This is a genomic window from Streptomyces lothianensis (assembly GCF_047779955.1).
Taxonomy (GTDB): Bacteria; Actinomycetota; Actinomycetes; order Streptomycetales; family Streptomycetaceae; genus Streptomyces.
In genome coordinates, this window is the sequence record NZ_JBLMKT010000078.1 from 1 (window position 1) to 53,967 (window position 53,967).

At 70.4% G+C, this 53,967-nt stretch carries 58 protein-coding genes and 3 pseudogenes (1 of these 61 only partly in view); 29 read left to right on the plus strand and 32 right to left on the minus strand.

From position 1 onward, the window contains the following. Positions 1-312: 312 nt before the first annotated feature. Positions 313-699, minus strand: a pseudogene (locus ACLF6P_RS27840) (DNA-3-methyladenine glycosylase); the annotation flags it as partial. A 76-nt stretch (positions 700-775) separates the two neighbouring features. Between ACLF6P_RS27840 and ACLF6P_RS27845 the strand changes: the two are divergent. From ACLF6P_RS27845 to ACLF6P_RS30245, 5 genes are all read left to right on the plus strand, one after another. Next, positions 776-1,798, plus strand: a complete 1,023-nt coding sequence (locus ACLF6P_RS27845; protein ID WP_415954049.1) for a recombinase family protein — start codon at positions 776-778, stop codon at positions 1,796-1,798. After that, positions 1,795-2,223 carry a hypothetical protein gene (locus ACLF6P_RS27850; RefSeq protein ID WP_415954051.1) on the plus strand — a complete coding sequence of 143 codons (429 nt, stop codon included), beginning with the start codon at positions 1,795-1,797 and terminating at the stop codon, positions 2,221-2,223. Before ACLF6P_RS27845 ends, ACLF6P_RS27850 begins: the two co-directional genes overlap by 4 nt. 90 nt (positions 2,224-2,313) lie before the next feature. Continuing rightward, the gene (locus ACLF6P_RS27855) at positions 2,314-2,538 is read left to right on the plus strand and encodes a hypothetical protein (protein WP_415954053.1); all 225 of its coding nucleotides are present in this window, start codon (positions 2,314-2,316) and stop codon (positions 2,536-2,538) included. Next, positions 2,522-3,040 carry a DUF6879 family protein gene (locus ACLF6P_RS27860; RefSeq protein ID WP_415954054.1) on the plus strand — a complete coding sequence of 173 codons (519 nt, stop codon included), beginning with the start codon at positions 2,522-2,524 and terminating at the stop codon, positions 3,038-3,040. The genes ACLF6P_RS27855 and ACLF6P_RS27860 overlap by 17 nt, the downstream gene beginning before the upstream one ends. Then, on the plus strand, positions 3,013-3,234 hold the full coding sequence (locus ACLF6P_RS30245; protein WP_463315328.1) for a DUF7848 domain-containing protein: 222 nt from the start codon (positions 3,013-3,015) through the stop codon (positions 3,232-3,234). The genes ACLF6P_RS27860 and ACLF6P_RS30245 overlap by 28 nt, the downstream gene beginning before the upstream one ends. Positions 3,235-3,309: 75 nt before the next feature. Here ACLF6P_RS30245 and ACLF6P_RS30250 read toward each other — a convergent pair whose 3' ends face one another. From ACLF6P_RS30250 to ACLF6P_RS27880, 5 genes and pseudogenes are all read right to left on the minus strand, one after another. Beyond that, positions 3,310-3,531: a helix-turn-helix domain-containing protein gene (locus ACLF6P_RS30250; protein ID WP_463315329.1), complete on the minus strand. Its 222-nt coding sequence runs from the start codon at positions 3,529-3,531 to the stop codon at positions 3,310-3,312. Continuing rightward, positions 3,517-4,471 (minus strand): annotated as a pseudogene (locus tag ACLF6P_RS30255) (recombinase family protein); the annotation flags it as partial. The pseudogene ACLF6P_RS30255 and the gene ACLF6P_RS30250, both read right to left, overlap by 15 nt. Then, the gene (locus ACLF6P_RS27870) at positions 4,458-4,946 is read right to left on the minus strand and encodes a hypothetical protein (protein WP_415954056.1); all 489 of its coding nucleotides are present in this window, start codon (positions 4,944-4,946) and stop codon (positions 4,458-4,460) included. The gene ACLF6P_RS27870 and the pseudogene ACLF6P_RS30255, both read right to left, overlap by 14 nt. Before the next feature lie 267 nt (positions 4,947-5,213). Then, positions 5,214-5,825, minus strand: coding sequence for a DNA-3-methyladenine glycosylase (locus tag ACLF6P_RS27875; protein ID WP_415954058.1), 612 nt, complete (start codon positions 5,823-5,825; stop codon positions 5,214-5,216). 14 nt (positions 5,826-5,839) lie between these two features. Beyond that, positions 5,840-6,097, minus strand: a pseudogene (locus tag ACLF6P_RS27880) (DNA-3-methyladenine glycosylase); the annotation flags it as partial. A gap of 160 nt (positions 6,098-6,257) precedes the next feature. Between ACLF6P_RS27880 and ACLF6P_RS27885 the strand changes: the two are divergent. The 3 genes from ACLF6P_RS27885 to ACLF6P_RS27895 all read left to right on the plus strand — a co-directional run bounded on the left by ACLF6P_RS27885 (position 6,258) and on the right by ACLF6P_RS27895 (position 8,349). Further along, positions 6,258-7,040, plus strand: a complete 783-nt coding sequence (locus ACLF6P_RS27885) for a sporulation protein (protein WP_415954060.1) — start codon at positions 6,258-6,260, stop codon at positions 7,038-7,040. 82 nt (positions 7,041-7,122) lie between these two features. After that, positions 7,123-7,659, plus strand: coding sequence for a YbhB/YbcL family Raf kinase inhibitor-like protein (locus ACLF6P_RS27890; RefSeq protein ID WP_415954062.1), 537 nt, complete (start codon positions 7,123-7,125; stop codon positions 7,657-7,659). Between the two features lie 180 nt (positions 7,660-7,839). Then, positions 7,840-8,349, plus strand: coding sequence for an HNH endonuclease (locus ACLF6P_RS27895; protein WP_415954064.1), 510 nt, complete (start codon positions 7,840-7,842; stop codon positions 8,347-8,349). Positions 8,350-8,493: 144 nt separating this feature from the next. Here ACLF6P_RS27895 and ACLF6P_RS27900 read toward each other — a convergent pair whose 3' ends face one another. From ACLF6P_RS27900 to ACLF6P_RS27910, 3 genes are all read right to left on the minus strand, one after another. Next, a complete protein-coding gene (locus ACLF6P_RS27900; protein WP_415954066.1) occupies positions 8,494-9,459 on the minus strand; it encodes an SPFH domain-containing protein in 966 nt (321 codons plus the stop codon). A gap of 149 nt (positions 9,460-9,608) precedes the next feature. Next, on the minus strand, positions 9,609-10,040 hold the full coding sequence (locus ACLF6P_RS27905) for an NfeD family protein (protein ID WP_415954068.1): 432 nt from the start codon (positions 10,038-10,040) through the stop codon (positions 9,609-9,611). A gap of 78 nt (positions 10,041-10,118) precedes the next feature. Then, the gene (locus ACLF6P_RS27910; RefSeq protein ID WP_415954295.1) at positions 10,119-10,916 is read right to left on the minus strand and encodes an ABC transporter ATP-binding protein; all 798 of its coding nucleotides are present in this window, start codon (positions 10,914-10,916) and stop codon (positions 10,119-10,121) included. A gap of 121 nt (positions 10,917-11,037) precedes the next feature. Here ACLF6P_RS27910 and ACLF6P_RS27915 point away from each other — a divergent pair, with 121 nt between their 5' ends. Next, complete coding sequence (locus ACLF6P_RS27915) at positions 11,038-11,820, plus strand: hypothetical protein (RefSeq protein WP_415954070.1); 783 nt, start codon at positions 11,038-11,040, stop codon at positions 11,818-11,820. Between the two features lie 145 nt (positions 11,821-11,965). On the opposite strand, the gene ACLF6P_RS27920 is transcribed toward ACLF6P_RS27915, so the two are convergent. The 3 genes from ACLF6P_RS27920 to ACLF6P_RS27930 form a co-directional block, all read right to left on the minus strand. Continuing rightward, complete coding sequence (locus ACLF6P_RS27920) at positions 11,966-12,211, minus strand: chaplin (protein WP_415954071.1); 246 nt, start codon at positions 12,209-12,211, stop codon at positions 11,966-11,968. Positions 12,212-12,395: 184 nt separating this feature from the next. Then, the gene (locus ACLF6P_RS27925; protein ID WP_415954073.1) at positions 12,396-13,040 is read right to left on the minus strand and encodes a response regulator; all 645 of its coding nucleotides are present in this window, start codon (positions 13,038-13,040) and stop codon (positions 12,396-12,398) included. Continuing rightward, the gene (locus ACLF6P_RS27930; RefSeq protein ID WP_415954075.1) at positions 13,033-14,211 is read right to left on the minus strand and encodes a GAF domain-containing sensor histidine kinase; all 1,179 of its coding nucleotides are present in this window, start codon (positions 14,209-14,211) and stop codon (positions 13,033-13,035) included. Before ACLF6P_RS27930 ends, ACLF6P_RS27925 begins: the two co-directional genes overlap by 8 nt. Positions 14,212-14,395: 184 nt before the next feature. Between ACLF6P_RS27930 and ACLF6P_RS27935 the strand changes: the two genes are divergently transcribed. From ACLF6P_RS27935 to ACLF6P_RS27945, 3 genes are all read left to right on the plus strand, one after another. Beyond that, positions 14,396-15,094 (plus strand): SDR family NAD(P)-dependent oxidoreductase, encoded by a 699-nt coding sequence (locus tag ACLF6P_RS27935; protein ID WP_415954076.1) that lies wholly within the window; start codon positions 14,396-14,398, stop codon positions 15,092-15,094. Next, complete coding sequence (locus ACLF6P_RS27940; RefSeq protein ID WP_415954077.1) at positions 15,091-16,209, plus strand: S-adenosylmethionine:tRNA ribosyltransferase-isomerase; 1,119 nt, start codon at positions 15,091-15,093, stop codon at positions 16,207-16,209. The genes ACLF6P_RS27935 and ACLF6P_RS27940 overlap by 4 nt, the downstream gene beginning before the upstream one ends. A 321-nt stretch (positions 16,210-16,530) precedes the next feature. After that, positions 16,531-17,286, plus strand: a complete 756-nt coding sequence (locus ACLF6P_RS27945) for a transglycosylase SLT domain-containing protein (RefSeq protein ID WP_415954079.1) — start codon at positions 16,531-16,533, stop codon at positions 17,284-17,286. A gap of 124 nt (positions 17,287-17,410) precedes the next feature. Here ACLF6P_RS27945 and ACLF6P_RS27950 read toward each other — a convergent pair whose 3' ends face one another. Beyond that, on the minus strand, positions 17,411-19,999 hold the full coding sequence (locus ACLF6P_RS27950) for an ABC transporter ATP-binding protein/permease (protein ID WP_415954296.1): 2,589 nt from the start codon (positions 19,997-19,999) through the stop codon (positions 17,411-17,413). A gap of 300 nt (positions 20,000-20,299) precedes the next feature. Between ACLF6P_RS27950 and ACLF6P_RS27955 the strand changes: the two genes are divergently transcribed. Next, entirely contained in the window at positions 20,300-21,838 is a 1,539-nt protein-coding gene (locus ACLF6P_RS27955; RefSeq protein WP_415954081.1) for a streptophobe family protein, read from the plus strand. A 119-nt stretch (positions 21,839-21,957) separates the two neighbouring features. Beyond that, on the plus strand, positions 21,958-23,178 hold the full coding sequence (serB, locus tag ACLF6P_RS27960; protein ID WP_415954083.1) for a phosphoserine phosphatase SerB: 1,221 nt from the start codon (positions 21,958-21,960) through the stop codon (positions 23,176-23,178). A gap of 121 nt (positions 23,179-23,299) precedes the next feature. On the opposite strand, the gene ACLF6P_RS27965 is transcribed toward serB, so the two are convergent. The 4 genes from ACLF6P_RS27965 to ACLF6P_RS27980 form a co-directional block, all read right to left on the minus strand. Beyond that, entirely contained in the window at positions 23,300-23,818 is a 519-nt protein-coding gene (locus ACLF6P_RS27965; protein ID WP_415954084.1) for a SixA phosphatase family protein, read from the minus strand. A gap of 119 nt (positions 23,819-23,937) precedes the next feature. After that, the gene (locus ACLF6P_RS27970) at positions 23,938-24,150 is read right to left on the minus strand and encodes a hypothetical protein (protein ID WP_415954086.1); all 213 of its coding nucleotides are present in this window, start codon (positions 24,148-24,150) and stop codon (positions 23,938-23,940) included. A 187-nt stretch (positions 24,151-24,337) separates the two neighbouring features. Next, a complete protein-coding gene (locus ACLF6P_RS27975; protein ID WP_415954088.1) occupies positions 24,338-24,454 on the minus strand; it encodes an SGM_5486 family transporter-associated protein in 117 nt (38 codons plus the stop codon). A 119-nt stretch (positions 24,455-24,573) separates the two neighbouring features. Next, positions 24,574-25,869, minus strand: a complete 1,296-nt coding sequence (locus ACLF6P_RS27980) for a CynX/NimT family MFS transporter (protein ID WP_415954090.1) — start codon at positions 25,867-25,869, stop codon at positions 24,574-24,576. A gap of 109 nt (positions 25,870-25,978) precedes the next feature. On the opposite strand from ACLF6P_RS27980, the gene ACLF6P_RS27985 reads away from it, so the two are divergent. Beyond that, entirely contained in the window at positions 25,979-26,662 is a 684-nt protein-coding gene (locus ACLF6P_RS27985; RefSeq protein ID WP_415954091.1) for a FadR/GntR family transcriptional regulator, read from the plus strand. A 79-nt stretch (positions 26,663-26,741) separates the two neighbouring features. On the opposite strand, the gene ACLF6P_RS27990 is transcribed toward ACLF6P_RS27985, so the two are convergent. From ACLF6P_RS27990 to fabG, 3 genes are all read right to left on the minus strand, one after another. Next, positions 26,742-27,134 carry a hypothetical protein gene (locus tag ACLF6P_RS27990; protein ID WP_415954298.1) on the minus strand — a complete coding sequence of 131 codons (393 nt, stop codon included), beginning with the start codon at positions 27,132-27,134 and terminating at the stop codon, positions 26,742-26,744. A gap of 192 nt (positions 27,135-27,326) precedes the next feature. Next, complete coding sequence (gene fabI, locus ACLF6P_RS27995) at positions 27,327-28,094, minus strand: enoyl-ACP reductase FabI (protein WP_415954093.1); 768 nt, start codon at positions 28,092-28,094, stop codon at positions 27,327-27,329. Between the two features lie 3 nt (positions 28,095-28,097). Continuing rightward, positions 28,098-28,814, minus strand: coding sequence for a 3-oxoacyl-[acyl-carrier-protein] reductase (gene fabG, locus ACLF6P_RS28000; protein WP_415954095.1), 717 nt, complete (start codon positions 28,812-28,814; stop codon positions 28,098-28,100). 129 nt (positions 28,815-28,943) lie between these two features. Here fabG and ACLF6P_RS28005 point away from each other — a divergent pair, with 129 nt between their 5' ends. From ACLF6P_RS28005 to tyrS, 3 genes are all read left to right on the plus strand, one after another. Beyond that, a complete protein-coding gene (locus ACLF6P_RS28005; protein WP_415954097.1) occupies positions 28,944-30,476 on the plus strand; it encodes a TldD/PmbA family protein in 1,533 nt (510 codons plus the stop codon). Positions 30,477-30,535: 59 nt separating this feature from the next. Then, complete coding sequence (locus ACLF6P_RS28010) at positions 30,536-31,918, plus strand: metallopeptidase TldD-related protein (protein WP_415954300.1); 1,383 nt, start codon at positions 30,536-30,538, stop codon at positions 31,916-31,918. Between the two features lie 174 nt (positions 31,919-32,092). Then, positions 32,093-33,361: a tyrosine--tRNA ligase gene (gene tyrS / locus ACLF6P_RS28015; RefSeq protein WP_415954099.1), complete on the plus strand. Its 1,269-nt coding sequence runs from the start codon at positions 32,093-32,095 to the stop codon at positions 33,359-33,361. 98 nt (positions 33,362-33,459) lie between these two features. Here tyrS and ACLF6P_RS28020 read toward each other — a convergent pair whose 3' ends face one another. Beyond that, on the minus strand, positions 33,460-33,738 hold the full coding sequence (locus tag ACLF6P_RS28020) for a GlsB/YeaQ/YmgE family stress response membrane protein (RefSeq protein WP_415954100.1): 279 nt from the start codon (positions 33,736-33,738) through the stop codon (positions 33,460-33,462). 214 nt (positions 33,739-33,952) lie between these two features. On the opposite strand from ACLF6P_RS28020, the gene ACLF6P_RS28025 reads away from it, so the two are divergent. After that, positions 33,953-34,336 (plus strand): DUF3099 domain-containing protein, encoded by a 384-nt coding sequence (locus ACLF6P_RS28025; RefSeq protein WP_415954101.1) that lies wholly within the window; start codon positions 33,953-33,955, stop codon positions 34,334-34,336. Between the two features lie 215 nt (positions 34,337-34,551). Next, positions 34,552-34,806, plus strand: coding sequence for a hypothetical protein (locus tag ACLF6P_RS28030; protein WP_415954102.1), 255 nt, complete (start codon positions 34,552-34,554; stop codon positions 34,804-34,806). Positions 34,807-34,836: 30 nt separating this feature from the next. On the opposite strand, the gene moaA is transcribed toward ACLF6P_RS28030, so the two are convergent. The 3 genes from moaA to ACLF6P_RS28045 all read right to left on the minus strand — a co-directional run bounded on the left by moaA (position 34,837) and on the right by ACLF6P_RS28045 (position 38,095). Beyond that, a complete protein-coding gene (gene moaA, locus ACLF6P_RS28035) occupies positions 34,837-35,838 on the minus strand; it encodes a GTP 3',8-cyclase MoaA (protein ID WP_415954103.1) in 1,002 nt (333 codons plus the stop codon). Positions 35,839-36,062: 224 nt separating this feature from the next. After that, positions 36,063-37,736: a solute symporter family protein gene (locus ACLF6P_RS28040; protein WP_415954104.1), complete on the minus strand. Its 1,674-nt coding sequence runs from the start codon at positions 37,734-37,736 to the stop codon at positions 36,063-36,065. Then, positions 37,733-38,095: a DUF485 domain-containing protein gene (locus tag ACLF6P_RS28045; protein WP_415954106.1), complete on the minus strand. Its 363-nt coding sequence runs from the start codon at positions 38,093-38,095 to the stop codon at positions 37,733-37,735. The genes ACLF6P_RS28040 and ACLF6P_RS28045 overlap by 4 nt, the downstream gene beginning before the upstream one ends. A 365-nt stretch (positions 38,096-38,460) precedes the next feature. On the opposite strand from ACLF6P_RS28045, the gene ACLF6P_RS28050 reads away from it, so the two are divergent. The 3 genes from ACLF6P_RS28050 (at position 38,461) to ACLF6P_RS28060 (ending at position 42,624) form a co-directional block, all read left to right on the plus strand. Continuing rightward, positions 38,461-39,987, plus strand: coding sequence for a S8 family peptidase (locus ACLF6P_RS28050; protein WP_415954107.1), 1,527 nt, complete (start codon positions 38,461-38,463; stop codon positions 39,985-39,987). A gap of 52 nt (positions 39,988-40,039) precedes the next feature. Next, complete coding sequence (locus ACLF6P_RS28055) at positions 40,040-41,491, plus strand: CoA transferase (protein WP_415954108.1); 1,452 nt, start codon at positions 40,040-40,042, stop codon at positions 41,489-41,491. Positions 41,492-41,568: 77 nt separating this feature from the next. Continuing rightward, positions 41,569-42,624: a CopD family protein gene (locus ACLF6P_RS28060; protein WP_415954109.1), complete on the plus strand. Its 1,056-nt coding sequence runs from the start codon at positions 41,569-41,571 to the stop codon at positions 42,622-42,624. Between the two features lie 30 nt (positions 42,625-42,654). Here the strand turns inward: ACLF6P_RS28060 and ACLF6P_RS28065 are convergent, their stop codons facing one another. From ACLF6P_RS28065 to ACLF6P_RS28095, 7 genes are all read right to left on the minus strand, one after another. Next, positions 42,655-43,320, minus strand: coding sequence for a lysoplasmalogenase (locus tag ACLF6P_RS28065; protein WP_415954110.1), 666 nt, complete (start codon positions 43,318-43,320; stop codon positions 42,655-42,657). Continuing rightward, on the minus strand, positions 43,317-44,210 hold the full coding sequence (locus ACLF6P_RS28070; protein ID WP_415954112.1) for a sterol desaturase family protein: 894 nt from the start codon (positions 44,208-44,210) through the stop codon (positions 43,317-43,319). Before ACLF6P_RS28070 ends, ACLF6P_RS28065 begins: the two co-directional genes overlap by 4 nt. A gap of 116 nt (positions 44,211-44,326) precedes the next feature. Further along, positions 44,327-45,049, minus strand: a complete 723-nt coding sequence (locus tag ACLF6P_RS28075; protein ID WP_415954114.1) for a VIT1/CCC1 transporter family protein — start codon at positions 45,047-45,049, stop codon at positions 44,327-44,329. Positions 45,050-45,205: 156 nt separating this feature from the next. Further along, positions 45,206-46,486 (minus strand): amidohydrolase family protein, encoded by a 1,281-nt coding sequence (locus ACLF6P_RS28080; protein ID WP_415954116.1) that lies wholly within the window; start codon positions 46,484-46,486, stop codon positions 45,206-45,208. Further along, positions 46,483-47,799 (minus strand): amidohydrolase family protein, encoded by a 1,317-nt coding sequence (locus ACLF6P_RS28085; protein WP_415954302.1) that lies wholly within the window; start codon positions 47,797-47,799, stop codon positions 46,483-46,485. Before ACLF6P_RS28085 ends, ACLF6P_RS28080 begins: the two co-directional genes overlap by 4 nt. 54 nt (positions 47,800-47,853) lie before the next feature. Next, a complete protein-coding gene (locus tag ACLF6P_RS28090; RefSeq protein WP_415954117.1) occupies positions 47,854-48,738 on the minus strand; it encodes an SDR family NAD(P)-dependent oxidoreductase in 885 nt (294 codons plus the stop codon). Continuing rightward, positions 48,735-49,580, minus strand: coding sequence for an acetoacetate decarboxylase family protein (locus tag ACLF6P_RS28095; protein ID WP_415954119.1), 846 nt, complete (start codon positions 49,578-49,580; stop codon positions 48,735-48,737). The genes ACLF6P_RS28090 and ACLF6P_RS28095 overlap by 4 nt, the downstream gene beginning before the upstream one ends. Before the next feature lie 105 nt (positions 49,581-49,685). Between ACLF6P_RS28095 and ACLF6P_RS28100 the strand changes: the two genes are divergently transcribed. From ACLF6P_RS28100 to ACLF6P_RS28120, 5 genes are all read left to right on the plus strand, one after another. Then, entirely contained in the window at positions 49,686-50,321 is a 636-nt protein-coding gene (locus ACLF6P_RS28100; RefSeq protein WP_415954121.1) for a TetR/AcrR family transcriptional regulator, read from the plus strand. Between the two features lie 109 nt (positions 50,322-50,430). Next, positions 50,431-51,405 (plus strand): DEDDh family exonuclease, encoded by a 975-nt coding sequence (locus tag ACLF6P_RS28105; RefSeq protein ID WP_415954122.1) that lies wholly within the window; start codon positions 50,431-50,433, stop codon positions 51,403-51,405. An 86-nt stretch (positions 51,406-51,491) separates the two neighbouring features. Then, positions 51,492-51,725, plus strand: coding sequence for a hypothetical protein (locus tag ACLF6P_RS28110; RefSeq protein ID WP_415954124.1), 234 nt, complete (start codon positions 51,492-51,494; stop codon positions 51,723-51,725). A 174-nt stretch (positions 51,726-51,899) separates the two neighbouring features. Beyond that, complete coding sequence (locus ACLF6P_RS28115) at positions 51,900-52,685, plus strand: SURF1 family cytochrome oxidase biogenesis protein (protein WP_415954126.1); 786 nt, start codon at positions 51,900-51,902, stop codon at positions 52,683-52,685. 80 nt (positions 52,686-52,765) lie between these two features. Beyond that, a complete protein-coding gene (locus tag ACLF6P_RS28120) occupies positions 52,766-53,566 on the plus strand; it encodes an SDR family oxidoreductase (protein ID WP_415954128.1) in 801 nt (266 codons plus the stop codon). Positions 53,567-53,593: 27 nt separating this feature from the next. On the opposite strand, the gene ACLF6P_RS28125 is transcribed toward ACLF6P_RS28120, so the two are convergent. Continuing rightward, a complete protein-coding gene (locus ACLF6P_RS28125) occupies positions 53,594-53,749 on the minus strand; it encodes a hypothetical protein (RefSeq protein ID WP_415954130.1) in 156 nt (51 codons plus the stop codon). A gap of 168 nt (positions 53,750-53,917) precedes the next feature. Between ACLF6P_RS28125 and ACLF6P_RS28130 the strand changes: the two genes are divergently transcribed. Continuing rightward, on the plus strand, positions 53,918-53,967 hold the start of the coding sequence (locus ACLF6P_RS28130) for a class II aldolase/adducin family protein (protein WP_415954132.1). The gene runs 619 nt beyond the window's last position; the window shows 50 of its 669 coding nt (coding positions 1-50); the start codon lies at positions 53,918-53,920; its stop codon lies beyond the right edge, outside the window.

Consider the following 53,967-nt stretch of genomic DNA (forward strand, 5'->3'; position numbering starts at 1 on the left):
CTGGGCTTTCCTCCGGGCTTCCCTTCGGTGTTTCCGACTCTATCAGACTCTTTCGGGCCCGACTCCCAATCGGTGGGATTTGCCTTTCGGCTGCCTTCGAGGCCTTGCGGCCTTTCGACATTCACTACGCTAGCCGATTCTCCCGCCGACTCATAATCGAGTCTTCGGAATCGATTTTCGGCATGCCGAAATCGACCCCGTTGAGGGAAGTCGAAGTAGTGGTTTGGCCGCTTCCGGCTGCTGTCAGAGGCAGTACCCGGGTCAAGCGGCTCGGGCTACATTACGGATCCGCACGGGCCGCGTCAAGTCACGTCAAGAGGTCCTTCGTCGGGGCGTATGGGGCCGATAAGGGCTGACGGGCGGGTCGTTGGCGATCCAGTACCGGTACGGGTGCACCCCGCCCGGCCCAGAGGCTCCGGTGCGCGGTCCGCTGCATACCTGGTCAGCAGGTACGGGAGTGCCCATAAGAAGGGAGAGCGGGGCGGCCGGGCCCGCGCAGACGTCCGTGCCGTTCAGGTCCCGGTCCACGTCCAGGGCCGTGGCAAGCCGGGCCGGGCCTTTGGCCAGTTCTCTGTCATGGCGGGCCGATGCGCGACGGTGCCGGGTCAGTTCGCCGCCTTCGGTGATCTCACAGGCCCGCAGCAGGACCCCGCTCGCGAACCCCTCGGGGCCGGAGACGAGGTTGAGGCAGTGCCACATGCGTAGGTAACTCACTAGGCATGTACGTCGTTGGCCCGGCAGCGTCGGCAAAGCGACGACAAGCAGGAGACAGGCAGTGCGAGCGATCATCTACGCCAGGCTCAGCCCCACCCCGAGGGGCGAGGAATCCAAGGGTGGGAACCTGACACAACAGGTCGAGCTGAGCCAGGCGCTGTGCGACCGGAAGGGCTGGTCAGTCGTAGCCACGATCGTTGAGAAGGACACGTCGGCTTCGACGAAGCGGGGAACCAAGCGGAGCGCGGAGTGGGAACGCGTCAAAGCTCTGGTGGAGGACGGCAAGGCGGACGCCATCGTGTCCCGCCACTATGACCGCATGTACCGCACGCCGTGGGATCTTGAAGACCTGGTAGACCTGGCCGAGGCGACCGGCGTCACGCTGGCAGCGGCGCAGGCGCAGGGAGTGCTCGACCTGTCCACCCCGTCCGGCCGTCTCGCTGCTCGCATTGGCGCTGTGGTGGCTCGCAACGAGACCGAGATGCGAGTCGAGCGTCAGGTACTCGGACACCAGCGGCGCAGGGAGTCGGGGAGGCCCTTCTGGAGTACTCGCCCCTTCGGCTTCGAGCGGGACGGCAGGCACCGGGAAGCAGAGGCGGAAGCCCTGCGGCAGGCGTACCGGGACGTCCTGGCCGGCGTCACCCTCTGGTCCGTCGCGAAGGACTGGAACACGCGTGGCCTGCTCTCGCCGCACGGCAAGGAGTGGCGCAGCTCGAACCTTCGGAGCGTCCTCTTGAAGCCAAGGAACGCGGGAATCCAGACGTACTCGCAATGGGTCGAGAAGCCGGACGGGAAGCGCGTGCGGCGGACCGAGGAGACCGGCGCGGGCAACTGGAAGGCGATCGTCTCGGAGGGCATATTCCGGGCCTTGGTCCGCCACCTGAGCGACCCCGAGCGCAACACGGGCGGTGGCGGCAAGCGCAAGGCCTTGTTGTCCGGTGTGGTCCGCTGCTCGAAGTGTCAGGCCGTCGTCACTCAAGGGTGGAGCAAGAAGAACGCGGCAGGCGAGCGGTACGCATCTACACCTGTTCGGGTGGCCGGTGCATCACCTGCCCGGCTGACCCGCTCGACTCCTTCGTGGTGAGGAAGGTCATCGACAGGGCCGAGGAGTGGAACGCGGCACCGGCCACGGATGCCGCGGACGAGGAGCGAGAGGCCGAGCTGCTGGCCGAGGAGACGGCCGCGTCCGAGAGGCGCCCCGCCCTGGCGGAGATGTTCGCCGTAGGGGACATCGACGCGTCGACCCTGCGCACGGGCATCGGCAGGTGTGACGCCGACCTGACCAAGATCCGGGCCGAGCTAGCAGACCTGGCATCGCAGCGGGTGCGAGTCGACCTCGGCGACATCGAGTACCTGTGGGAAGCACTGGACTACGAGGACCCCGACCGCATCGATTACGTGCGGACCGTCGTCATGCAGGTCTGCGAGCGAGTCGAGCTGATGCCGCGCGGTCGAGGGGTCCGGTCCTTCAAGGGCGAGCACTGCCGGATCACGTTCCGGAATCCCTGAGATCCGATCGCGGAGGGCCGAGTGACGAGGGGCCCTGTCTAAACCGTCGCCTCAGGTAGCCCGTTGGGCCACCAAGTCAAGGGGGTTCGCATGGCACGCGAAGAACTGCCTCGGCTCACCGGCAACGGCAACGGCAACGGCAACGGCAACGGCACGTGCGGAGAGGACGACTGCCCGAACGTCTACCGCACCGCTTCCGGCTCCATCCTGGTTCAGGGCGACGTGTCCGACGCCTTCACGCCCCCGCAGGGGGAAGGGCTCGTGGAGATCCGCGAGAGCGTTCCTCGGGAGGCCGTTCGTGCTCTTGGATGGTGACGACTGGCGGGCGATGCTCCGAGGCTTCCAGAAGGAAGCGTGGCGGCTGGAGACCCTGCCCCAGTACCTCGTACCGCAAGAGGCGGAAGAACTCAAAGCCTTCCGCGCAGGCAAGCGTGTAGACCCGCACGCCTACTCGTCCGCGTACACGGAGGACCTGAGGCGGTTGCGCGGCGAGGGGAGGTGCAAGGGGCGAGTGCACGTCCTGACTCGACCGCTCTCCGCGTACCTGCGCTTCGAGTTCTCCCGGTACTACGCACCGCACGTGCTCGCCGGGGAGGACATCCGCATTCTTGACGTGCCCGAGCGAGAGAACCCGTTGCCGGATGTCGAGGACTTCTGGATGTTCGACCGCTCGACGGTCGTCCTGATGCACTACGAGCGCGACGGCACGCAGATCAGCCGGGAGCTGTACGAGGGTGACCCTGCGCCGTTCATCGAGTGGCAGCGCATCGCCGTTGCCAAGTCTGTTCGATGGTGCGCGCGGTCCTACGATTCGTGACGCACCGGATCACGCGGCATCCGGACACGGACGTGACCTTCGAAGCGGAGTGCCTGCACTGCAAGTGGAAGGCGGAGCCTTCGCCGGACAGTGCGGTAATCGACGTCGAGTGCATGAGCCATCCCGGCCTGAGCAACCATCGCGGCTTTCGGCGGATCTGTACGTCGTTCGCCATGGTGGTGCGGGCTGAGTAAGGCAGCGTTGTACGTCCACGTACGACAACGGCCCCGACATAGCCGGGGGCCTGTCTGAACTGCTGTGCGCCTGTCTCAGGCGCTCTCTCCCAGGTGCCGGTACAGCGTGGCTCGGGAGACGCCGAGGGCTTTGGCGATGGCGCTGACGCTCTCGCCCTTGGCCTTCCTGGCGCGGGCCACGGTGAGTACGTCCTCGTCCACCACAGACGGCCGGCCGCCGGTACGGCCCTGCGCCCTGGCCGCTTCCAGTCCCGCCCGCGTGCGGTCCTTGATGAGCGACCGCTCGAACTCCGCCATGGCCGCGATGATCTGGAAGAACAGGCGGCCGTCAGCCGACGTGGTGTCGACGGAGGAGAGCGCACCGTCGAGCACGCGGAAACCTATGCCGTGCTCGCGCAGGCCGTCGACGATGGACACCAGGTCGCTGAGCGAGCGGCCTAGCCGGTCAAGCTTCCACACACAGGACGTCGCCGGGTCGGGCGTAGTCCAGTACGGCCGTGAGCTGCCGCCGGTCGGTGGTCTTCCCGCTGGCCGTGTCCTCAAAGATGCGGGCGCACCCCGCAGCCGTCAGAGCGTCGCGCTGACGGCTGCGCTTCCTGGTCGTCGATGGACACGCGGGCGTAACCGATGAGCAGCCCAGTGATCGTCTTCGTCGCCATGACACGGTCCGTCTCAGAACTCGTCTCAAAAGATCAAGTCTGGGACGGAAGTTTCGAGACGGGCTTTGAACAGGGTTGCGCAACCGTGAGGGGCGCTTTGCCCGCCGTCTCACAAACCTTGGTTCTCGAGACGGATCTACTCGGTCACGCTGAGCCATGCTCGACGGCCAGCGGCGCGGGAGAGAGGAACGGCAAGAGGGTGGGGCATGCCCCCCCCGAAGGGTCCTTGCTCGACCGCCATGCCTTGGCAGCCAAGATTCCGCCACGGTTTCAGGGTCCGTCTGCCCTGCCCTCAGACCTCCACGGCAGAGGTGTATGGCCTGGTCACACCCTTGCCCTGCCCGTACTCGCAGGCGGCGCAAAACTGCAAGGAACAGGGTCTTACGGCCGAGACAGCGGGGCGGGGTAGCGCGCCCCCCTTGGTCTTGCTGGGTTACTCCCGTCGGCCGCTTGCGACTGTGGCGGCCGGTAGGCCGCCCCTTGCCGCTTCTCTCTTCACCGTTGTCCTGCCCTTGAGGGCCCTGTTCAGGGAGCCCTCCCATCACCGCTCGCCAGATGGAGCGCTCAGCCTGAGGCATCCTCAAGCGGAAGGTGGTCTCGGAAGTACTGCGACTCCAGCCACTCCTCCTTGACGAAGAGTGGACGTGTAAGGCGCGCGTTCCCGACCCGCTGCGAACGCAGAAGAAGTCCGAGATCGGTCAGGGAAAGTGACTCGTCAGGGGTGTAGAGAATCCAGTTCCCATGCTCCGCAGCGTGGTCCGACAGAAACTGATGGCCCTGCACCGGATCGCTCCCTGCCAACGGGAAGCCGGCCAGGAAGACCTGCGGACCGCTGACTGCATCCAGCGCGACGCATGCGAGCTTGCCCGCGTCGTAGAACGCCTTCACCCCGTCCGGGAAGTCTTCCTGCTCGTACGGACCGCCGACGCGTACCAGAGGCCCAGAGACCAGCAGTGCGTCGGCGACCTCGGCTGGAGACTTCCCGAACTTCAGCGGCCCCACACCTTCTCCGGTTCGCACCTCCCAGCGCTCCCGCTCCACATCTGCGCTCATCCACCCATCCCTACGTCTGACCGACCCAGATCTGTGTCTGTTGCTTTGGTTCGCATGCACCAGGCAGGGACAAGATCCCAACTCAGCTGCTCAGATACCAACTGGAGTACTCAGTCCCACCCACCCGTCCGGTCCGAGTTCGCGCACGTCGGCAGTCACTCGACCGGCCAGGAACGCGTCACGCGCTGCGCTCGCGGACGATCACGCATCTTCTGACCCGACTCAGCGCCGGCTCACCGCCGGGCCGGGAGCGAGGCGCACAGCGGCTCAGGCTCCTGCGGAAGGCTTGGCTCGCGGGCTCAGTCGGTACGCCGAGACTGTTGGATCACCGGCGAGGTAGAACCGATGTTGCCAGTCGTGGGCCTTGCTCACGCCTACCCGAGGACCGACCCGGATGAGCGCGGCAGGTACCGGCTCGCCCTCGGAAAGCATGACCGAGGTACCTGCCAGGAGGTCTGCGCCGTTGTGCTCTGCCGTGATGCCGAGTGCCTGGCCGACGTTCCCCGGGCCTCGGGCAAGACGTGGGCTCTCGACCCTCTCCCCTCGCCGCTCGCGCGCCAGGTCTTCGCCCTCGATGACCCTGCCTGCCCGGATGAGGACACCCGAGGCGATGCCATCCGCACCGGTGACGACGTTGGCGCACCAGTGGAGACCGTGGGACCGGTAGACGTAGAGGTGTCCTGCGGGCCCGAACATGGTGGCGTTGCGGGCAGTCCGGCCCCGGTAGGCATGGGAAGCTGGGTCGGCCGTGCCGGAGTACGCCTCGGTTTCCGTAATGGCGATGCTCACAGTCCCCTCGGGGGTCTTGCAGGTGAGGACGCATCCGAGCAGCTTGGGGGCGACCTCTTCAGCGGGATCGGAGAGGAGATCAACGTTCATGCCGACTGCCTTGACATGCCGTAGGTGAAGTAGACGTATGCGTGGCCGGGCGGGCCGAACATCACGTCGTTGCGGGCGGTGCGACCGCGATAGGCGTGCGAGCCGGGGTCCGACTCCCCCGCGTATGCCTCCACCTCCGTGAGGCGCAGCTCGATCGGGCCGTCCGGTGTGCTGCGCACGAGGATGCGGCCCAGGAGATCGGGGGCGACCTCCAGGACGGGGCGGTCGAAGAAGCTGCGGGGCACCGGCGTACGGTCTGGGGCCGCGATCATGTCGTACGAGGGTAGTGCAAGGGTTCTGTACGAGTGGGTGGTCTGGTGGGCTCGCGCTTGGAAGGCTGTGGGCCGGAACCGGCCGTCGTCGGTTCGCGTTGTAGATGAGAGATCACTGATCAAGACGGGCCGTCGTCGTGCGGCGCGGGGAGGACTCAACATGGGGTTCAAGAAGCTGCTTGCGAGCATGGGTGCCGGTGGCGCCTCGGTGGAGACCGTGCTCTTCGAGAGCAATGTCGTGCCCGGCGGCGTCGTGCAGGGTGAGGTCCGGATCCAGGGCGGCTCGGTCGACCAGGAGATCCAGGGTCTGAACGTCGGTCTGCAGGCTCGGGTCGAGGTCGAGGCGGAGGACCAGGAGTTCAAGCAGGACATCGAGTTCACCAAGCAGCGGCTCGGTGGCGCCTTCGAGCTCAAGGCCGGTGCACTGCACGCGGTGCAGTTCGGCCTGGAAATCCCGTGGGAGACGCCGGTCACGACGATCGACGGTCAGCAGCTGCGCGGGATGAACATCGGTGTGACCACCGAGCTGGAGATCGCGCGTGCCGTGGACTCCGGTGACCTGGACCCGATCAACGTGCACCCGCTGCCGGCGCAGCAGGCGATTCTCGATGCCTTCATCCAGCTGGGCTTCCGCTTCAAGAACGCGGACATGGAGCGCGGTCACATCCGCGGTACGCGGCAGCGGCTGCCGTTCTACCAGGAGATCGAGTTCTACCCGCCGTCGCAGTACCAGGGTCTGAGCCAGGTCGAGCTGAGCTTCGTCTCCGACGACCGTGAGATGGACGTCGTGCTGGAGATGGACAAGAAGTCGGGTCTGTTCAACAGCGGTGGTGACACCTTCCGTTCGTTCCAGGTGGGGCACGACAGCTACCAGGGCACCGACTGGGCCGCCTACCTGAACGAGTGGATGACCCAGGTGGGCGGGCAGCGCAACTGGCTCTGAGGATGATCGGTCGGCGGGGTGTTCCGCCGGAGACCCCGTAGGCTCGAAGGCCGGAACCGAGAGACCCGACCGGAGGTTTGACGTGACGGACAAGCGGCGACCGCTTCCCCATGACTTCCATCCCCAGGTGCCGTCGTTCACGGTACTGAGCGACGATGTCGCGCCGGGTGAAGTCCTGGACGACGCCCAGGTTCTCGCGCGGGGCAACGTCTCGCCGCAGCTGCGGTGGGAGGGCTTCCCCGCGGAGACCAAGAGCTTCGCGGTGACCTGCTACGACCCGGATGCCCCTACGGGCAGTGGGTTCTGGCACTGGGTGCTCTTCGACATCCCGGTCTCGGTCACCGAGTTGCCGGTGGGTGCGGGCAGCGGCAAGTTCGAGGGCCTGCCCGAGGGCGCGGTGCATGCGCGCAACGACTACGGGTCGAAGGACTTCGGCGGTGCCGCTCCCCCGCCCGGGGACGGTTCGCACCGGTATGTCTTCACCGTGTACGCGGTGGACCAGGAGAAGCTCGGTCCCGGCGCGGAGGCCTCGCCGGCCGCCGTCGGGTTCAACCTGAGGTTCCATACGCTGGCGCGTGCGCAGCTCGTCGGTGAGTACGAGGTGCCTGCCGAAGGCTGAGGCCCGAGAGGCCCGAAGGAGTCCCGAGAGCCGAGGGTTCACCGGCTGTTCGCCCGTTCCCGGTCATGGAAGTGACCGGGAACGGGCATTTTTTATTCCGTTGTCCATCTCGGCGCACCCGGCCAGAGTTGATCCCAGTCCGCCGAGGGGCGGACAGGTGCGTACGGGAGGGTGGGCGAGATGCGGGACACGCTGGTGCTGAACGCGAGCTTCGAGCCGCTGTCGACGGTGACGTTGAACCGGGCCGTCGTGCTGGTGCTGAGCGACAAGGCCGTGGTCGAGCAGGCCCACCCCGAACTGAGGATGCGCGCGGCGGCCATGGAGCTTCCGGCGCCCCGGGTGATCAGGCTCTGCCGGTACGTACGGGTGCCGTTCCGAAGACACGCGCCATGGTCGCGGCGGGGAGTCCTGATCAGGGACCGGCACAGGTGCGCGTACTGCGGCAGGCGGGCCACCACGGTCGACCATGTGCTGCCGCGGGCGCAGGGCGGCGGGGACACCTGGCTGAACACGGTGGCCTCGTGTGCGGTGGACAACCACCGCAAGGCGGACCGTACGCCCGAGGAGGCGGGGATGCCGCTGCTGTTCGAGCCGTTCGTGCCGACGCCGGCCGATGCGATGCTGTTCGCGCTCGCGGCGGATGACCGGTCGGCGCTGCCGGAGTGGTTGACGCAGTCGGCTGCCGCGTAGGGGGCGGCGCGCCCCGGCACACGGCGTACGGCGGGGCGCGGTTCGGCACGTGAGTATGCGGGCCGGGGGGCTCCGCCGTTCCGCGGCGGTTTCAGGGCTGGGGGCTGACGCCCCCAGTCCCCCTCGCGGCGGATGTCGTTCGCGTCAGTCCAGCGGAGGCTGTTCGCGTCGCTCCGCCGCCGGCGTGCCCGCCTGGGGGCCGACCGTGGGGGTGCCGGTGGCGTTGCCCGTAAGGGGGCCGCCGAAGTTTCCGATCGCGCCCGAGAGACCCTTGAGGGCGTCGCCGATCTCGCTGGGGACGATCCAGAGCTTGTTGGCATCGCCTTCGGCGATCTTCGGCAGCATCTGCAGGTACTGGTAGGAGAGCAGCTTCTGGTCCGGGTCTCCGGCGTGGATGGACTCGAAGACCGTGCGGATGGCCTGTGCCTCGCCCTCGGCGCGCAGGGCCGCCGCCTTCGCCTCACCTTCGGCGCGCAGGATCGCGGACTGCTTCTCACCTTCGGCGGTGAGGATCTGGGACTGTCGGATGCCTTCGGCGGTGAGGATCGCGGCGCGCTTGTCCCGGTCGGCGCGCATCTGCTTCTCCATCGAGTCCTGGATGGAGGTGGGCGGTTCGATCGCCTTGAGCTCCACGCGGTTGACGCGGATGCCCCACTTGCCGGTGGCCTCGTCGAGGACTCCGCGCAGCGCCGCGTTGATCTCCTCGCGGGAGGTCAGGGTCCGCTCCAGGTCCATGCCGCCGATGATGTTGCGGAGCGTGGTGACGGTGAGCTGCTCGATCGCCTGGATGTAGGAGGCGACTTCGTAGGTGGCGGCCCTGGCGTCGGTCACCTGGTAGTAGATGACGGTGTCGATGTTGACGACCAGGTTGTCCTGGGTGATCACCGGCTGGGGCGGGAACGGGACGACCTGTTCGCGGAGGTCGATCCGGTTGCGGATCGAGTCGATGAACGGGACGACGATGTTCAGCCCCGCGTTGAGTGTGCGGGTGTAGCGGCCGAAGCGCTCCACGATGGCGGCGCTGGCCTGCGGGATCACCTGGATCGTCTTGATCAGGGCGATGAAGACCAACACCACCAGGATGATGAGGACGATGATGACCGGTTGCATCGCGCTCCCCGTGCCCCTTCGAGCCTGAATTGCCTGCATACGCCGCGTGTTCAGCGTACGTTCTGGAAGATCTTGCTGGTCGAGTCTGTCAGAACGGCGTGCGCTGCGAGTCCGGTTCGCCGGATCGGGCTGCTTGCCACATCACGTTGTCACATCACGATGGCGGTGGCCCCGTCGATTTCGACGACGTCCACCTGGCGGCCGACTTCGTAGGTCTGGGCCGTGTCCAGCGCGCGGGCGGACCAGATCTCGCCGCCGAGTTTGATCCGGCCGCCGTCGCCGTCCACCCGCTCCAGGACGACGGCCTGTTTGCCCTTCAGCGCCTCGATGCCGCTGGCGAGTTGGGGCCGTTCGGCGCGGTGACGTGCCGCGATGGGCCGTACGACGGCGATCAGCGCGACCGAGACGGCGGCGAAGACGATCACCTGGAGCACGACATCACCACCGAGTCCCGCGGTGACGGCGGCGGCCACCGCACCCGCCGAGAGCATCGCCAGTTCCGGCATCGCGGTGATGACGAGCGCAACGCCCAGCACGACCGCGCCGATCAGCCACCACAGCCATGGGTCCATGGTGTTCATGGTAGAGCTGCGGGTGGCCTTCGGGACAGGGTACGTGGAGTGCGGCCTGCGGAAGGCGGGCGCGCGCCGGTGCGGCGGTCAGGCGATCGGGAGGCCCTGCGCGGTCCAGCGGTCGCCGTTCTGCTCCACGACCAGCGGGAGGCCGAAGCACCGCGAGAGGTTGCGGGAGGTCAGTTCGAGCTCCAGCGGGCCCGCGGCGAGCACCTTGCCCTGACGGATCATCAGGACGTGGGTGAATCCCGGGGCGATCTCCTCGACATGGTGCGTGACCATGAGCATCGAGGGGGCGATCGGATCGCGGGCGAGGCGGCCGAGGCGGCGCACCAGGTCTTCGCGGCCGCCGAGGTCGAGGCCGGCGGCCGGCTCGTCGAGGAGCAGCAGCTCGGGGTCGGTCATCAGGGCGCGGGCGATCATGGTGCGCTTGCGCTCGCCCTCGGAGAGGGTGCCGAACCTGCGGTCGAGGAACTCGGTCATGCCGAGGCGGTCGAGGAAGGCGCGGGCGCGCTGCTCGTCGATCTCCTCGTAGCTCTCGTTCCAGCCGGCGGTCATGCCGTAGGCGGCGGTGAGCACGGTCTGCAGGACGGTCTGGTCCTTGGGAAGCTTGTCGGCGATGGCGATGCCCGCCATCCCGATCCGCGGGCGCAGCTCGAAGACGTCCGTGCCGGGCGTACCGAGGGTCTCGCCGAGGATGGTGGCGGTTCCCTTGCTCGGGAAGAGGTAGCTGGAGGCGATGTTGAGCAGCGTCGTCTTGCCGGCGCCGTTGGGGCCGAGGATGACCCAGCGCTCCCCCTCCTTCACCGACCAGGAGACCTGGTCCACCAGAGCGCGGCCCCCACGGACCACGGACACGTCCTCCAGCTCGAGCACATCGCTCATGAGCGTGCTGTCTCCCATGCGTATCGGTATGTGCGAGCGTCAGGTGGACGTCGCCCCCAGGGAAAACCTACGCCACCGGGTGGGCCTTTCCGTCGGCGGTGGGGTCCTTAGTCTGGTGTCCATGCTCACGGAACCACGCTCCGGCCTTCTGGCCTCTTGGGGTAATGCACTGATTGCCGGACTTGTCTCACCTGACGAGGCGGTGGCCGCCATCGTCGGGGACGATGCCGTGCACCGGGTCGAGGGTCTGCCGGGTGAGGCGGGGCAGGTCGGCCTGAGTCTTGCGCTCGGCCGGCTGCGGGCGCTCGGCGCGCGGGGACTGCGGGTGGCACTGCCCGCGCCGGGCCATCCGCTGGGGCTCAGCGGGCCGCCGGAGTTCAACGCGCGGGCGCTGGCGGCCGAGGAGGCCGTGGTCTGCCACGGGGTCGCGCTCGGACTCGTGCCCGAGGTGTACGAGGCGGGGCCGGACGGCGACGTGCATGTGGAGGTCGTATGGCACTGCCTGCCGGTGCGCGAGGCGCCGCCCGCAGATGTGCCCTCGCTCGGCGAGGCGGAGCGTGAGCTCGCCGAGGCGCTGCGGGAGGCGACGGAGATCCTGACGAAGCTGGATGTCGCGGGCTCGGGGCCGGTGGCTCAGGCGGCGGTGGACGCGTACCGGGCGCGGGCCGAGCGCGGGCGCGAGGTGCTCGCGCCGGGGTATCCGCCGCGTGCGGTGCGGGTGCTGGAGCTGGCGCAGCGGGTCGGACTGCTGGTCTCGGCAGCGTACGAGAACGGGCCCGGCGGCGCGGTCAGTGCCTCGGAGATGGGGGCGCGGGCCGAGGCGCTGCGGCCGGTGGAGCGCACGGCGCGCAGGGCGCAGGTGGCGGCGTACAACGCGTATGTGGAGGAGCTGTTGCGGGGCTGAGCCCGCGGCGCAAGGCGCAGGGCCGGTCGTGCGGGGCCTGTGCACGGTCGGCCCTGTGGGCGGGGCCGGGCCTGCGAAAGCCCCGCGGACCGGAAGGTGTTCGCGGGGCTTTCGGGTGATGCCTGGGGTCCGCCGAGGCTCTGCGTCAGGCGTTGACGCAGGTGTTGCCGAACGCCGGGTTCAGCAGACCGATCACGTTGACGGTGTTGCCGCAGGCGTTCACCGGTACGTGCACCGGCAGCTGGACGAGGTTGCCCGAGGCGACGCCCGGCGAGTGGACGGCCTCGCCGTGGGCGTACGCGCCGTCCGAGGCGGAGGCGAAACCGGCACCGGCGGCAACCAGGCCACCGGCCATCATCGAGACGGCCGCGGCCTTCTTCAGGTTCTTCACTTCTTCAGTCCTCCTTGCGGTGACTGCGGCCTGCCGCCGCAGCATGCATGGAGAACGGCGCATGGCCGCCCGGGGATACGCCATCCGGGGGACATCCACACGACGGTATGAATCTCAGACCGGAACACGACGGTCCACAAAGGGGCGTCGGCGAAACGGTCCTGCCAGCAGTGGTCGTCTCTGATCAGCCGTTAAGGCCATGCCGTACGGCCCACAGAGCGGCCTGGGTGCGGTCGGCGAGGTCGAGTTTCATCAGGATGTTCGATACGTGCGTCTTGACAGTTTTCTCGGACAGGACCAGGGCCCGGGCGATCTCCCGGTTTGAGCGTCCGTCGGCGATCAGGCCGAGCACCTCGCGCTCGCGCTCGGTGAGCGAACCGCCGCGCCCCTGCGCCCCGCTGCCCTCCTCCTGCGCGAGCAGCGCCCCGGCGACCTCCGGCTGCAACAGCACATGGCCCGCGTACACGGAGCGGATCGCGCCCGCGAGGGCGTCGGGGTCCACGTCCTTGTAGACATAGCCCGCGGCGCCCGCCTTGAGAGCGGGCACGACCGTGCGCTGCTCGGTGAAGCTGGTGACGATCAGGACCCGGGCGGGGTTGGCGAGTGCGCGCAGCCTGCGCAGTGCCTCGATGCCGTCCATGCCGGGCATCTTGACGTCCATCAGGACGACGTCCGGCTTCAACTCCTCGGCGCGCTCGACGCCTTCGGCGCCGTCCGAGGCCTCGCCGACGACCTCGATGTCCTCCTGGATCTCCAGGAAGGTGCGCAGCCCCCGCCGTACGACCTGGTGGTCGTCGACCAGGAGAACTCGGATCACCTTGTCACCCACCGGGCACCTCCATCTCGATCGTGGTGCCCTGGCCGGGCGCCGATTCCACGTGCAGCCGTCCGCCGACCCCGCTCGCCCGGTCCCGCATGGAGACCAGGCCGAGATGCCGGCCCGCCCGCCGGGTCGCCCGCGGGTCGAAGCCCTGTCCGTCGTCGCCGACCCGCAGCACCGCGCCCTGGCCGCGCCTTTCCAGTACGACGTCGACGTGGGCCGCTTCCGAGTGGCGCAGCGCGTTGTGCAGCGCCTCCTGGGCGACGCGCAGCATCGCCTCCTCCTGCGAGGCGGGCAGTGCCCGTACTCCTTCGCAGGTGAAGGTGACATGCGGGGCGTGGGCGCGGTCGAGTACCTGGATGTGGGTGCGCAGGGTGGCGACGAGACCGTCCTCGTCCAGGGCCGCGGGCCTCAGCTCGACGACGGCGGCGCGCAGTTCGTCGGCGGCCTCGGCGGCGAGCGCGGCCACCTGCTGGAGTTCGCCCTTGGCGCGCACCGGGTCGCGGTCGATGAGCTTGGCGGCCGCCTGGGCGGTGAGCCGGAGCGAGAAGAGCTTCTGGCTGACGGCGTCGTGGAGTTCGTGGGCGAGGCGGGTGCGTTCCTCGGCGATGGTCAGCTCGCGGCTGCGTTCGTACAGGCGGGCGTTGGTGAGGGCGATGGCGGCGTGCTGGGCGAGGATGCCGAGCAGGTCCTCGTCGTCCTGGGTGAATCCGCAACTTCCATCCGGCTTGGGGCACGGGGGGTGTGGGGGGTGTCCCTCCGCAGGGCGCAGCTTGTTCGCCAGGAAGAGGGCGCCGAGGGTCTCGTCGCCGTCGCGGATGGGCAGCCCGAGGAAGTCCGACATATCGGGGTGCGCGGCGGGCCAGCCGCCGAAGCGCGGGTCCTTGCGGACGTCCGCGAGCCGTTCGGCGCGGACGTCGTGGAGCATCGCCGCGAGGATGCCGTGCTGGCGCGGGAGTGGGCCGATCGCCTTCCACTCCTCGTCGCTGACGCCGTCCACCACGAACTGTGCGAAGCCGCCGTGGTCGTCGGGTACGCCGAGTGCCGCGTACTGCGCGTTGAGCAGTTCGCGGGCGGAGGCCACGATCGTCTTCAGGACGTCGCGCACCTCGAGATGTCTGCTCATCGCCAGGAGTGCGCTGCTCACAGCGGCAAGGCCGGATCGGGGGCCGTCGGTCATGGACACACCGTACCGGCGGGTTCGTGGCCGGGTATCGGACCTCGGGCCGCCTTCGCCTACGACCCGGGGCGTAGTCCGAAGGGCCTTTTGCGAGCGGGTCCCGCGTCGGAGGCGGGGCGGCAGCGCTCCTTTCTACGTTGAGGGCATCGCCTTACAGGTCGACGTACAGAGGGGAACGGTCATCATGCCGGTTGCAATCATCACCGGGGCTTCGAAGGGGTTCGGCAAGGAGTTCGCCACGGCGCTCGCCGCGCGCGGCTGGGATCTGGTCGTCGACGCGCGCTCGGCGGATGTGCTGGCGAAGGCGGCGGAGGAGTTCGGGGCGTACGGGACACGGGTGGTGGCGCTCCCGGGCTCGGTCACGGATGCCGCGCACCGCTCGGCGCTGGTCGCCGCGGCGCGTGAGCTGGGCGGGCTCGATCTGCTGGTGAACAACGCGAGTGTGCTCGGCGCGGAACCGCTCGTACGGCTGGCGGAGCACACGCTGGACGGGCTGCGGGAGGCCTTCGAGGTCAATGCCGTGGCGCCGCTCGGGCTCGTGCAGGAGGCGCTGCCGCTGCTGCGGGCGGCACGGGCCCCGGCGGTGATCGCGCTCAGTTCGGACGCGGCCGCCGAGGCGTACGAGACGTGGGGCGGCTACGGGGCCTCGAAGGCGGCGCTCGACCACCTGAGCGCGGTGCTGGCGGTCGAGGAGCCGGGGCTGCGGGTGTGGGCGGTGGACCCGGGCGACATGCGGACCGATCTCTACCAGGCCGCCGTGCCGCTCGACGACGATTCCGGACGGCCCGAACCGCAAACGGTGGTGCCCGCGTTCCTGCGGCTGCTCGACGAGCGGCCGGTGAGCGGGCGGTATGCGGCGCCGGCACTGCTCGCGACGCGATGAGCGCGGGGCGGGCGGTGCAGACTGTGCAGCCGGGGCCCGGGATGTCCGGTCTGCGGGTCCCCGATGAGCTCTCGGCGCGCGAGCCGGCCGAGCAGCGCGGCCCGGGGCACGAGCGTGACTCGGTGCGGCTGCTTCTCTCGCGCGGTACGGAGGTCTCGCACCACGCGTTCCGTGAGCTGCCCGCGCTGCTGCGGGCGGGGGATCTGCTCATTGTGAACACCTCGCCGACGCTGGCCGCCGCGCTCGACGGCGTCCTCGACGGCTCGCCGGTGGTCGTCCACTTCTCCACGCGCGGGGACGACGGGCGGTGGGTGGTGGAGCTGCGGGAGCCGGACGCGCGGGGCACCACCCGGGCACGGCCGGGTGGGCCGGTGGTCGTGGAGCTCGCGGGCGGCGCCCGTCTCGTCCTGCAGGAGCCGCTGGACCCGGCGGGGACGCGGCTGTGGTGGGCTCGGGCCTCGGTGGACGTGCCGGGGCTGCTCGGCCGGTATGGGCGGCCCATCCGCTACTCGTACACGAGGAAGGACCAGCCGCTGTCCGCGTACCAGACGGTCTTCGCGCTGCCGCAGCCCGGCGGGGCGGGGTCGGCGGAGATGCCGAGCGCGGGGCGGCCGTTCACGGCGCGTCTTGTGGCGGAGCTGGTGAGCCGGGGCGTGCAGTTCGCGCCGGTCACGCTGCATACGGGGGTGGCCTCCGGCGAGGCGCATGAGCCGCCGTATGCCGAGCGCTTCGAGGTGCCTGTCGCGTCCGCCCGGCTGATCAATGCGGCGAAGGCCGGGGGCGGAAGGATCATCGCGGTCGGGACGACCGGGGTACGGGCCGTGGAGTCGGCGGCGGGGCCGGACGGGATCGTTCGGCCGGCCGCCGGGTGGACGGATCTGGTGGTGACGCCGGAGCGCGGGGTGCGGGTGGTGGACGGGCTGCTCACCGGGCTGCACGAGCCGGAGGCCTCGCATCTGCTGATGCTGGAAGCGGTCGCGGGAAGGCCGGCGCTGGAGCGCTCCTATGCCGAAGCAGTACGCGGGCTCTACCTCTGGCATGAGTTCGGGGACAGTCATCTCATCCTCCCGGACGAGCGCGATGACGTACTGAATTGCTTCGGCAACTGTTGGTGAGACTGCTGCGCGCCCGATGTGAGCCCGCGCATAGGACCTGCATCACGTACGAGGCCCCCTAGTAGAAAGCTAGGGGGCCTCTGTGCGGGGAAGATGCCCCATCCAGGACTTAGGTCCCGCAACCTGATCCACTAAGCGACTTCGTACGTCACACCTTTGCCACTAAATTTTGCGGCCGCTAAGAATGGCTCCCGTCGCTCGGCGCGGTGGCTCAACTGCCACGGCGCGGATTCGCCGGGATACGACACCGGCACGAACCGGGAACCGACACCGGCACGGAAAGGCGAGCGACCCCCCGCTATTCGAAGAGGTCCATTCGCCATGCCCAAGCACCGAATCGTCGGTCAGCCCCTGACCAAGCGCCAGAAGATCTCGATGGCCGGAGTCGCCGCGCTCGGCGCCGCCGCTCTCGCGGTCTCCGTCGTGCCGGGCAACGCCGCCGAGACCTCCGCGACCTCGGAGGTCGCCGCCGCCGGTGTCGCCGCGGCTCCCGTCGCCTTCGGTGTCAACGAAGCGGTCAAGACCTCCATCACGCAGCAGCACGTGGCCACCGCCAAGGACGCGGTGGCCGCCGCGAACAAGGCCGCGGCCGAGGCGAAGGCCGAGAAGGCCAAGAAGGCGGCCGAGGCGAAAGCCAAGGCGAAGGCGAAGGCCGAGGCGGAGGCCAAGGCCAAGAAGGCGGCCGCGGCGAAGGCGAAGAAGGCGCGCGAGGCGAAGGAGGCCGCAAGCCGGGCCGCCGCCCGCAAGCCGGTCTACGCCAACAACCTCGACGGCTGGATACGCGAGGCCCTCTCCATCATGAAGAAGGAGGGCATCCCCGGCACGTACAACGGCATCTACAAGAACGTGATGCGGGAGTCCTCCGGCAACCCCAACGCCATCAACAACTGGGACATCAACGCCCGCAACGGCGTGCCGTCCATCGGCCTGCTCCAGGTCATCAAGCCGACCTTCGACGCGTACCACGTCGCGGGCACCGAGCACAGCCAGTACGACCCGGTCGCCAACATCGTCGCCGCCTGCAACTACGCGGCCGACCGCTACGGCACGATCGACAACGTGAACAGCGCCTACTGATCACTTCCTGATCACGTCCACAGCTGCGCCGAAGGGCGGCACCCCGTTCGAGGGTGCCGCCCTTCGGCTTCGTGTGTCATGCGTCATGTGCGTCATGCGTGTGCCATGCGCGCTTACCGCCTGATCACTTGCGCATGACCTCGGGCTCGTGCCGGCGCAGGAAGCGCAGGACGAGGAAGCCGCAGAGCGCGCCGAGGGCGAGCAGCGCCACCATGTCGATGCCGTAGGCCGATGCCTCGTGGTCCCACAGCGGGTCGGTGCTGCCCGGATCATCGGTGTTGGGATTGATCCGGTTGAAGTCGAGCGTGGTGCCCGCCGCCGCGACGGCCCAGCGGGAGGGCATCAGATACGAGAACTCGTTGACGCCGACCGTGCCGTGCAGGATGAACAGACAGCCGGTGAAGACGACCTGGACGATCGCGAACATAACCAGCAGCGGCATGGTCTTCTCGGAGGTCTTCACCAGGGCCGAGATGATCAGGCCGAACATCATCGAGGTGAAGCCGAGGGCCATGATCGGTAGCGAGAGTTCCAGGAGCACCTGGTTGCCGAGGATCAGGCCTTCCTCGGGCAGCTCGCGGCTGGCGAAGCCGATCGCGCCGACCAGCGCGCCCTGCAGGAGGGTGATGAAGCCGAGGACGATCACCTTGGACATCAGGTACGCGGAGCGGGACAGGCCGGTGGCTCTCTCCCGCTCGTAGATGACCCGTTCCTTGATCAGCTCTCGTACGGAGTTGGCGGCGCCGGCGAAACAGGCGCCGACCGCCATGATCAGCAGCACGGTGGTGGCCGTGCCGTTGGGGATGATCCGGCCGGTCTGCTCGTTGACATTGACCAGGAGGTTCTTGTCCGGGTCGATCAGCAGGCTGACCCCACCGAGCACCGCGGGCAGGATCACCATCAGGGCCATGAAGCCCTTGTCCGAGGCGATCACCGAGACATAGCGTCTGACCAGCGTGAACAGCTGGGAGAACCAGCCCTGCGGCTTGGGCGGCCGGATCTGCTGCATCGGCGGCATCTGCACCGGCTGGGCGGCCACGGCGTCGATGTCGGCCGCGTACATCTGGTAGTGCTGCGAGCCCTTCCAGCGGCCCGCCCAGTCGTAGTCGCGGTAGTTCTCGAAGGCGGAGAAGACATCGGCCCAGGTGCTGTAGCCGAAGAAGTTGAGCGCCTCCTCCGGCGGGCCGAAGTAGGCCACCGAACCGCCGGGGGCCATCACGAGCAGCTTGTCGCAGATGGCGAGCTCGGCCACCGAGTGCGTGACGACGAGGACGGTGCGTCCGTCGTCCGCGAGGCCGCGGAGCAGCTGCATCACATCGCGGTCCATGCCCGGGTCGAGGCCCGAGGTGGGCTCGTCCAGGAAGATCAGCGAAGGCTTGGTGAGCAGTTCGAGGGCCACGGACACACGCTTGCGCTGACCACCGGAGAGCGAGGTGATCTTCTTGTCCTTGTGGATGTCGAGCTTGAGCTCGCGCAGGACCTCGTCGATCCGCGCGGCGCGCTCCTGCTCGCTGGTGTCCGCGGGGAAGCGCAGCTTGGCGGCGTACTTGAGGGCCGTGCGGACGGTCAGCTCCTTGTGCAGGATGTCGTCCTGCGGGACCAGACCGATGCGCTGGCGCAGCTCGGCGAACTGCTTGTACAGGTTCCGGTTGTCGTAGAGGACGTCGCCCTGGTTGGCGGGGCGGTAACCGGTGAGCGCCTTGAGCAGCGTCGACTTACCGGATCCCGAGGGGCCGATGACGGCGATCAGCGACTTCTCGGGGACGCCGAAGGTGACGTCCTTGAGGATCTGCTTGCCGCCGTCGACGGTGACCGTGAGGTGGCGGGCCGAGAAGGAGACCTCACCGGTGTCGACGAACTCCTCTAGCTGGCCGCCGACGATACGGAAGGTGGAGTGGCCGACGCCGACGATGTCGTTCGGGCCGAGCAGAGCGACGCCGCCCTTGGCGATCGGCATACCGTTGACATACGTGCCGTTGTGCGAGCCGAGGTCGCGGATCTCCATGCGGCCGTCGGGGGTCGCGTGGAACTCGGCGTGGTGGCGCGAGACCTGGAGGTCGGAGACGACAAGATCGTTCTCCAGGGCACGGCCGATGCGCATCACTCGGCCGAGGTCCAGCTGGTGGAACGTGGTAGGGCTGCGGTCGCCGTGCGCCTGCGGGGCGCCCGCGGCGGGGCCCTGCGGCGGGACCTGCGCGGGCGGCTGCTGCGCGGGCGGCTGCTGCCAGCCCTGCTGCGGGACGCCCTGCTGAGCGGCCGGGGGCTGCTGCTGGTGCTGCTGGTGCTGCGACCAGCCGGCGCCGCCCTGCTGGGGCGCGGCCGGCTGAGGTGCGGCGGCCTGCTGCTGGTACTGGGCGTGCTGCGGCTGGGCCGGGGCCTGGTGCGCGTGCGGCTGGGCCTGCTGCGGCGCGGCGGCCGCGGCGGCACCCGAGAGCTGCAGACGCGGGCCGTCGGTCGCGTTGCCGAGGTGCACGGCCGAGCCCGGGCCGATCTCCATCTGATGGATCCGCTGGCCCTGGACGAACGTGCCGTTCGTCGAACCGTGATCCTCGATGACCCAACTGCGACCGCCCCAGCTGATGGTGGCGTGACGCCAGGAAACCCGCGCATCATCGATCGCCACATCACCGCCCGGGTCCCGGCCGAGCGTGTATGACCTGGACGGATCCAGGGTCCAGGTCCGTCCGTTCAATTCCAGTACGAGTTCCGGCACTCCATGCCCCACTACGTTGTCCCCCGAGTTACCCCCGTCTTGGGGAGTCTAGGGATGTCGAACATCGTGGGGAACTATTTCAGGCTCCGGCCCCTGTCCGAAAGTCGGGCCTTGTGAAGAGTGCGTAGCCGCCGCGCGGTCCGACCCGTTGACGGTCCGGAAATCACCCCGGAGAGTGGTAATCGCCCATGAGAGCAGACAGATCATCCATAACCGCGCAGATGGATCAGGCGCAACTGGCGGATCCGCCAAGGGTAATTCGTACATAGTTGACAAAGCGCTACGGATCGGGGGCGGTTGATGGGCGCTGTGCGGTCGGCCGGTGCGGCCGGCCAAGTGGGGCGGATCCGCTGGGGTGATGTGCTGCTCACCGCGATCACGTGCGTGAGCTGGTCCCTCGTGGGCATGGCCGGTGTCGCGGCGCTCGGGCTCCACCTCCTGGGGGCGGACGCGGCTGGCTCGCTCGGTCCGATGACGGCGGCGGTCGTGGTGCTCGGGGCGGGCGGTTCGGTGACGCCCTCGGGCGATGTCTCCGCCTTCGGCCTGGAGGGTGCGGCGGCGAACACGGCGATCGAGGTGACCCCGCTCGGGGTCTCGCTCGCCGGTGCGCTGCTGCTCGCCTTCTTCTTCCTGCGGTCCCTGCGCCCCCTGGGCACCGAGATCACGCCGGGTGAGCTGGCCGCGCGGGCCGGTGCGGTGGCGGCGCTGTTCCTCGCGATGCTCGGCGGGCTCGCCTGGGCCGGACACGACGTGATCACCATCGACGGGGCCTCGCTCGGGCTCGACGGGGTCCCGGACGGCGGCCTCACGGACGGGCTTCCTGACGGCCTTCCGGACGGCCTTCCGGACGGGCTCGGCGATCTGCTGCCCGAACGGCTCGGTGACCTCGCCGAGGCCGAGGCGGCGGTCGGATTCACCGTGGACACCGGGCCCTCGCTCTTCGGCGGGCTGGTCTTCGTCCTCGTGGTCCTCGCGCTTGCGCTGCTGGTTTCCCGTCGGACGCCGCTGCCCGCCGCGTTCTCCCGGGCGCACCGGGTGGTACGGCCTGCGGTGTCCGCGCTGGTGACGGTGCTTCTGGTCGCGGTGGCGGCGGGGCTCGCGGCCGCGGCGTACGCGGCGGCCGGGGACGAGCATCCCGGGCGGATCGCGGGGGCCGCGCTGCTCGGGGCGCCCAACGGGGTGTGGCTGGCGGTGCCGCTCGGCATGTTCGTGCCCTGGGAGGGCTCGGCGACCGGGGTGCTGGCCGAGGTGCTTCCGGCGCCGCTCGACGCGTTCTTCCGTATGGGAGCGGACAAGCCGGCGACCGTCGGGCGGCTCGCCTCGCTCGACGGGCGGGTGTGGCTGCTGGTGGTGGCGGTCGCGGTGATGATGCTGTTCGCGGGGGTGCTCGGCGCGGCGCGTACGCCGGTGGGGGCGCTGTCGCCCCTCCGGTTCGCCGGGTTGTGCGCGCTGCGGCTGGCCGTGGCCTGCGCCGTGATCGTGCCGATGCTGGTGTGGCTCACCGTCGTGTCCGCGGACGCGTCGCTCTCGGTGCTCGGGTTCGACGCGTTCGGGGCGGGGCTGTCGCTGCGGGGTCAGGTGGGGATGGCGCTGCTGCTCGGGGCGGTGTGGGGGCTGGTGGGGGGTGGGCTCGGGGCGCTGCTGGCGTGGGGTGCCGGAGCGGCGGGTTGTCTTGTGATCCCTGCGGCGGGGTCGGGGCCGGAGCCCGGGCGTGCTGGGCCGCAGGCGGGAAGTCCGGGTCCTTACGACCCCGCGGCGCCGTTCCGGCCGGCGAACCCGGATACGAATCCGTACCTGCGGCCGCGGGACGAGTTCCGGGATCCTCCGTCGGGTGGCTGAGCACCCGGGCCGGAGTGTTGGACCGGGCCCGCCCCGGAGCGCCGCACGGGCCGACAGTCGTCCCAGCAGCCGGGACGCCCCGTCGTTCCGTAACCCGCGCCCGCTACCGTGGTGCCACCATGAGCGCACCTCAGATGCCGCAGGCCAATGCCGACGTACCCACCCTTCTCGTCAAGATCTTCGGGAAGGACCGGCCCGGGATCACCGCCGGGCTGTTCGACACTCTTGCCGCCTTCTCCGTCGAGGTCGTCGACCTCGAACAGGTCGTCACCCGGGGACGGATCGTGCTCTGCGCGCTCGTCACCGAGCCCGCGGGCGGCCTCGAGGGCGAGCTGCGGTCCACCGTGCACAGCTGGGCCGACTCCCTGAAGCTGCAGGCCGAGATCATCTCGGGGGTCGGCGACAACCGGCCGCGCGGCGAGGGCCGTTCGCATGTGACCGTGCTCGGGCACCCGCTGACCGCGGAGTCCACCGCCGCCATCACCGCGTGCATCACCGCCACCGGCGGCAACATCGACCGGATCTTCCGGCTCGCCAAGTACCCGGTGACCGCCGTGGAGTTCGCGATCTCCGGCACCCCGACCGAACCGCTGCGCACCGCGCTCGCCACCGAGGCGGCCACGCTCGGCGTCGACGTGGCCGTGGTCTCGGCCGGGCTGCACCGCCGCGCCCAGCGCCTCGTCGTGATGGATGTCGACTCGACACTGATCCAGGACGAGGTCATCGAGCTGTTCGCCGCGCATGCCGGCTGCGAGGAGCAGGTCGCCGAGGTGACCGCGCGGGCGATGCGCGGCGAGCTGGACTTCGAGCAGTCCCTGCACGCCCGCGTCGCGCTGCTCGAAGGCCTCGACGCCTCTGTGGTCGACAAGGTGCGCGCCGAGGTGCGGCTGACGCCCGGCGCCCGGACCCTGGTGCGCACCCTGAAGCGGCTCGGCTATCAGGTCGGTGTCGTCTCGGGCGGCTTCACCCAGGTCACCGATGATCTGCGGGAACGGCTCGGCCTCGACTTCGCGCAGGCCAACACGCTGGAGATCGTCGACGGCAGGCTGACCGGCAGGGTCACGGGCGAGATCGTGGACCGGGCGGGCAAGGCGCGGCTGCTGCGCCGCTTCGCCGAGGAGGCCGGCGTACCGCTGGAGCAGACGGTGGCGATCGGCGACGGCGCCAACGACCTCGACATGCTCAACGCGGCGGGCCTCGGTGTCGCCTTCAACGCCAAACCGGTCGTACGGGAGGCCGCGCACACCGCGGTGAACTTCCCGTTCCTGGACACGGTCCTGTACCTCCTCGGTGTCACCCGCGAGGAGGTGGAGGCGGCCGACGGGCTGCTCGACGGTTGAGGGCCGGGCCCGCACCCGGGTCCTCACCGGGTCCGCGGGCCGCCCCCTGTTCGGGCCGCACCCCGTTCGGGCCCCGTCACAATGCCGGGGCCCCGTCACGTACAGGAACCGGCGCCGTGCCCTATTCGTTCGGCGCCCAGTAGTCGAAGAGCCTGCCCACGCCCGGCTCCAGGGACTTCCACGAGCCCTTGAAGCTCAGCATCGCCATCGCCGAGGTCGGGAACCCGCGGCGGTTGAGCCGGGCGAGCACCTCGTCGTCGGCCGAGCCGGCGAGGATCTCGGCGAGAGCCTGCATCCCCGGGTTGTGCCCGATGAGGAGCAGGTCGGCCACGTCGTCGGGGGTCTCGTTGAGCACGGCGATCAGCTCGCCCGGAGAGGCGTCGTAGACCCTCTCCTCGTACGTGGTCTTCGGGCGCTGCGGCAGTTCACCCACCGCGAGTTTCCAGGTCTCGCGGGTGCGGGCGGCCGTGGAGCAGAGGGCGAGGTCGAAGGCGATCCCGCTCTCCGCGAGCCGGCGGCCCACGGCCGGGGCGTCCTTGCGGCCCCGCTCGGCCAACGGCCTTTCATGGTCGGAGATCTGGGGCCAGTCGGCCTTCGCGTGCCTGAGGAGGACGAGCCTGCGCGGTGTATCGACACTCATGTGTCCCAGCTTCGCACGAAACGCTCCCCCGGGCGCAGGGACTTGAAGCGCTCCCCCTCGAAGGGTGAGGAGGGGCCGTCAAACCCCCTGCACGGGTCGGATCGTCCGGTGCCGCCGGGTCACCGGACGGGGAGTACGAGGGCTTCCCTGAGCTGGACGAGGAGATCGCCGACCGCGGGGTCGCCGGTCGTGGCGTGGGCCTCGGCCGGGTGCAGCACAAGCATGAGGAGCGCGGCGAAGGCGATCACCGGCAGGGCGATCCCCCACCAGGGCAGTCGGATCTCGGCGCCACGGGCCTGCCGCGGGGAGCGGGTGTGCGCTGGGGCCGACATGTCGCCTCCGGATGTTCAGGTCGGTACGCCGTGTCCTGGGAGCCCGCTCTCCGGCTCCTGCGGCGTACTGATGAATCTACGGAAGCGAAGGCCCCCGACCCATCCGGTGATCCACCCACTTGACCCTGACACCAGCCCCCTAGGGGATGGTGGGGACAGCCCCACCATCGGGGGCCCGGGGGGGGTGTCACGGGGAGGCGATCGTGGCCACGATGCCGATGATCACGGTGATGGCGATCATCGCGCCGAAGACGACGAGCAGCTTCTTCTGGCCGTTCTTGGGGTGCGGATCGAGCACAGGCATACGCCCAGTCTCGCACTGTTCGTACGTTCCCCCGGCGCCGGGGTCCGGCCGTGCACACGGACCTCGGACCGTGCACACGCGCGTCAGCCCTTGCCCGCGGATCGAACCGTGAACGCAAGTCAGACCGTGCACTCGTCCTCGACGGTCCGCTGCCGGCCGGCCAGTACGCCGAAGGCGATCTGCGGTACGAGCAGCGCGCCCATCAGCGTGATCGGCAGCTCCCAGCCGCCGCTGTGCTGGTACAGCACGCCGACGAGGAGCGGCCCCGGGATCGAGAGCAGATAGCCGGTGCTCTGCGCGAAGGCGGACAGCTGCACCACGCCCGCGCCCGTGCGCGCCCGCATCCCGACCATGGTCAGGGCCAGCGGGAAGGAGCAGTTGGAGATGCCGAGCAACAGCGCCCACACCCAGGCGCCGCCCGCGGGGGCCATGTACAGGCCGGTGTAGCCGATCAGGCCGCAGACGCCGAGCGCGGCGACGATGGGGCCCTGGTGGTTCATCCGGGCCGCCACGCGCGGGATCAGGAACGACAGCGGGACGCCCATCGCCATGGTGACGGCGAGCAGCACACCGGCGGCCGAGGCGGAGACCCCGGCATCGCGGAAGATCTGCGGCATCCAGCCCATGGTGATGTACGCGCCGGTGGCCTGGAGGCCGAAGAACACGGCCAGCGCCCAGGCCGTACGGCTGCGGGTGATCCTGAGCCTCACGGCCGGCGCGGCCTTCGCCTCCGCGGCGGCCTGCCCGGTGCCATCGCCCTCGGCGCGGTGCCTGCGCAGCACCGGCAGCCACGGCAGTACCGCGGCGGCGGCGAGGGCGGCCCAGACCGCGAGCCCCGTCTTCCAGCTGCCGCCGAGCGCCTCGGTGACCGGCACGGTGACGGCGGCGGCGAGCGAGGTGCCGAGCGCCAGGGCCATGGAGTACAGCCCGGTCATCGAGCCCACCCGCCGCGGGAACCACTCCTTGATCACCACCGGCATCAGCACGTTGGAGACCGCGATGCCCGCGAGCGCGAGGGTGCTGGTGGCGAGGAAGGCAGCGGTGCTGCCGGTGAACGGCCGCACCAGGAGCCCGGTCGCGATCGCGGCCATGCCGCCGCAGACGACCGCGGCCGGGCCGAATCGGCGGGCGAGGCGCGGGGCGAGGCTGCCGAAGACGGCGAAGCAGAGCGGCGGTACGGAGGTGAGGAGGCCCGCGACGGAGCCGCTCATGCCGAGCCCCTCGCGCACCTCTTCGAGCAGGGCGCCGAGGCTGGTGATGGCCGGGCGCAGGTTGAGGGCGGCCAGGACGATGCCGGCGATCACGAAGGGCACGGCCCAGCTGCGCGCGGCCGGGGCGGGCTCGGGGTGTGCGGTGCCGCTTCCGCTGCGGGGTGCCGCTGCGTCGGGCAGCACGGTCGACTTCTCACTGGCCATGAGAGCCATCATAGAATCATGGGATGATTGGCTGTCCAGTCGGCTGCGGAAGCAGTCGCTGTACGGTCAGTCGTCCACGCCATCGATGTTGCCCGCCGAAGGAAGAGCCATGGCCCTCTCGTCCCCGCGGCGCTCCGCGCTCGCCGACCAGGTGATCGCCGAGCTCAGGAACCAGATCACCTCGGGCGAGTGGCCGGTCGGCTCACGCATCCCCACCGAGCCCGAGCTGGTCGAACAGCTGGGGGTGGCCCGCAACACGGTGCGCGAGGCGGTGCGCGCGCTCGCGCACAACGGGCTCCTGGACATCCGGCAGGGCTCGGGCACGTATGTCGTGGCGACGAGTGAGCTGGCCGGGGTGATGCAGCAGCGTTTCGCGGCCGCCGATCCTCGGCATATCGCCGAGCTGCGCTCGACGCTCGAATCGGCCGGGGCGAAGCTGGCGGCCGAGCGGCGCACCGAGCGCGACCTCAGACAGCTCGACGCGCTCCTCGAGCGGCGTGAGCGGGCCTGGGAGTCGGGGGAACGCGAGGCGTTCGTCGACGCGGACGCGACGTTCCATCTCGCGGTCGTATCGGCCGCGCACAACGACGTACTGACCGATCTGTACGCGGACCTCGGCGACGTGCTGCGCGGCTGGCTGCGCGACGACATCGGCGAGACGCTGCGGCCCGAGAACCACATGGACCACCAGCGCCTCGTGGACGCGATCCGCGCGGGGGATGCTCAGTCGGCGGCCGACGAGGCGGCGAGCTATCCGTTCATGTGCCGTCTGGAGCGCTTCCGGCCGCGGTGACGGCTGACGGTGCGGGTCGTGGGCGACGGCTGACGGCTGACGGCTGACGGCTGACGACGCGGGGTCGTTGAGTGACGGCTCACGGCGCGGGGTCGTGACTGACCCAGGCCGAGCCGACCTCCTTCCAGCAGCGCCCGCTCAGCCGCACGGTCACCGCCGGTCCGGCCGCTGCCGGGGCGGAGTCGGTGTCGATGTCCCACCACCGCTCGCACTCGATGTGCAGCCGGAGATGGTCCGTCTCGGGATACGGGTTGTGGCAGTACGCGGTGACCCACGACCCGTCGACCTCGGTACGACACGAGGCCCCGAAGGGGCGGGGGTGGGGGGCGGGATCGGCGGCGACGGATACGCCGCGGTCACGTACGGGCGGCCCGGATGGCGAGGAGCCGGCCGCCGAGGTGGCATCGGCCGGCAGAACCAGCAGCAGGCTCATCCCCGCGAGGAGAGCCCCGTACCGCCGCACCCTGCGCACCACGCGAAACACCTCCCCGGCCGTACCGCGACCCCCGCCACGGCTGCACCTCAAGGGGCGAACTGGACTTCCAGCCTGCGAGGTTCACAGCGCCCCCGCAGGCGAGGTACACCCGAACGGGCGATGCCCCGGTCCCCGCGAAACGCGGGAACCGGGGCACCGGGCGACACGCACGCAGCGGTCGGACGGGACTCACGCGCCGATCGCGTGCAGGCCGCCGTCCACGTGGATGATCTCGCCCGTGGTCTTCGGGAACCAGTCCGAAAGCAGCGCGACGATCGCACGGCCCGTCGGCTCCGGGTCGCTCAGCTCCCAGTTGAGCGGGGAGCGGGTGTCCCACACCGAGGCCAGGTCGGAGAAGCCGGGGATGGACTTGGCGGCCATCGAGCCGAGCGGCCCGGCCGAGACCAGGTTGCAGCGGATGTCGTCGGGGCCGAGGTAGCGGGCGAGGTAGCGGCTGGTCGACTCCAGCGCGGCCTTCGCCGGGCCCATCCAGTCGTACTGCGGCCACGCGAACTGGGCGTCGAAGGTGAGGCCGACGACCGAGCCGCCGTCGGTCATCAGCGGCTTGCACGCCATCGTCAGCGACTTCAGCGAGTACGCGGAGACGTGCATCGCCGTCGAGACGGACTCGAAGGGCGTGTCCAGGAAGTTGCCGCCGAGCGCGTCCTGCGGCGCGAAGCCGATGGAGTGGACGACGCCGTCGAGGCTGCCGAGCTCCGCACGGACCTTGTCCGCGAGGCCGGCCAGGTGCTCGTCATTGGTGACGTCGAGTTCGAGCACGGTCGTCGGCTTGGGCAGCTTCTTCGCGATGCGCTCGGTCAGCGTCGGCCGCGGAAACGCGGTGAGGATGATCTCCGCGCCCTGCTCCTGCGCCAGCTTCGCGGCGTGGAAGGCGATGGAGGACTCCATCAGCACACCGGTGATGAGGATCTTCTTGCCCTCGAGGATTCCAGCCATGGTTCAGTGACCCATTCCCAGTCCGCCGTCAACCGGGATGACGGCACCAGTGATGTACGAAGCGTTGTCGGACGCCAGGAACCGGACCGCGTCCGCGATCTCCTCCGGCTGCGCGTACCGCCCGAGCGGCACCTGCGAGACGATGCCCGCGCGCTGCTCGTCGGTGAGCACCTTGGTCATGTCGGTGTCCACGAAACCGGGCGCCACGACGTTGAAAGTGATGTTGCGCGAGCCCAGCTCACGGGCGAGCGAGCGCGCGAAGCCCACGAGCGCGGCCTTGGAGGCGGCGTAGTTCGCCTGCCCGGCGGAGCCGAGGAGGCCCACCACCGAGGAGATCAGGACGACACGCCCCTTCTTGGCCCGCAGCATGCCGCGGTTGGCACGCTTGACGACACGGAAGGTGCCGGTGAGGTTGGTGTCGAGGACGGACGTGAAGTCCTCCTCGCTCATCCGCATGAGGAGCTGGTCCTTGGTGACGCCGGCGTTGGCGACGAGCACCTCGACCGGGCCGTGCTTCTCCTCGATCTCCTTGTAGGCCTGGTCCACCTGCTCGCTGTCGGTGATGTCGCACTTGACGGCGAGGAGACCCTGCTTCTCCAGCTCCGCGGGATCGCCCGAGCGGTATGTGATCGCGACCTTGTCGCCGGCCTCGGCGAAGGCGCGGGCGATGGCGAGGCCGATGCCCCGGTTTCCTCCGGTGACGAGAACCGAGCGGCTCAACGGATCACCCTTTCGATAGTGGTCGGATACCCGGAAACTTATCTGGCCCGCCACGGTTACGGAGAATCGGTCACCGACAGTGACCCGGATCAGTCACTGTCGGGTCCCTACAGAAAGGCTGGTGCCGAAGTGCCCCAAGCCCGTCACGTCCTCGACGCGAGTTTCACCGCGCTGCCCCTGCGCGCGCTCGCCGACGCCGCGCTGGCCCGGGCGCGTGCGCTCGGTGCCGAGCACGCGGACTTCCGCTTCGAGCGGGTGCGCAGCGCCTCCTGGCGGCTCAAGGACGCCAAACCCTCTGGTTCATCGGACACGACAGATCTCGGTTATGCCGTACGCGTGGTGCACGGCGGGGCCTGGGGTTTCGCCTCCGGAGTCGATATGTCGATGGACGCGGCCGCGCGGGTCGCCTCACAGGCGGTCGCCATGGCCAAGCTGTCGGCGCAGGTGATCGCGGCCGCCGGCTCCGATGAGCGCGTGGAGTTGGCGCCCGAGCCCGTGCACGCCGACAAAGAGTGGATCTCCTCGTACGAGATCAATCCCTTCGATGTGCCGGATGCCGAGAAGACCGGCCTGCTCGCGGACTGGAGTGCGCGGCTGCTCGCGGCCGAGGGGGTCGCGCATGTGGATGCCTCGCTCCTGACCGTGCAGGAGAACAAGTTCTACGCGGATACGGCGGGGACGGTCACCACCCAGCAGCGGGTGCGGCTGCATCCGGAGCTGACCGCGGTGGCCGTGGACGAGCGCACCGGTGAGTTCGACTCGATGCGGACCATCGCGCCGCCGGTGGGGCGCGGCTGGGAATATCTGGGCCAGTCGATGTGGGACTGGGACAAGGAGCTGGCACAGATCCCGGAGTTCCTGGCCGAGAAGATGCGCGCGCCGAGCGTCGAGGCGGGCCGCTATGACCTTGTCGTCGATCCGTCCAATCTGTGGCTGACCATCCACGAGTCGATCGGGCATGCGACGGAGCTGGACCGCGCGCTCGGCTACGAGGCGGCGTACGCGGGTACGTCGTTCGCGACCTTCGACCAGCTGGGCAAGCTGAGGTACGGCTCCGAGATCATGAACGTGACCGGGGACCGCACCGCCGAGCACGGCCTCGCCACCATCGGCTACGACGACGAAGGCGTGGCCGGGCAGTCCTGGGACCTGGTGAAGGACGGCACGCTCGTCGGCTACCAGCTGGACCGCAGGATCGCGAAGCTCACCGGCTTCGAGCGCTCCAACGGCTGCGCGTACGCGGACTCCCCGGGCCATGTGCCGGTGCAGCGGATGGCGAACGTCTCGCTGCAGCCCGCGCCCGAGGGGCCCTCGACGGACGAGATGATCGCCGGGGTCGAACGCGGCATCTATGTGGTCGGGGACCGGTCCTGGTCCATCGACATGCAGCGCTACAACTTCCAGTTCACCGGTCAGCGCTTCTTCCGGATCGAGAACGGGAAGCTCGCCGGGCAGCTGCGCGATGTGGCGTACCAGGCGACGACCACCGACTTCTGGGGTTCGATGAAGGCGGTCGGCGGCCCGGACACGTATGTCCTCGGCGGCGCGTTCAACTGCGGCAAGGCGCAGCCGGGGCAGGTGGCGGCGGTCTCGCACGGCTGCCCTTCCGCGCTCTTCCAGAACGTGAACATCCTCAACACGACGCAGGAGGCGGGCCGATGAGCGCTCGTACGAACGGGGCCGACTCTCGTACGAACGGGGCGGGTTCCCGCAGGGGCGCGGTGAGCAGGCCGCACGAGATCGTCGAGCGGGCCCTCGAGCTGTCCACGGCCGACGGGTGTGTGGTGATCGCCGACGAGGAGTCCAGCGCCAATCTGCGCTGGGCGGGCAACGCGCTGACCACGAACGGTGTCACCCGCGGGCGCACCCTCACGGTCATCGCCACCGTGGACGGCAAGGAGGGCACGGCCTCGGGGGTCGTCTCGCGCGCGGCCGTCACCGCCGATGACCTCGCGGATCTCGTACGGGCCGCGGAGCACGCCGCGCGGGAGGGCGAACCGGCCGAGGACGCGCAGGAGCTGGTCCCGGCCGGGACCGCCTCGCCCGACTTCACGGACTCCCCCGACGAGACCTCGTCGGCGGTCTTCGCGGACTTCGCACCGGCGCTCGGCGAGGCCTTCGCCCGCGCCCGCTCGGGCGGGCGCGAACTGTACGGCTTCGCCCACCACGAGATGACATCCAGCTATGTCGGTACGTCGACAGGGCTGCGGCTGCGGCACGACCAGCCCAACGGCACGCTGGAGCTCAACGCCAAGTCTCCCGACCGTACGCGTTCGGCCTGGGCCGGCCGCGCGACCCGGGACTTCACGGATGTGGACCCGGCGGCGCTGGACGGCGAGCTCGCGCGGCGGCTCGCCTGGGCCGAACGGAAGATCGAGCTGTCGGCCGGGCGCTACGAGACGCTGCTGCCGCCGACGGCGGTGGCGGATCTGCTGATCTACCAGTACTGGTCGTCGGCGGGCCGCGATGCCGCGGACGGGCGGACCGTGTTCTCCAAGCCGGGCGGCGGTACGCGGGTCGGCGAGCGGCTGAGCGGGCTCGGGCTGACCCTGCGCAGCGATCCGCATGCGCGCGGCCTGGAATCCGCGCCCTTCGTCATCGCCCACGCCTCCGGGGACACCTCCTCGGTCTTCGACAACGGTCTGCCGCTGACGGCCACCGAGTGGATCCGGGACGGGGAACTCGCACACCTGCTCACGACCCGGCACAGCGCGGACCTGACGGGGCTGCCGCTCGCCCCCGAGGTCGACAACCTGATCCTGGAAGGCGGCGGGGACCGCTCCCTGGAGGAGATGGTCGCGAGTACGGAGCGCGGGCTGCTGCTCACCTGCCTGTGGTACATCCGCGAGGTCGACCCGGCCTCGCTGCTCCTGACCGGGCTGACGCGGGACGGGGTGTACCTCGTCGAGAACGGCGAGGTGGTGGGTGAGGTGAACAACTTCCGCTTCAACGAGTCCCCGGTGGACCTGCTCGGCCGTGCCACTGAGGCGGGCCGCACCGAGCGGACGCTGCCGCGCGAGTGGGGCGACTACTTCACCCGGGCCGCGATGCCGCCCCTGCGGGTCCCGGACTTCAACATGAGCTCGGTGAGCCAGGGGGTGTGAGGGGCCAGGAGGTGTGAGGGGCCAGGGGCCCAGGGTTCAGCGGCCAGGGGGCCGGGGTGCGTGATCTTGCGGAGCGGAACACGTTCGGCTGCCGCACCCCCGCCCCCATAGACTGGGGGACGCGCTCGCGGGTGACCGCGGGCGCTTCACCCACTCCCGAGGAGATCCACCACCGTGACCGACATCGTCGACGAGCTGAAGTGGCGCGGCCTTTTCGCCCAGTCCACTGACGAGGACGCCCTGCGCAAGGCGCTCGCGGACGGCCCGGTCACGTATTACTGCGGCTTCGACCCGACCGCGGCGAGCCTGCACGTGGGCCACCTCGTCCAGGTCCTCACCCTGCGCCGGCTGCAGCAGGCCGGGCACAAGCCGCTCGCCCTGGTGGGCGGCGCCACCGGCCAGATCGGCGACCCGCGCCCGACCGCTGAGCGCACCCTGAACGATCCGGCGGTCATCGCCGAGTGGGTGGGGCGGCTGCGCTCGCAGATCGAGCCCTTCCTGGACTTCGAGGGCGAGAACGCCGCGGAGATGGTGAACAACCTGGACTGGACCGCGGGCCTGTCCGCGATCGAGTTCCTGCGCGACATCGGCAAGCACTTCCGCGTCAACAAGATGCTCACCAAAGACTCGGTGGCCCGCCGCCTGGAGTCCCAGGAGGGCATCAGCTACACCGAGTTCAGCTACCAGCTCCTGCAGGGCATGGACTTCCTGGAGCTGTACCGGCGCTACGGCTGTGTCCTGCAGCAGGGCGGCTCGGATCAGTGGGGAAATCTGACGGCCGGGATCGACCTGATCCACCGGCTGCACCCCGAGGCCGAGGTGCACTGCTACTCGACGCCGCTGATGGTGAAGTCCGACGGCACCAAGTTCGGCAAGACCGAGGGCGGCGCCGTCTGGCTCGATCCCGAGATGACCACGCCGTACGCGTTCTACCAGTTCTGGCTGAACACGGACGACCGTGACATCTCCACGTACATGCGCATCCTCAGCTTCAGGAGCCGCGAGGAGCTCGAGGAGCTGGAGAAGCTGACCGAGGAGCGGCCGCAGGCCCGGGCCGCGCAGCGCGCGCTCGCCGAGGAGCTCACCACGCTGGTGCACGGCGCCGGGCAGTGCGCCGCGGTCATCAACGCCTCGAAGGCGCTGTTCGGTCAGGGTGAGCTGGGCGATCTCGACGCGGCGACGCTTGCCGCCGCCCTCTCCGAGGTGCCGCACGCGCAGGTCACCGAGCTGGGCCCGGTCGTGGACCTGTTCGCCGAGGTCGGCCTGGTGGCCTCCAAGTCGGCGGCGCGGCGCACGGTCAAGGAGGGCGGCGCCTACGTGAACAACGTCAAGGTCGCCGGCGAGGACGCCGTCCCCGCCGAGGAGGATCTGCTGCACGGCCGCTGGCTGGTGCTGCGGCGCGGCAAGAAGAACCTGGCGGCGATCGAACTCGTCGCGGGCTGACACTGCCGTACGGCCCAGCGAAAGCTGCTGTACGACCCCGCGAAGAGGGGCCGGTCCGAGTGGACCGGCCCCTCTTCGCCTGCCGTGTCGGTGCGAGCTCAGCCGGTCTGTCTGCTGCCGCCCTTGACCGCCTTGTAGACCATGTCGCCGAGGAACACCAGCACCACGGCCGCGCCGACCTGCAGCGCATGCCGGCCCCAGTCGATGCCCGGGGTCGCCTCGATGCCGAACCCTCTCGCGAGCGAGTTGCCGACCACTCCGCCGATGATGCCGAGCACTGTGGTCATCCACAGCGGCAGGTGCTGCTTGCCGGGCAGGATCGCCTTCGCCAGCAGACCCAGCACAAATCCCACAATGATCGCCCACAACCAGCCCATGACGGCCTCCTCGAATGCGCACGGGTGAGCAGTACGGCAAGTCTCCGCCGCTGCGCCATACGGCGCATGTCGGGCACAGCCATACGTGGAGCGGCCCAGGCGGTGCGCCCCGGCGGCGCCCCACCCGGTCTCGAATGCGGCGCAGGCCGGGCGTACCGTGGAAGCGTGTCCGGTCCGGGGAGAGTCCGGCAGCGCGAGCGGGTGGTGGAATGTGATGCGGAAGCAGCGCACGACAGGCGGGGCCGAGGTCTTCCGGATCACGGGCGCGCGGCATTCCCTCGCGGACGACGTCCGGGCGAGGCAGCGGCGCTACGTCATCTCCATGTCGGTCCGCACCCTGTCCGTGATCCTGGCGGCGGTCCTGTGGAACGTGGAGCGACATGTGGCGATCGTGGCGCTCGTCGCGGGCGTGCTGCTCCCCTATATCGCGGTCGTGATCGCCAACGCCGGGCGGGAGAACGCCCCTTCGCTGCCCTCGTCCTTCCTCGCCGCGCCCGTGCAGCCCATGCTTCCGCCGCCGTCCGCGCCCGGTCCGGCGGAATCCCACCCGGAATCCGAGGTGCCCGAGGGGCAGAAGGGCTCGGGCAGACGGGGCTGACCTGCGCCGGTCTGCAAAGCTCAAGAAAAGCTCAGATCAATCATGTAGTTCCGGTGCACCGCACGGGGTCCCCCGTGACATACTTCGTACGCGCTCCGCATCCCCCGTCGGAGCGACGGACCGACGCCGGGCAGCTCCCCCCGTGGCTGCTCGGCGTCGCCTTTTCCCACGGATGTTCGGGCCGGTCGGATGTTCGGGCCGGTTAGGCTGGGGGCGTGATCTTCCCCGACAGTGCCCCTGGTTCCTCCGGCTCCCCTGAGACTCCTCAGTGCTCCGCCAAGGGCTGCCGCGCCGATGCGGTCTGGGTGCTTGCCTGGAACAACCCGAAGGTGCACACGCCGGAGCGGCGCAAGACCTGGCTCGCGTGCGAGGAGCACCGCGAGCATCTCTCCCAGTTCCTGGGAGTGCGGGGGTTTCTGAAGGACGTGGTGCGGCTCGCCGACTGGGAAGCCGCACAGCACAAGCCGTGAGGCGTGTCCGGCGGACCGGCCCCTGACCGCTCAGCCGCCGATCGCCGACATGGGCCGGGCGGGCTGCAGGAACGTCGGGTCGTCGAGGCCGGAGCCTGCCTTCTTGCCCCACATCGCCTGCTTCCACAGGCGGGCCACCTCTTCGTCGGCCTTGTCGGAGGGTTCCTCGGAGCGCAGGGCCGCCCTCAGGTCGGTCTCCTCGGTGGCGAACAGGCAGGTGCGCACCTGGCCGTCGGCGGTGAGCCGGGTGCGGTCGCAGGCGCGGCAGAACGGGCGGGTCACCGAGGCGATCACGCCCACGGTGTGCGGGCCGCCGTCGACGACCCAGCGCTCGGCCGGGGCGGAGCCGCGCTCTTCCTGGCCCTCCTCGGTGAGCGTGAAGCGGGTGCGCAGCGATTCCAGGATGTCACCGGCGGTGATCATGCCTTCGCGCTTCCAGCCGTGCTGGGCGTCCAGGGGCATCTGCTCGATGAACCGCAGCTCGTAGTCGTTCTCCATCGCCCAGGCGAGCAGCTCGGGCGCCTCGTCCTCGTTGAGCCCCGGCATCAGGACGGCATTGACCTTCACCGGGGTCAGGCCGGCCTCGCGGGCCGCGGCCATGCCTTCGAGCACGTCCTTGTGGCGGTCACGGCGGGTGAGGGTCTTGAAAACGTCGGGGCGCAAGGTGTCGAGGGAGACGTTCACCCGGTCGAGGCCCGCGGACCTGAGGGCCTGGGCGGTGCGCTTGAGTCCGATGCCGTTGGTGGTGAGGGACATCTTGGGGCGCGGTTCGAGGGCGGCGACGCGCTCGACGATGCCGACGATCCCGGGGCGCAGCAGCGGCTCGCCGCCGGTGAAACGGACCTCTTCGATGCCGAGCCGGGTGACGGCGATACGGATCAGCCGGACGATCTCGTCATCGGTGAGCAGATCGGGCTTGGCCAGCCACTGCAGGCCCTCCTCGGGCATGCAGTAGGTGCACCGCAGGTTGCACCGGTCGGTCAGTGAGACCCGGAGATCGGTGGCCACGCGGCCGAACGTGTCGATGAGCACGTGGGGCCCCTCCCTTGGCGAGACTTTCTCTCTGCTGCTCGGTACGGCTTTCCGTGTACCTGCTTCTCGGTACGGCTTGCTGTCTGCGTACGAGCCTACGCGAGGGCACCGACACGTATCAGGGCCCGATCGCACGACTGCCGCCACGGCCGCATCGTAGGTCTCTACGACGCGGCCGTGAGCTGGGCGTATGACGCTGGGCGTCTGGCTGGGGGCGCCCGGGGTCAGTGCGCCCCGGTGCCGGTGAGCGAGCGGACCTCGAGCTCCGCGTACTTGCCGGTGTCGGGCTCCTCCTTGGACAGGACGGTGCCGAGCCAGCCGAGCAGGAAGCCCAGCGGGATCGATACGAGGCCCGGGTTGTTCAGCGGGAACCAGTGGAAGTCCACGCCGGGGAACATCGAGTTGTCCTTGCCGGAGACCACCGGCGAGAACAGCACCAGGATCACCGAGGAGGCGAGGCCGCCGTAGATCGACCAGGTGGCGCCCTGGGTGGTGAACCGCTTCCAGAAGAGGCTGTACAGGATGGTCGGCAGGTTCGCCGATGCCGCGACCGCGAAGGCCAGGGCGACCAGGCCGGCCACGTTCAGGTCGCGGGCCAGGACGCCGAGTGCGATGGCGGCGGCGCCGATCAGGACGGTGGCCCCGCGGGCGGCCTTGACCTCCTCCTTCTCCGTGGCCTTGCCGCGGCGGATGACGTTGGCGTAGATGTCGTGCGCGAAGGAGGACGAGGAGGCGAGGGTGAGGCCCGCGACCACCGCGAGGATCGTCGCGAAGGCCACCGCGGAGATCACGGCGAGCAGGATCGCGCCGCCCGTCGAACCGCTGCCGCCGCCGATCTCGAAGGCGGCCAGTGGCGCCGCCGTGGTGCCGCCCTTGTTCGAACCCTCGATGGTCTCCCGGGAGACCAGGGCCGCGGCGCCGAAGCCGAGGACGATCGTCATCAGGTAGAACGAGCCGATGATGCCGATGGCCCAGTTCACGGACTTCCGTGCGGCCTTCGCCGTGGGCACCGTGTAGAAGCGGATCAGGATGTGCGGCAGACCCGCGGTGCCGAGCACCAGGGCGATACCGAGCGAGATGAAGTCGAGCTTCGACATGGCGCTCGTGCCGTACTTGATGCCCGGCTCGAGGAACTTGCTGCCGTATCCGCTCTTGTCCGCCGCCGCGCCGAGCAGGTCGGACAGGTTGAAGTTGAACTTCAGGAGGATCAGGAAGGTGATCAGGACGGTGCCGCTCATCAGCAGCACCGCCTTGACCATCTGCACCCAGGTGGTGCCCTTCATGCCGCCGATCGTGACGTAGACGATCATCAGCACGCCGACCAGGGCGACGATGGCGATCTTGCCCGCCTCGCTGGTGATGCCGAGGAGCAGGGCGACCAGGGCGCCTGCGCCCGCCATCTGCGCGAGCAGATAGAAGATCGAGACCACGATGGTGGAGGTGCCGGCCGCGGTGCGTACAGGGCGCTGCCGCATCCGGTAGGCGAGGACGTCGCCCATCGTGAAGCGGCCGGAGTTGCGCAGCGGCTCGGCGACCAGGAGCAGGGCCACGAGCCAGGCGACGAGGAAGCCGATGGAGTACAGGAAGCCGTCGTAGCCGGCCAGCGCGATGATGCCCGCGATGCCGAGGAAGGAGGCGGCGGACATGTAGTCGCCCGAGATCGCCAGGCCGTTCTGGAAGCCGGTGAACTGCCGGCCGCCCGCGTAGAAGTCGGCGGCGTCCTTGGTCTGCCGCCCGGCCCACACCGTGATGCCGAGGGTCGCGATGACGAAGGCGGCGAACAGCGAGATGATCAGCACCCGGTGCTCGGTGACGTCGACGCCCGCCGCCAGGAAGGCGGCGGAGCCGTCCAGAGGCCCGGAGCCGTCGAGGGCCGCGGACAGTGCGTGGCGGCTCATGCGCCCTCCTCAAGACGGGACTTGATGGCCTCGGCCCGCGGGTCGAGCTTCTGCGCGGCATAGCGCGCATACCACCAGGCGATGAGGAAGGTGGTCACGAACTGGGCCACGCCGAAGACCAGGGCGACGTTGATGTTGCCGAAGAGCTTGGTGCCCATGAACCCGCCCGCGTAGTTCGACAGGAGCACGTAGAGCAGGTACCAGCTGATGAACGCCACGGTGAGCGGGAAGGCGAAGGAGCGGTGCGAGCGGCGCAGTTCACCGAACTCCGCACTCTCCTGGACCTCGCGGAAGGCCTCGGTCGACGGCGTCACGGGTTGTGTCCCGCCCTTCGGGGGCGGTGGTGCGTCGGTGGCCACGGGGACTCCTTGCGCGACGGAAGCGGTGGATGGGGACATACGACCTCGCAGTGAACGGGGACCGCGCCGCGCCGGAGGACGGTGTGTTTCGTCCTCCGCGGCGTGATCCGGCAGGGGGCTGATGCTGACCTCTCCCCCTGCCAACCGCACGGCGACGCGCGCGTTGCGGTTCAACGCCCCACCCGTTCTGTCGGAAACTTTTCCGCCCGTCCCCTCCGGCACCATTGCCCTGCTCACCGGGCGCGATATAGCTTCACATCCGCTGTACATGTCAACCGCCTTGCCTGCCACCGCAGTCAGGGCGGTGCTTCGTGCTGTCGTACCGACCGGGACACACCCTCACAACGGATGTAAGTGGAGACCCCATGCCTCATCTGCGTTCCAGGCGGCGCCGTGTCGCCGCCCCGCTGGGCCTCGTACTCGCCCTGGCCGCGCTCGGCCTCGCACCGGCCGCCGCCCAGGCCGCGCCGCAGGCCGGTGCTCCGGCCGCCTCGACGCAGAGCGGTTCGAAGCTGGCGTACGTGGTGAACACGCGGACGGACCACCGCACCCTCTCCGCGGTGAAGAAGGCGATCACCCGGGCCGGCGGCGAAATCATCGTCACCCACCGGCAGATAGGCGTGTTCGTCGTCCACTCGGACAACCCCGACTTCGGCGCGCAGATGCGCCAGGTGCGCGGTGTGCAGAGCGCGGGCGCGACCCGCACCGCGCCGCTGGAGCCGGCGGGGATCACCCAGGTGGGCGCCACCGAGCGGCTCTCGGCGGCCGAGGTCGCCGAGCTCTCGGAGCAGGCGGGCGAGGGGCAGGAGCCCCTGGAGGCCGACCAGTGGGGCCTGCGGACGATCCGTGCGGACCAGGCCGCAAAGATCAACCCGGGCAGCAGCGACGTCACCGTCGCCGTGATCGACACCGGAGTGGACGACACCCACCCCGACCTCGCGCCCAACTTCTCGGCCTCCCAGTCCGCGAACTGTGTCGGCGGCAAGCCCGACACCTCCCCCGGCGCCTGGCGCCCGACCATCCCCAGCCAGAGCCACGGCACGCATGTGGCGGGCGAGATCGCCGCGGCGCGCAACGGCGTCGGCATCGCGGGCGTCGCGCCCGGCGTGAAGGTGGCCGGCATCAAGGTCTCCGAGCCGGACACGCAGCTCTTCTACCCGGAGAGCGTGGTCTGTGCCTTCATGTTCGCCGCGGACAAGGGCATCGAGATCACGAACAACAGCTATTACATCGACCCGTGGCTGTACAACTGCAAGGACGACCCGGACCAGAAGGCCATCGTCGACGCGGTCAACCGGGCCCAGCTGTACGCACAGCGCAAGGGCACCCTCCACGTGGCGTCCGCGGGCAACTCCAACCACGACCTCGCCTCCGACGCGATCGTGGACGACTCGAGCCCCGACGACACCGAGCCGGTCGAGCGGGTCATCGACCCGAGCGAGTGCCTGGACCTCCCGACCCAGCTGCCGGGTGTCGTGACGGTCTCGGCGACGGGCCCGAAGGACGCCAAGTCCTTCTACTCCACGTACGGGCACCGCGTCATCGATGTCGCCGCGCCGGGCGGTGACAGCCGGGTCCCGGCGGACACCCCCTCGGGCAACGGCCGGATCCTGTCGACGCTGCCCGGCGGCGACTGGGGCTACAAGCAGGGCACCTCCATGGCCTCCCCGATGGCCTCGGGTGTGGCCGCGCTCCTGAAGAGCAAGTACCCGTGGGCGAGCCCGGCGATGCTGCAGTGGATGCTCAAGGCCCAGGCCGACAACCCGGGCTGCCCCGCCGAGCCGTACGACCCGAACAACGACGGGGTCGCGGACGCGGAGTGCGAGGGGAACGGGCGGATGAACGGCTTCTACGGGGCCGGCATCGTGGACGCTCTGGACGCCGTGCGCTGAGCCGGTGTCCCATGGGAGCGGGCCGTCCTTCCGGGGGCGGCCCGCTTTCCGTATGCCGCTGTTCCACGAAGGAGGCCGCGCAGTGACCGGGTCCGATGTCATCGCATCCGTCTGGAGGACGCTGGGCGGCGCGGAGGAACCGCTGCACCGGCTCACCCACCGGGGCGCCGGTGACGTGCTCCCCGCGCGGCTGCCGGTGCTGAGCGCGGCGCGGGCCTGTGTCGCGGTGTGCGCGCTGGCGGCGGCGGAATTCGACGGACGGGGCGGTGCGGCGGGTTCCGTGACGGTGGACGACGGGGCGGTCGCCACGGCCTTCGTCAGCGAACGCCATCTGCGCATCGACGGACGCGCGCCGGAGTCCTTCGCGCCGCTTTCCCGGATGTGGCGCACGGCCGACGGCTGGGTGCGCACGCACGCCAACTACCCCTGGCACCGGGCGGCGTTGCTGTCCGCCCTGGGGGTGGGCGCGGAGTCGGTGGAGTCGGTGGAGTCCGCGATGGCCGGGGCGCGGTCGCTGGAGATCGAGGAGGCCGTGTACGCGGCCGGCGGTCTCGCGGTCGCGCTGCGCACCCCACGGGAGTGGGCGGCGCATGAGCAGGGGGCGGCGGTGGCGCGGCGGCCGCTGCTGAGCATGGAGCGGGTGGACGATGCGGCGGTACGGGGTGGGGGTGCGGCTTCCGCAGTACGGGGCGGGGGCGCCGCTTCGGTCGTACGGGGCGCGGGCGCGGCTTCGGCGGTACGGGACCGGGGCCTGCGGCCGCGGGTGCTCGATCTGACCCGGGTGATCGCCGGGCCGGTCGGGACCCGGTCGCTCGCGCTGCTCGGCGCGGATGTGCTGCGGATCGACACGCCCGAGCGGCCCGAGCTTCCCGACCAGCACGCGGACACCGGCTTCGGCAAGCGTTCCGCGCTGCTCGATCTGCGGCGCACGGCGGACCGGCGGACGTTCGAGGAGCTGCTCGCCGGGGCCGATGCCGTGGTCACCGGCTACCGGCCCGGCGCGCTCGACCGTTTCGGCCTCTCCCCCGCCGCGCTGGCCGAGCGCAGGCCCGGGCTCGTGGTCGCCCGGCTCTCGGCCTGGGGGGACTACGGGCCGTGGGCGGGGCGGCGCGGTTTCGACTCGCTGGTGCAGGTGGCCTCCGGCATCGCGGCCGTCGAGGGCGGGCCGGAGAGGCCGGGGGTGCTGCCCGCGCAGGCGCTCGACCACGGCACGGGGTATCTGCTGGCCGCGGGGGTGCTGCGGGCGCTGACGGAGCGGCGGGCGGTGGGCGGCTCCTGGCGGCTGGAGTTCGCGCTCGCACAGACGGCGCACTGGCTGTGCTCGCTGCCTTCGGAACCCGCTCCCGAAGGCACGTACGACAGTGACCGGCACCTGGGCGGGACGGACAGCGCGCTGGGCCGGCTGCGCCATGCGCGCTCGCCGCTCGTCTTTACGGGAGGGCCCGCCGACTGGCGGACTCCGCCGGGTGTCTGGGGTGGGGATCCGGCGCGCTGGGGCGGGTGAACACCACCCACGAGGATGTTTTGTCCGATAATCACCCCATGCTTGCTGGACTTGTCCGTTCCGGTCAAAATCGATCAATGAGCGCTTCCCGTCCCCCTGTTACGGCGCCTGCCGACGAAGACACCGGGGACGACACCGCGTCCGACACCGCGTCGGCCGCCGGACAGGGGTCCGCGCTCCGGCGCGGCATGGCGGTGCTCGTCCTGCTGCTGCTCGCCGCACTCGTGCCGCTGCTCGGCCCCGACCTCGCGCTGCGCGGGACGGGCGAGGCGGACACGCCCGGGGTCGGCCTCGTCACGCTGCTCAGGACCGTCACGTTCGGCGCCCTGTGCGTACTCGCGGGGCAGGCCGCCGAGGGCTGGCTCATCCGGCGGGTGCCCGACGCGCCCGCGCCGCGGCCCGCGAACTGGTCGGTGACGGCGGCCTGTGTGGGCGCCGTCGCCGCGGTCTGGCTCGCGCTGATCGTGGCCAACGGGAACATCCCGCCCGACTCGCTCGCCGAGCTCACGCCCGGACGGCTGTGGCAGACCACGGACGGGCGGCTCGCGCTGCTCGAGGTCAACGCGTTCATCGCCGCCGGGTTCTGCGCGCAGACCCGCCGGGCGGGCAGCGCGTTCCTGCCGCTCTCCGTGGTGGTGGGAGCGGAGGCGCTGCGGGCGCATCCGGGCATCGGACCCGAGGAGAATCCGCTGCTCGGCAGCGGGCTGACACTCGTGCATCTGACCTCGGCCGCGCTGTGGGCGGGAGGGCTGTTGTGGGTCCTGCGGGCACTGCGGCTGTGGCGGGGACGGCCGGTGCAGTCGGGGGTACTGCTCGGGCTCTACGCGCGGGTGGCGGCCCTGCTGTTCGCCGCGATCACCGCCTCGGGGATCTGCTCGACGCTGCGGAAACTTCCGCTGGAGTCGGTCTTCAGCTCGGCGTACGGGCGGGTGCTGGTGGCCAAGCTGCTGCTCGTCGTGGTGATCGCCGGGCTTGCGGTGATGGCGCGGATCCGGCTGGGGCGCAAAGGTGCGGGGGCCGCCGCGGTGCCCGCGAAGGCCGAGGTGGTGGTCCTCGGCCTCGCGGTCGCCGTATCGGCGCTGCTCACGGCGGTACCGGCACCGATCTGGTGGGTTCCCCCGCTTTGGGGTTGACCTGAACCCGCCCGTCCGACTCGCCCGGCCTCAGACGCCGGCCGGGCTCGGGGTGCCTCCGGTGGTCTGTGTCTGCCGCCTGGTCAGGCCGTCCAGGACGCCCTTGACCAGGAGGGCCTGGGCCGCCGCGTAGGTGAGCATGATCCAGAAGTCGGGGCGGGGCAGCTGGGGCCATTCGGCGACGCCCGTGGCGATCAGGGTGTCGGAGAGCAGGAACAGCGCGCCGCCGATTCCGGCGACGAGCCCGAAGCGCGCGGCGGCGCGCAGTGCCATCGCGGTGAGCAGCAGGCTGTACGCGGCGACCGGGATCCGCAGGTCGCCGGGCAGGTCGCCCCACATCAGGACGAGGGTCAGGGTGAGCACGAGTGCGTACGTCGCCGCGAGCGGCACGACGTATGCGTGCGGTGTCCCGCGGCGCGCGAAGAGCACCAGGTAGCAGACATGCCCGGCCGCGAAGCCACCCATGCCGGCGAGGAAGGCGGCCTCGGCGTCGAACATCAGGCACACATCGCCGACCCAGCCGAAGAACAGGGCCGCGAGCAGCAGCCGCGGCGCCTTGCGGAGCGCCGCGTAGGCGAGGAGCAGCGGCATGAGGAGGGGCTTGAAGAGGAGGTGCCCGAGGTCCCAGCCGGCGAGCAGGGACACGAGGTCGCCGGTGACGGCGGCCGCGAAGGCCCACAGGAGGGTCCGCTTCACCCGACACGCTCCGCGGCCTTCAGGTCCGCGGCGGCCGACGTGGTGGCCGACGCGGTGGCTGGCTCCGGCGACCAGCCGGGCCCGCGCAGCACCCGCCCGGCGCGCTCGCGCCAGCTGGTCGCCGCCCTCAGGTCCTTGGCGATGGAGACGTATTCGTGGGTGGCGACCTTGAGCGGGTTGTAGGTCTCGATGTTCTTCGTCAGGCCGTAGACAGGGCGCTCGGTCTCGGCGACGAAGGAGCCGAACATCCGGTCCCAGATGATCAGGATCCCGCCGAAGTTCCGGTCCAGGTAGCCGCCCTGGGAGGCGTGGTGGACGCGGTGGTGGGACGGGGTGTTGAAGACGTACTCGTACCAGCGGGGCATCTTGTCAATGCGCTCGGTGTGGATCCAGAACTGGTAGACGAGGTTCGCCGAGGAGCAGAAGGCGAGGGCGGCCGGGTGGACGCCGCAGGCGATCAGCGGCAGGTAGAACGGCCAGACGGTCAGCGAGGTCCAGGGCTGGCGCAGCGCCGTGGTGAGGTTGAACTTGCGGCTGGAGTGGTGCACGACGTGGCAGGCCCACAGGATCCGGATGACGTGGTGTCCGCGGTGCGACCAGTAGTAGAAGAAATCCTGGGCGAGGAGCATCAGGAGCACGGTCCACCAGACGACCGGTACCCGCGCGGGCGTCAGCTCGTAGACCGCGGTGTAGATCGCGACGATCGGGATCTTCCACAGCAGGTCGAAGACCAGACTGCCGAGGCCCATGGTGATGCTGGTGGTGGCGTCCTTGGTCTCGTATCCGGCGGCATCCTCGTCGGGGTGCAGCCGCACGCTGATGATCTCGATCACCGTGAGCAGGACGAAGGCGGGTATGGACCACAGGACCACATCGGGCAGGTTCGGCATGGATGCACGGTAAGGGTGCTGGTGGGGCCGCGGCTAGAGGTAGTTACCGACAAGTATTACCGGCGGTACGCGACTGTTGTTGGCGAACTCCGCCAACAGACCCTCAGGTCAGGGCCTCACACCCCCACCGCGCCGAGCAGCGAGCCCGCGGCGTACGTCACGGCCATCGCCAGCGCGCCGCCCGCCACGTTGCGCAGCACGGAGGGACCGGTCGGGGCGGCGCCGAGGCGGGCGCTCCACCAGCCCGTGCAGCACAGGGCGGCGAGGACGGCGGCGACCGTGATCGCGAGCCGCAGGGAGGACGGCGGCAGGACGATCGCGAGGAGCGGGAGCAGGGCGCCGACGGTGAAGGCGAGGAAGGAGGCGCCCGCCGCGTGCCAGGGGTTGGTCAGCTCGTCCGGGTCGATGCCGAGCTCCACACGGGCGTGGGCACGCAGCGCGTCCTTCGCGGTGAGCTGTTCGGCGGCCTCGCGCGCCACCTGGGGGGTGAGGCCGCGGGCCGCGAGGAGGCCGGCCAGCTCTTCGAGTTCGGCCTCGGGTTCCTCGCGCAGTTCGCGCTTCTCCAGGGCGATGGCGGCGCGCTCGGAGGACCGCTGGGTCGATACGGAGACGTATTCACCGGCCGCCATGGACATGGAGCCGGCGAGCAGTCCGGCGAGGCCCGCGGTCAGGAGGGTGGAGCGGTCGGAGGTGGCGCCCGCCACGCCCACCACGAGGCCGGCGGTCGAGACGATGCCGTCGTTGGCGCCGAGCACCGCGGCCCGCAGCCAGTTGAGGCGGGTGGCCATCCCTGAGCCGTGGTGCTCGGTGTGGCCGGGCCGCCCGGCTTCGCTGGTCATGCCGGGAGGTTCTCACGCCCTCCCGGCATGACGGTGCATCCACGCGGGGTGTGCCGCTCGGCGCGTACCGGTCACTCCGCACGGAGCCCGCACCGGTCACTCCCGACGGAGCCCGTACGGATCACTCCACAGGGAGCGTCCGGGGCAACGTCCACGTCACCACACGCGGACCTTGCCCCCGGGTGCGAAGACGGGTGAGGTCGCGTCGGCGGGCGGCTGGTCGAGCGGCTCGGCGATCTCCGCCACGGTCGGGCCCACCTTCGCCGCGACCGGGTCGAGCAGGCCGAGGTCGAAGCCGTAGACGCGGGCGGCGTTGCCGCCGACCATCGCCGCGACCTCCTGAGGCGGCAGCCCCGCGTAGGCGATGCGCAGGCCCTCCCGCGTATACGGGTGGGTGCCTTCGTCGTGCGGGTGGTCGCTGCCCCACATGATCTTGTCGAGGCCGATGCGTTCACGCAGCGGCACCTCGTGCGGACGCATGAAGCTGGCGCCGACGAAGCAGTTCTCGGCCCAGACCTCACTGGGGCCCTTGCCCATGGAGGCGGCGAGGCCCTGGCCGAATTTGGCCTCGGCGGTGTTCGCCTTCGGGCCCGCCGCCTTCGTCGCGGCCTTCACGAGGCGGGCGTGGTAGTAGTCCAGCATGTCCAGGACCCCGGGGATCCAGCCCGACCCCTGTTCGGTGAGGACCAGTTTCAGTGAGGGGTGGCGGCGGAAGGCGCCGCCGAAGATCAGATGCCACAGCGCCCGGTGTGAGAACCAGGTGGTCTCCACCATGAACACGGCACGTGCGGCCGGTTCGTCGCCGAGCGGCGGGGATGCGGAGCCCGCGTGGTGGTTGACGGGGACGCCGAGTTCCGCGCAGGTGGCCCAGATCGGGTCGTACTGCTGCGAGTAGAGCTCGGGCAGGCCGGAGCCGGGCGGTGTGCCGGGCAGGAGCAGACCGCCCGTCAGGCCGGCCTCGTGGGCCCAGCGGATCTCCCTGACCGCCTCGTCCACGTCGTTGAGCAGCACCTGGAAGACGCCCGCCCGGCGGCCGGGTGCGAGGGAACAGAAGTCGGCGAGCCAGCGGTTGTGGGCGCGCAGGCCCGCCCAGCGCTGTGCGAACTCCTCGCGGGTGGGTGCGGGGGCCATCAGGGACGCGGAGGGGAAGAACGGCGGGATGGTGTTGGGGAAGACCACCTCCGCGACGATGCCGTCCGCCTCCAGCTCGGCGATCCTGCGGGAGGAGTTCCAGTTCTTGTCCGCGGTGTCGGCGAGCAGGTCCTCGTACGGGTTGACGTAGGTGGCCGCCCAGGCGTCGAAGGCCTCGTGGTGCCTGGACTCCAGATAGGGCCGGTAGTCGAGGAGGTCGGCGCCGGCGTGGCAGTCGGCGGAGATGACGGTGTAGCGGTCCTCGCCGCTCGCCGCCGTGCTGTTCGGGCTTCCGGGCGTGCTCATGGCGTGCTCACCCCCGTCACCGGGAAGTCGTTGCCGGTCAGCCAGTGCCGCCCCACCTCGCGGGAGCGGGCCCAGGAGGCTTCGACGGCGCTCTGGTCCGCCGGCTGGCCGAGATCGGCGGGCGTGGGGCCGATACGGCGGGCGACGGGGGCGAGTGCCGCGGTGTCGAAACCGAAGACCTCGGCGGCGGAGAGGCCGAGGATCCGCCGGGTCTCGGCCACCGGGATGTCGTGGAAGGTGTTCCTGAGCCAGTTGCGGGTGTCGGGCCAGGTGCCCTCCGGGTGCGGGAAGTCGGAGCCCCACAGGATGTTGTCGACGCCGATCTCGTAGCGCTGGGCGAGTTCGCGCCGCTTGGTGTTGGTGGCGCAGACGAAGACCTGGCGGTCCAGGTACTCGCTCGGCGGCCGCTTCAGCTCGGAGAACGGCGAGAGCTTCTTGCCGCCGTGCGCGCCGAGGTAGAGACGGTCCATGAACCACAGGAGGTTGGGCAGCCACCAGCATCCCGACTCCGCCACCCCGAACCTGAGCCCCGGGTGCCGTTCGAAGACGCCCGACCAGATCAGGAAGTGAAGTGGCCGCGCCGGCCACCACGTCACCTCGCTGACGTAGATCCCGAGATGCTCGCCGTACTCGTGGCGCGGCGCCGCACCGGAGTGCGTGACGAGCGGCATGCCCGTCTCGGCGGCCGCGGCCCAGACGGGTTCGTAGCGGCTGTCGTGGTATGGCGGGTGGTCCACCCACATGGAGGGGATCATCAGCGCGCCGAGCCCGGATTCCTTGGCCCGGTGGATCTCGGCGACGACCGTGTCCACCTCGGCGGTGATCGGCAGCAGTGCGACTCCGCAGTGCCGTTCGGGGTGCCGGCTCACGAACTCCGCGAGCCACCGGTTGTGCGCCTGCGCGCCTGCCATGCCGAGTGCGGGGTCCTGGTCGCCGGAGAGCCCGAGGCCCACGCCGAAGGGCGCGGCGGTCTGACTGTCGACGGCGTCGGCGTCCGGGAAGACCACCTCGGCGGCCACCCCGTCGCCGTCGAGTTCCTTCAGGCGCTGGGCGACGTCCCAGCCGCCTCTGAGCCCTTCCTCGTTGTCGTGGAACCACTTGTCGGCGAAGGCCTCGTTGCGGACGCCGAGCCGGGTCATCTCCTCGCGGCGCCGGTCGCGGCCCGCGAGGAACTCGTCGAACTGCGGATGGAAACGGGAGTCCAGATACGGCCGGTACTCCTCGGTCGGCAGCCCCGCATGACAGTCCGACGAGATGATCAGATACGGATCCTGCGCGCCTTGTGCGCCTCGTGCGCCTCGTGCACCTCGTATGTCTCGTATGTCTTGTATGCCTTGTGCATCTCGTGCATCGCTCACGGGTGCCCCCTAGTCAAGGATGAAGCTCTCGAGATACGCGGGATTCGCACGGTCGAGCATCGACTGCGAACGCGCCCTGATCTGCCGGTCGCTGTGCCCGCCGGCCGGAATCATCCAGAAACTCCCGGCCTCGATGCGCTCGGCCACGAAGTCGGCGACCTCCTCGACCGGCGTGAACCGCACCTCGTTCCCGGCCTCCTTCATCGCCGCCTCCCACTGGTCGAGGCTGCGGTACGGCGTCCTGCGCGGCCGCTGCTTCGCAAAGCGCTCGGGCCGGTTGCGGTGCGACTCCCACAGACCGGTGCGCAGCATGTGCGGGCCCGGGAACAGGACGGACGCGCCCACCCGGGCGCCCTCCGCCTTCAGATGCGCGTACAGCGACTCCGTCATCGTGACGACGGCCGCCTTCGTCACCGCGTACACGGAGGCGGTGGGCAGCGGGGCGATCCCGCCGTCACCGGAGGAGGTGTTGACGACGTGGCCGGGCCCGCCGCCCGCGATCATCCGCGGCACGAAGGCCTGGATGCCGTGGAAGACGCCCCAGACGTTGACGGCGAAGGCCCACTTCCAGTCGTTGGGCTCGTGCTCCCACATCCGGCCCTCGGCCCCCGAGCCGACACCGGCGTTGTTGCAGAGGACGTGCACGGCGCCGTACGTCTCGTAGGCGGCATCGGCGAGGGCGAGGACGGAGTCCCGGTCGGAGACGTCCACGACGCGGGCGAGCACGTCGGCGCCGTCCTCGCGCAGGGCCGCGGCCGCCTTGTCCAGGGCGCCCTCCTCCACATCGGCGAGGACCACCTTGAGCCCGTCCGCCGCGAAACGCCGCGCCATCGCGAGCCCGATCCCGCTCGCGGCGCCGGTGACGACGGCCACCTGTCCGGCTTCCAGCTTCATGCGCCACTCCCCTGCTGTCCGCCCGTCTGCTCGCCGCCCGGCGCCTGCTCGCTGCCCTCCGGGGGCCCGTCGAGGATCTGCTGCGGATCGTCGTAGCGCTGGTGGATGTACGGCAGGAGGGCCTGGGCGCTGACCCGTTCGACGACCCTGCCCTGCTGGTCGGCGGTCTTCTCGCCGATGGTGATCTCCACGACCGCGCGTACGGGGAGATCCGCGACCGGGTCGAACATCGACTCCCGCAGCACCACGTCCCCGGTGATCCGCTCCAGCCTGCGCACCTTCTCGTTGCGCGTGCAGTGCACGAGGACCGGTTCGGCATCGAAGCCCGAGCCGTCCACGGCGGGCAGGAACTTGAAGTAGAAGTCGGTCTTGCGGACCGGCTCGGGCACCGGCAGCTCACCGCTGACCGCTCCCCGCACCTCCACGAAGGCGATCCCGTGCCGGGCCAGCCTGGCGTTCACCATCAGCCCGTCGCGGTCCACCGAGACCTCGCCGAGCTTCTTCGGCTCGCCGAATACCTCCCGGCCGCCGATCAGGGCCCGCTCGTGGGTCATCGGCATGACCAGCGGGTACCAGCCCTCGACCCCGTCGTGCTCGGCGGCCACCGCGACCGATCCGGCGCCGAGGGGGTAGCCCGGCAGGTCGACCTTGCTGATGTTCGCCCGTACCAGCGGCCGCCCGGTGGGTTTGAGCGGGGGCGGGAGTACGGCGGCCACCGCGTCCGGATCGCTCTCCCAGACGGCCACCACACCGGTCGACCAGATGTCGGGGAGCTTGGAACTCTTCTCGCGCGCTGCCCGGATCTCGGCCTCGGTGCGCGCGCCGTACCGTACTCGTGCCATGGCGTACCGCCCTTCGCTGGGGGTGTTCCGGCGACTCTGTAACACTGTTACACCGCCCGCGATGAAGAGTGAAGAGCCGTGCGGAAAACGGAACTTGGGGGACTGATGGCCGAAGCACCGAAGCGTGCACTCACCCGGAACGACGTCCTTGACGCCGCCGCCGCGATGGTCAGGGAGGACGGCCCGCGCGCCCTGACCATGCGCAAGCTGGCCGCCGGGCTCGGCACGGCGGTCACCTCGATCTACTGGCATGTCGGCAACCGCGAGTCCCTGCTCGACGCCCTGGTCGAGCGCACGGTCGCGGATCTCGGGGAGATCCGGGCGCAGGGGCGCACGCCGGCGAGCCGGATCGTCTCGGTGGCGCGTGCTCTGCGCGGTCAACTGCTCGGGCATCCGCATCTGGTGGCGATGGTCCACGAACGCGGCCTGACGGAGCGGATGTTCCAGCCCGCCACACAGGCCCTGGTGCACGAGGTGCACGCGGCCGGACTGCGCGGGGGCCGGGCCGCCGAGGTCGTGCGCTCGCTGCTCTTCCAGGTCGTCGGCTTCGTCCTGGTGGAGCGCAACCGCGAGCGGGCCCCCGTCCAGTACCCCGGCGACGAGTCGCTGTGGGATGCCGATGCGGCCGAGCACGATCCGGGCCTCGCCAAGGGCCTCGCCGCGCCGCCGGACCCGGAGCGCCTCTTCCTGCTCTCCGTACGGGCCATGGTGGAGGGCCTGTTGGGGCCCTTGTCACGCTGAATCCAGCACTGCGCCCACCGCTCGGCTCCGATGAGGGAGCGCCGAAGGACGGCGTACGGTTCGGCCCCGCTGTCCGTCTTGTCAGTCTCGGGCCTTATCCTCGTGCACCATGCTCGAAGACCCCACCGCCGCAGCACCGTGGCCGGCCGCCTACCCGTCGGGGTACGCGGTCGTCGACGTCGAGACCACCGGTCTCGCCCGCGACGACCGCATCATCTCCGCCGCCGTCTACCGGCTCGACGCACGCGGCGAGGTCGAGGACCACTGGTACACCACGGTCAACCCCGAGCGCGATCCCGGCCCGGTGTGGATCCACGGTCTGACGAGCGAGGCCCTCGCAGGCGCGCCGCTCTTCCCACAGATCGCCGAGGAGTTCTCGGCGCGACTCGACGGCCGCGTGCTCGTCGCGCACAACGCGGTCTTCGACTGGCAGATGATCGCCCGCGAGTACGCACGGACCGCGCTCACCCCTCCCGTACGGCAGCGGCTGTGCACCATCGCGCTCGCCAAGGAGTTGTCGCTCCCGCTGCCCAACCACAAACTCGAGTCGCTGGCCGCGCACTTCGGCGTCGTACAGCAGCGCGCGCACCATGCGCTCGACGACGCGCGAGTGCTCGCGGAGGCCTTCCGGCCGAGCCTGCGGACCGCTGCCCAGCGGGCGGTGCGGCTGCCGCTGCACGAGTGCCGACCGCTCACGGAGTGGAACGCCACCCCGTCGGCGCCCGCATCGCAAGGCATCGGCCGCCAGTACCGGCCACAGCCGAGCTGGCGCCAGTCCCGCAAGCTCCCGCCGAGCCCGTATCCGAACCCGGGGCGGTACGAGGAGGGACGGCCGCTGCGACAGGGCATGCGAGTGGCCTTCTCGGGCGACACCTCCACCGAGCGTGAACTCCTGGAGGACCGTGCGGTCGAGGCGGGGCTGCATGTGGCGACCAGTCTGTCGCGGCTGACGAGTCTGCTCGTGACCAATGATCCGGATTCGGGCACGTCCAAGGTCGTCAAGGCGAAGAACTTCGGGACGCCCATCGTGGACGAGGCGGCCTTCGGGCAACTGCTGCGGGATGTGGCGCCCGCGGCGGAGTGATCCGGCGAAGCCGACCGGGTGATTGTCGGCCCGCCCTCCCGCATGCCTCGCCGCCGCGCGCGGGCCCGGACTCCAGTCTGTGGCCCATGGCACGTTGCGAGGTCTGCGGAAACGACTACTCCATGAGCTTCGAGATCCACGCCCAGGGCGCGGTGCACGTCTTCGACTGCTTCTCGTGCGCCATCCACCGCATGGCGCCCATCTGCGAGCACTGCCGGTGCCAGATCATCGGCCAGGGCGTGGAGGTCGAGGGCCACTGGTACTGCGGGGCGCACTGTTCGCGCGCGGAGGGGCGGGTGGGCATCGTCGACCGGGTGTGAGTGCGCGGGCCGGCGGCCGTGCGTGCCGGTCCGCACGGGGTGTGGCGCCAGCCACCTCCACTCGCCGGTCGCAGTGCCCGCTTACCGCCTACCGCCTACCGCCTACCGCCCGATTCGGCCCCCTTCGGGACCCGCCCGCAGGGGGTCCGCGCACGCCGGGGTACCGTCGACGGCGTGTACCGCTTCCTGTTGACCCGGCAGTGGGTGTTCGTCACCCTCCTCGCCCTCGTCCTCATCCCCGTGATGATCGAACTGGGCTTCTGGCAGCTGCACCGGCATCAGGCGCGCGTCGCACAGAACGCGCTGATCGCGCAGAGCCTCAAGGCCGACCCCGTCCCCGTCGAGGAGCTGACCGCCCCCGGTGAGACGCTGCCGCGCGAGGACTACTGGCGTCCGGTCACCGCCACCGGTCGCTTCGACGCCGCGCACGAGGTCGTCGTACGACGTCGTACCAACGCGGACGACCGGGTCGGCGTGCATGTCCTCACCCCGTTCGTCCTCCAGGACGGCAAGGTGCTCCTGGTGAACCGCGGCTGGGTTCCCGCGGCTGCCGACCAGAGGGAGTTCCCTGAGGTCCCGCCGCCCCCGGAGGGCGAGCGCACGGTGACGGGCCGGCTGATGGCCTCGCAGACCACGGATGCCTCCGGCATCAAGGACCTCGAAGGCCTCCCGGACCGCCAGGTGATGCTGATCAGCAGCGAGCAGCAGGCCGAGCTGCTCGGCAAGGAAGTGCTCGGCGGCTACATCGAGCTGACCGATCCGGCGGGCGAAACGCCCGAGCAGATCCCGGAGCCCGACCACGACTCGATCGGCAACCACTTCGCGTATGCCGTCCAGTGGTGGCTGTTCACGGCGGCTGTCCCGGTCGGCTGGGTCTTCCTCGTACGGCGCGAGGTGCGCGACCGGCGCGAGCGCGAGCAGCAGGCGGCGGACGGGGAGGCCGAGCCGGTGCCCACGTAGGGTTCCGCCACCCCTGATCCCCGCGTAGAGTCCCGCCCCCCTGGCTCCCCTCCCGGCGCCGCACCCGGCAGGATGGGTCCATGGATCTTGGACTGAAGGACCGTGTGTACGTCGTCACCGGAGCCACCCGCGGCCTCGGCCACGCGAGTGCCGCCGCGCTGGTCGCGGACGGCGCGAAGGTGGTGATCACCGGCCGTACGCAGGAGGCCGCCACCGAGGCGGCCGCCGCGCTCGGCGGGAACGCGGTGGGCGGGAACGCGGTGGGCGGGAACGCGGTGGGCGGGAACGCGGTGGGCGTGGGCGCCGACAACGCCGACCCGGCCGCCGCGCAGCGCCTCGTCGACACCGCGCGCGAGCGCTTCGGCCGCTTCGACGGCATCCTCATCAGCGTCGGCGGCCCGGCGCCCGGTACGGCCGCGTCCAGTACCGACGAACAGTGGCAGGCCGCCTTCGACGCGGTCTTCCTCGGCGCGGTACGCCTCGCGCGCACCGCGGCCGCCGCGCTCGGCGAGGGCGGTGCGATCGGTTTCGTCCTGTCCGGTTCGGTCCACGAACCGATCGGCGGCCTCACCATCTCCAACGGCCTGCGCCCCGGCCTCGCGGGCTTCGCGAAGTCCCTCGCGGACGAGGTCGGCCCGCGCGGCATCCGCGTCCTGGGGCTGCTGCCCGGCCGGATCGCCACGGACCGCCTGCGCCAGCTCGACGGCCTCGCACCCGACCCGGCCGCCGCCCGCGCCGCGGCCGAGTCCCGGATCCCACTGGGCCGCTACGGCAGCCCGGAGGAGTTCGGCCGTGTGGCGGCCTTCGCCCTGTCGCCCGCGGCCTCGTATCTGACGGGGGTGATGCTGCCGGTGGACGGCGGTGCGCTGCGGTCCTTCTGACCGTGCAGGGCCTGCTCCGGCAACCGTTCAGGGCCTGCTCCGGTGAAGGCGGGCGAACCGCTTCAGCCGGGCCGTGGAGCCGTTGAACAGGTTCTGGCCGCCCGGCAGCCGGCCCCCGTCGTCGTGCTGCCAGGAGCGGATCCAGCGGACCATCCCGGTCCGGCTCAGGCGGCGAGGAGACATCGTGCCCCCTCGACCCGGCGGCCGCGGCGGCCGGTGCCTCCAAGAGCGCCGTTCCCGTGAGGGCGAGCGTCGCCGTCGAGGCGGCGAGCACGCGGATCCGCCTCCTCCCCCTTCCGGGCTCCCGCGCTCCGGATTCTCCGCCCCGGCGCCACCTGCGAGGATCACCCCATGACGCAGCCGACCGAGCACACCGTCGACCAGGCCTGGGCGGCACTGGT

What these genes read in the sequence shown, in the direction of transcription:
- ACLF6P_RS27855 (WP_415954053.1), top strand. Translation starts at nt 2,314, where the DNA reads ATGGCACGCGAAGAACTGCCTCGGCTCACCGGCAACGGCAACGGCAAC.
- ACLF6P_RS30245 (WP_463315328.1), top strand. Translation starts at nt 3,013, where the DNA reads ATGGTGCGCGCGGTCCTACGATTCGTGACGCACCGGATCACGCGGCAT.
- ACLF6P_RS30250 (WP_463315329.1), bottom strand. Translation starts at nt 3,531, where the DNA reads ATGGCGGAGTTCGAGCGGTCGCTCATCAAGGACCGCACGCGGGCGGGA.
- ACLF6P_RS27870 (WP_415954056.1), bottom strand. Translation starts at nt 4,946, where the DNA reads ATGAGCGCAGATGTGGAGCGGGAGCGCTGGGAGGTGCGAACCGGAGAA.
- ACLF6P_RS27875 (WP_415954058.1), bottom strand. Translation starts at nt 5,825, where the DNA reads ATGAACGTTGATCTCCTCTCCGATCCCGCTGAAGAGGTCGCCCCCAAG.
- ACLF6P_RS27885 (WP_415954060.1), top strand. Translation starts at nt 6,258, where the DNA reads ATGGGGTTCAAGAAGCTGCTTGCGAGCATGGGTGCCGGTGGCGCCTCG.
- ACLF6P_RS27895 (WP_415954064.1), top strand. Translation starts at nt 7,840, where the DNA reads ATGCGGGACACGCTGGTGCTGAACGCGAGCTTCGAGCCGCTGTCGACG.
- ACLF6P_RS27900 (WP_415954066.1), bottom strand. Translation starts at nt 9,459, where the DNA reads ATGCAACCGGTCATCATCGTCCTCATCATCCTGGTGGTGTTGGTCTTC.
- ACLF6P_RS27905 (WP_415954068.1), bottom strand. Translation starts at nt 10,040, where the DNA reads ATGAACACCATGGACCCATGGCTGTGGTGGCTGATCGGCGCGGTCGTG.
- ACLF6P_RS27910 (WP_415954295.1), bottom strand. Translation starts at nt 10,916, where the DNA reads ATGAGCGATGTGCTCGAGCTGGAGGACGTGTCCGTGGTCCGTGGGGGC.
- ACLF6P_RS27915 (WP_415954070.1), top strand. Translation starts at nt 11,038, where the DNA reads ATGCTCACGGAACCACGCTCCGGCCTTCTGGCCTCTTGGGGTAATGCA.
- ACLF6P_RS27930 (WP_415954075.1), bottom strand. Translation starts at nt 14,211, where the DNA reads ATGACCGACGGCCCCCGATCCGGCCTTGCCGCTGTGAGCAGCGCACTC.
- ACLF6P_RS27935 (WP_415954076.1), top strand. Translation starts at nt 14,396, where the DNA reads ATGCCGGTTGCAATCATCACCGGGGCTTCGAAGGGGTTCGGCAAGGAG.
- ACLF6P_RS27940 (WP_415954077.1), top strand. Translation starts at nt 15,091, where the DNA reads ATGAGCGCGGGGCGGGCGGTGCAGACTGTGCAGCCGGGGCCCGGGATG.
- ACLF6P_RS27945 (WP_415954079.1), top strand. Translation starts at nt 16,531, where the DNA reads ATGCCCAAGCACCGAATCGTCGGTCAGCCCCTGACCAAGCGCCAGAAG.
- ACLF6P_RS27955 (WP_415954081.1), top strand. Translation starts at nt 20,300, where the DNA reads ATGGGCGCTGTGCGGTCGGCCGGTGCGGCCGGCCAAGTGGGGCGGATC.
- serB (WP_415954083.1), top strand. Translation starts at nt 21,958, where the DNA reads ATGAGCGCACCTCAGATGCCGCAGGCCAATGCCGACGTACCCACCCTT.
- ACLF6P_RS27965 (WP_415954084.1), bottom strand. Translation starts at nt 23,818, where the DNA reads ATGAGTGTCGATACACCGCGCAGGCTCGTCCTCCTCAGGCACGCGAAG.
- ACLF6P_RS27970 (WP_415954086.1), bottom strand. Translation starts at nt 24,150, where the DNA reads ATGTCGGCCCCAGCGCACACCCGCTCCCCGCGGCAGGCCCGTGGCGCC.
- ACLF6P_RS27975 (WP_415954088.1), bottom strand. Translation starts at nt 24,454, where the DNA reads ATGCCTGTGCTCGATCCGCACCCCAAGAACGGCCAGAAGAAGCTGCTC.
- ACLF6P_RS27980 (WP_415954090.1), bottom strand. Translation starts at nt 25,869, where the DNA reads ATGGCCAGTGAGAAGTCGACCGTGCTGCCCGACGCAGCGGCACCCCGC.
- ACLF6P_RS27985 (WP_415954091.1), top strand. Translation starts at nt 25,979, where the DNA reads ATGGCCCTCTCGTCCCCGCGGCGCTCCGCGCTCGCCGACCAGGTGATC.
- fabI (WP_415954093.1), bottom strand. Translation starts at nt 28,094, where the DNA reads ATGGCTGGAATCCTCGAGGGCAAGAAGATCCTCATCACCGGTGTGCTG.
- ACLF6P_RS28020 (WP_415954100.1), bottom strand. Translation starts at nt 33,738, where the DNA reads ATGGGCTGGTTGTGGGCGATCATTGTGGGATTTGTGCTGGGTCTGCTG.
- ACLF6P_RS28025 (WP_415954101.1), top strand. Translation starts at nt 33,953, where the DNA reads ATGCGGAAGCAGCGCACGACAGGCGGGGCCGAGGTCTTCCGGATCACG.
- ACLF6P_RS28040 (WP_415954104.1), bottom strand. Translation starts at nt 37,736, where the DNA reads ATGAGCCGCCACGCACTGTCCGCGGCCCTCGACGGCTCCGGGCCTCTG.
- ACLF6P_RS28050 (WP_415954107.1), top strand. Translation starts at nt 38,461, where the DNA reads ATGCCTCATCTGCGTTCCAGGCGGCGCCGTGTCGCCGCCCCGCTGGGC.
- ACLF6P_RS28055 (WP_415954108.1), top strand. Translation starts at nt 40,040, where the DNA reads ATGCCGCTGTTCCACGAAGGAGGCCGCGCAGTGACCGGGTCCGATGTC.
- ACLF6P_RS28060 (WP_415954109.1), top strand. Translation starts at nt 41,569, where the DNA reads ATGAGCGCTTCCCGTCCCCCTGTTACGGCGCCTGCCGACGAAGACACC.
- ACLF6P_RS28070 (WP_415954112.1), bottom strand. Translation starts at nt 44,210, where the DNA reads ATGCCGAACCTGCCCGATGTGGTCCTGTGGTCCATACCCGCCTTCGTC.
- ACLF6P_RS28075 (WP_415954114.1), bottom strand. Translation starts at nt 45,049, where the DNA reads ATGACCAGCGAAGCCGGGCGGCCCGGCCACACCGAGCACCACGGCTCA.
- ACLF6P_RS28080 (WP_415954116.1), bottom strand. Translation starts at nt 46,486, where the DNA reads ATGAGCACGCCCGGAAGCCCGAACAGCACGGCGGCGAGCGGCGAGGAC.
- ACLF6P_RS28090 (WP_415954117.1), bottom strand. Translation starts at nt 48,738, where the DNA reads ATGAAGCTGGAAGCCGGACAGGTGGCCGTCGTCACCGGCGCCGCGAGC.
- ACLF6P_RS28095 (WP_415954119.1), bottom strand. Translation starts at nt 49,580, where the DNA reads ATGGCACGAGTACGGTACGGCGCGCGCACCGAGGCCGAGATCCGGGCA.
- ACLF6P_RS28100 (WP_415954121.1), top strand. Translation starts at nt 49,686, where the DNA reads ATGGCCGAAGCACCGAAGCGTGCACTCACCCGGAACGACGTCCTTGAC.
- ACLF6P_RS28105 (WP_415954122.1), top strand. Translation starts at nt 50,431, where the DNA reads ATGCTCGAAGACCCCACCGCCGCAGCACCGTGGCCGGCCGCCTACCCG.
- ACLF6P_RS28110 (WP_415954124.1), top strand. Translation starts at nt 51,492, where the DNA reads ATGGCACGTTGCGAGGTCTGCGGAAACGACTACTCCATGAGCTTCGAG.
- ACLF6P_RS28120 (WP_415954128.1), top strand. Translation starts at nt 52,766, where the DNA reads ATGGATCTTGGACTGAAGGACCGTGTGTACGTCGTCACCGGAGCCACC.
- ACLF6P_RS28125 (WP_415954130.1), bottom strand. Translation starts at nt 53,749, where the DNA reads ATGTCTCCTCGCCGCCTGAGCCGGACCGGGATGGTCCGCTGGATCCGC.